General features: G+C 63.4%; 48 protein-coding genes, 1 tRNA gene and 1 pseudogene. 18 read left to right on the top strand and 32 right to left on the bottom strand.

Annotated features, from left to right (window positions below):
• Window positions 1–229: 229 nt before the first annotated feature.
• Both rocD and rocF read right to left on the bottom strand, forming a co-directional pair.
• Window positions 230–1435, bottom strand: a complete 1206-nt coding sequence (gene rocD / locus XB14_RS30480) for an ornithine--oxo-acid transaminase (RefSeq protein ID WP_077967948.1) — start codon at window positions 1433–1435, stop codon at window positions 230–232.
• Window positions 1436–1561: 126 nt separating this feature from the next.
• The gene (gene rocF, locus XB14_RS30475) at window positions 1562–2485 is read right to left on the bottom strand and encodes an arginase (protein WP_077967945.1); all 924 of its coding nucleotides are present in this window, start codon (window positions 2483–2485) and stop codon (window positions 1562–1564) included.
• 156 nt (window positions 2486–2641) lie between these two features.
• On the opposite strand from rocF, the gene XB14_RS30470 reads away from it, so the two are divergent.
• Window positions 2642–3076: an Lrp/AsnC family transcriptional regulator gene (locus XB14_RS30470; RefSeq protein ID WP_077967943.1), complete on the top strand. Its 435-nt coding sequence runs from the start codon at window positions 2642–2644 to the stop codon at window positions 3074–3076.
• A 111-nt stretch (window positions 3077–3187) separates the two neighbouring features.
• On the top strand, window positions 3188–3670 hold the full coding sequence (locus XB14_RS30465; RefSeq protein ID WP_077967941.1) for a VOC family protein: 483 nt from the start codon (window positions 3188–3190) through the stop codon (window positions 3668–3670).
• 60 nt (window positions 3671–3730) lie between these two features.
• Here the strand turns inward: XB14_RS30465 and XB14_RS30460 are convergent, their stop codons facing one another.
• Window positions 3731–4522 (bottom strand): APH(3') family aminoglycoside O-phosphotransferase, encoded by a 792-nt coding sequence (locus XB14_RS30460; protein WP_077968675.1) that lies wholly within the window; start codon window positions 4520–4522, stop codon window positions 3731–3733.
• A 230-nt stretch (window positions 4523–4752) separates the two neighbouring features.
• On the opposite strand from XB14_RS30460, the gene XB14_RS30455 reads away from it, so the two are divergent.
• A complete protein-coding gene (locus tag XB14_RS30455) occupies window positions 4753–5259 on the top strand; it encodes a MerR family transcriptional regulator (protein ID WP_077967940.1) in 507 nt (168 codons plus the stop codon).
• 175 nt (window positions 5260–5434) lie between these two features.
• On the opposite strand, the pseudogene XB14_RS30450 reads toward XB14_RS30455, so the two are convergent.
• The 4 genes and pseudogenes from XB14_RS30450 to XB14_RS30435 all read right to left on the bottom strand — a co-directional run.
• Window positions 5435–8236, bottom strand: a pseudogene (locus XB14_RS30450) (translocation/assembly module TamB domain-containing protein); the annotation flags it as partial.
• Window positions 8237–9704: 1468 nt separating this feature from the next.
• A complete protein-coding gene (locus tag XB14_RS30445) occupies window positions 9705–11618 on the bottom strand; it encodes an autotransporter assembly complex protein TamA (protein ID WP_077967939.1) in 1914 nt (637 codons plus the stop codon).
• A 260-nt stretch (window positions 11619–11878) separates the two neighbouring features.
• A complete protein-coding gene (locus XB14_RS30440) occupies window positions 11879–13108 on the bottom strand; it encodes an MFS transporter (RefSeq protein ID WP_077967938.1) in 1230 nt (409 codons plus the stop codon).
• A gap of 221 nt (window positions 13109–13329) precedes the next feature.
• Window positions 13330–13587 carry a glycine zipper domain-containing protein gene (locus XB14_RS30435; RefSeq protein WP_058321762.1) on the bottom strand — a complete coding sequence of 86 codons (258 nt, stop codon included), beginning with the start codon at window positions 13585–13587 and terminating at the stop codon, window positions 13330–13332.
• A gap of 430 nt (window positions 13588–14017) precedes the next feature.
• Between XB14_RS30435 and XB14_RS30430 the strand changes: the two genes are divergently transcribed.
• The 4 genes from XB14_RS30430 (at window position 14018) to hemA (ending at window position 19287) form a co-directional block, all read left to right on the top strand.
• A complete protein-coding gene (locus XB14_RS30430; protein WP_077967937.1) occupies window positions 14018–14506 on the top strand; it encodes a (2Fe-2S)-binding protein in 489 nt (162 codons plus the stop codon).
• An 80-nt stretch (window positions 14507–14586) separates the two neighbouring features.
• Window positions 14587–16932 (top strand): xanthine dehydrogenase family protein molybdopterin-binding subunit, encoded by a 2346-nt coding sequence (locus XB14_RS30425; protein ID WP_077967935.1) that lies wholly within the window; start codon window positions 14587–14589, stop codon window positions 16930–16932.
• 15 nt (window positions 16933–16947) lie between these two features.
• Window positions 16948–17745, top strand: a complete 798-nt coding sequence (locus XB14_RS30420; RefSeq protein WP_077967933.1) for an FAD binding domain-containing protein — start codon at window positions 16948–16950, stop codon at window positions 17743–17745.
• Window positions 17746–18072: 327 nt separating this feature from the next.
• Entirely contained in the window at window positions 18073–19287 is a 1215-nt protein-coding gene (gene hemA, locus XB14_RS30415) for a 5-aminolevulinate synthase (protein ID WP_077967931.1), read from the top strand.
• Between the two features lie 267 nt (window positions 19288–19554).
• Here the strand turns inward: hemA and dxr are convergent, their stop codons facing one another.
• On the bottom strand, window positions 19555–20730 hold the full coding sequence (gene dxr, locus XB14_RS30410; protein ID WP_077968672.1) for a 1-deoxy-D-xylulose-5-phosphate reductoisomerase: 1176 nt from the start codon (window positions 20728–20730) through the stop codon (window positions 19555–19557).
• Between the two features lie 204 nt (window positions 20731–20934).
• Between dxr and XB14_RS30405 the strand changes: the two genes are divergently transcribed.
• The 3 genes from XB14_RS30405 (at window position 20935) to XB14_RS30400 (ending at window position 22464) form a co-directional block, all read left to right on the top strand.
• Entirely contained in the window at window positions 20935–21657 is a 723-nt protein-coding gene (locus XB14_RS30405; RefSeq protein ID WP_077967929.1) for an META domain-containing protein, read from the top strand.
• A gap of 153 nt (window positions 21658–21810) precedes the next feature.
• Window positions 21811–21972 (top strand): Thivi_2564 family membrane protein, encoded by a 162-nt coding sequence (locus tag XB14_RS32975; protein WP_089044368.1) that lies wholly within the window; start codon window positions 21811–21813, stop codon window positions 21970–21972.
• A 123-nt stretch (window positions 21973–22095) separates the two neighbouring features.
• On the top strand, window positions 22096–22464 hold the full coding sequence (locus XB14_RS30400) for a VOC family protein (RefSeq protein ID WP_077967927.1): 369 nt from the start codon (window positions 22096–22098) through the stop codon (window positions 22462–22464).
• A gap of 39 nt (window positions 22465–22503) precedes the next feature.
• On the opposite strand, the gene XB14_RS30395 is transcribed toward XB14_RS30400, so the two are convergent.
• From XB14_RS30395 to XB14_RS30385, 3 genes are all read right to left on the bottom strand, one after another.
• Window positions 22504–22773 carry a hypothetical protein gene (locus XB14_RS30395; protein WP_077967925.1) on the bottom strand — a complete coding sequence of 90 codons (270 nt, stop codon included), beginning with the start codon at window positions 22771–22773 and terminating at the stop codon, window positions 22504–22506.
• Window positions 22774–23045: 272 nt separating this feature from the next.
• Window positions 23046–23534 (bottom strand): RidA family protein, encoded by a 489-nt coding sequence (locus XB14_RS30390; RefSeq protein WP_077967923.1) that lies wholly within the window; start codon window positions 23532–23534, stop codon window positions 23046–23048.
• The gene (locus XB14_RS30385) at window positions 23528–24250 is read right to left on the bottom strand and encodes an SDR family NAD(P)-dependent oxidoreductase (RefSeq protein ID WP_077967916.1); all 723 of its coding nucleotides are present in this window, start codon (window positions 24248–24250) and stop codon (window positions 23528–23530) included. The genes XB14_RS30390 and XB14_RS30385 overlap by 7 nt, the downstream gene beginning before the upstream one ends.
• A gap of 109 nt (window positions 24251–24359) precedes the next feature.
• Between XB14_RS30385 and XB14_RS30380 the strand changes: the two genes are divergently transcribed.
• Window positions 24360–25262, top strand: coding sequence for a LysR family transcriptional regulator (locus tag XB14_RS30380; protein ID WP_077967914.1), 903 nt, complete (start codon window positions 24360–24362; stop codon window positions 25260–25262).
• 9 nt (window positions 25263–25271) lie between these two features.
• Here the strand turns inward: XB14_RS30380 and XB14_RS30375 are convergent, their stop codons facing one another.
• Window positions 25272–25772: a GNAT family N-acetyltransferase gene (locus XB14_RS30375; RefSeq protein ID WP_077967912.1), complete on the bottom strand. Its 501-nt coding sequence runs from the start codon at window positions 25770–25772 to the stop codon at window positions 25272–25274.
• Between the two features lie 130 nt (window positions 25773–25902).
• Window positions 25903–25979, bottom strand: a tRNA-Arg gene (locus XB14_RS30370).
• A 252-nt stretch (window positions 25980–26231) separates the two neighbouring features.
• On the opposite strand from XB14_RS30370, the gene XB14_RS30365 reads away from it, so the two are divergent.
• From XB14_RS30365 to metH, 4 genes are all read left to right on the top strand, one after another.
• Window positions 26232–27128, top strand: coding sequence for an ROK family protein (locus XB14_RS30365; RefSeq protein ID WP_077967910.1), 897 nt, complete (start codon window positions 26232–26234; stop codon window positions 27126–27128).
• A 6-nt stretch (window positions 27129–27134) separates the two neighbouring features.
• Window positions 27135–27629 carry a heme-degrading domain-containing protein gene (locus XB14_RS30360; protein ID WP_077967909.1) on the top strand — a complete coding sequence of 165 codons (495 nt, stop codon included), beginning with the start codon at window positions 27135–27137 and terminating at the stop codon, window positions 27627–27629.
• 3 nt (window positions 27630–27632) lie between these two features.
• Entirely contained in the window at window positions 27633–28793 is a 1161-nt protein-coding gene (locus XB14_RS30355) for an AGE family epimerase/isomerase (RefSeq protein ID WP_077967908.1), read from the top strand.
• A 166-nt stretch (window positions 28794–28959) separates the two neighbouring features.
• Window positions 28960–32730, top strand: coding sequence for a methionine synthase (gene metH / locus XB14_RS30350; protein WP_077967906.1), 3771 nt, complete (start codon window positions 28960–28962; stop codon window positions 32728–32730).
• 39 nt (window positions 32731–32769) lie between these two features.
• On the opposite strand, the gene XB14_RS30345 is transcribed toward metH, so the two are convergent.
• The 3 genes from XB14_RS30345 to XB14_RS30335 are packed head-to-tail and all read right to left on the bottom strand — an operon-like array spanning window position 32770 to window position 36091.
• Window positions 32770–33606: an alpha/beta fold hydrolase gene (locus tag XB14_RS30345; RefSeq protein ID WP_077967900.1), complete on the bottom strand. Its 837-nt coding sequence runs from the start codon at window positions 33604–33606 to the stop codon at window positions 32770–32772.
• Between the two features lie 38 nt (window positions 33607–33644).
• Window positions 33645–34667, bottom strand: coding sequence for a DUF1254 domain-containing protein (locus XB14_RS30340; protein ID WP_077968669.1), 1023 nt, complete (start codon window positions 34665–34667; stop codon window positions 33645–33647).
• A 17-nt stretch (window positions 34668–34684) separates the two neighbouring features.
• Entirely contained in the window at window positions 34685–36091 is a 1407-nt protein-coding gene (locus XB14_RS30335; RefSeq protein ID WP_077967899.1) for a DUF1254 domain-containing protein, read from the bottom strand.
• 169 nt (window positions 36092–36260) lie between these two features.
• Between XB14_RS30335 and XB14_RS30330 the strand changes: the two genes are divergently transcribed.
• Window positions 36261–38480 (top strand): adenylate/guanylate cyclase domain-containing protein, encoded by a 2220-nt coding sequence (locus tag XB14_RS30330; protein ID WP_077967897.1) that lies wholly within the window; start codon window positions 36261–36263, stop codon window positions 38478–38480.
• Window positions 38481–38612: 132 nt separating this feature from the next.
• Here the strand turns inward: XB14_RS30330 and XB14_RS30325 are convergent, their stop codons facing one another.
• The 9 genes from XB14_RS30325 to XB14_RS30285 all read right to left on the bottom strand — a co-directional run bounded on the left by XB14_RS30325 (window position 38613) and on the right by XB14_RS30285 (window position 47795).
• Entirely contained in the window at window positions 38613–39116 is a 504-nt protein-coding gene (locus tag XB14_RS30325; protein ID WP_077967895.1) for a YHS domain-containing (seleno)protein, read from the bottom strand.
• 27 nt (window positions 39117–39143) lie between these two features.
• The gene (locus XB14_RS30320) at window positions 39144–39734 is read right to left on the bottom strand and encodes an ankyrin repeat domain-containing protein (protein WP_077967893.1); all 591 of its coding nucleotides are present in this window, start codon (window positions 39732–39734) and stop codon (window positions 39144–39146) included.
• A gap of 135 nt (window positions 39735–39869) precedes the next feature.
• Complete coding sequence (locus XB14_RS30315; RefSeq protein ID WP_077967888.1) at window positions 39870–40529, bottom strand: aspartate/glutamate racemase family protein; 660 nt, start codon at window positions 40527–40529, stop codon at window positions 39870–39872.
• Entirely contained in the window at window positions 40526–41989 is a 1464-nt protein-coding gene (locus XB14_RS30310) for an MFS transporter (protein ID WP_077967886.1), read from the bottom strand. Before XB14_RS30310 ends, XB14_RS30315 begins: the two co-directional genes overlap by 4 nt.
• A 292-nt stretch (window positions 41990–42281) precedes the next feature.
• The gene (locus tag XB14_RS30305) at window positions 42282–43124 is read right to left on the bottom strand and encodes a MurR/RpiR family transcriptional regulator (protein WP_077967884.1); all 843 of its coding nucleotides are present in this window, start codon (window positions 43122–43124) and stop codon (window positions 42282–42284) included.
• Window positions 43125–43244: 120 nt separating this feature from the next.
• Window positions 43245–44165 (bottom strand): polyphosphate kinase 2, encoded by a 921-nt coding sequence (ppk2, locus tag XB14_RS30300; protein ID WP_077967883.1) that lies wholly within the window; start codon window positions 44163–44165, stop codon window positions 43245–43247.
• 104 nt (window positions 44166–44269) lie between these two features.
• A complete protein-coding gene (locus tag XB14_RS30295) occupies window positions 44270–45748 on the bottom strand; it encodes an aldehyde dehydrogenase family protein (RefSeq protein ID WP_077967882.1) in 1479 nt (492 codons plus the stop codon).
• Window positions 45749–45849: 101 nt separating this feature from the next.
• Window positions 45850–47049 carry an MFS transporter gene (locus XB14_RS30290; protein WP_077967881.1) on the bottom strand — a complete coding sequence of 400 codons (1200 nt, stop codon included), beginning with the start codon at window positions 47047–47049 and terminating at the stop codon, window positions 45850–45852.
• Window positions 47050–47306: 257 nt separating this feature from the next.
• Complete coding sequence (locus XB14_RS30285) at window positions 47307–47795, bottom strand: DMT family transporter (protein WP_077967880.1); 489 nt, start codon at window positions 47793–47795, stop codon at window positions 47307–47309.
• An 84-nt stretch (window positions 47796–47879) separates the two neighbouring features.
• On the opposite strand from XB14_RS30285, the gene XB14_RS30280 reads away from it, so the two are divergent.
• Window positions 47880–48782 carry a LysR substrate-binding domain-containing protein gene (locus XB14_RS30280; RefSeq protein ID WP_077967879.1) on the top strand — a complete coding sequence of 301 codons (903 nt, stop codon included), beginning with the start codon at window positions 47880–47882 and terminating at the stop codon, window positions 48780–48782.
• Between the two features lie 87 nt (window positions 48783–48869).
• Here XB14_RS30280 and XB14_RS30275 read toward each other — a convergent pair whose 3' ends face one another.
• The 7 genes from XB14_RS30275 to XB14_RS30245 form a co-directional block, all read right to left on the bottom strand.
• On the bottom strand, window positions 48870–49874 hold the full coding sequence (locus XB14_RS30275) for a Tim44 domain-containing protein (protein WP_419178654.1): 1005 nt from the start codon (window positions 49872–49874) through the stop codon (window positions 48870–48872).
• Window positions 49875–50139: 265 nt separating this feature from the next.
• Window positions 50140–51735, bottom strand: a complete 1596-nt coding sequence (locus XB14_RS30270; RefSeq protein ID WP_077967877.1) for a GMC family oxidoreductase — start codon at window positions 51733–51735, stop codon at window positions 50140–50142.
• Between the two features lie 93 nt (window positions 51736–51828).
• The gene (locus XB14_RS30265) at window positions 51829–52824 is read right to left on the bottom strand and encodes a branched-chain amino acid ABC transporter permease (protein WP_077967875.1); all 996 of its coding nucleotides are present in this window, start codon (window positions 52822–52824) and stop codon (window positions 51829–51831) included.
• On the bottom strand, window positions 52817–53704 hold the full coding sequence (locus XB14_RS30260; protein WP_077967872.1) for a branched-chain amino acid ABC transporter permease: 888 nt from the start codon (window positions 53702–53704) through the stop codon (window positions 52817–52819). Before XB14_RS30260 ends, XB14_RS30265 begins: the two co-directional genes overlap by 8 nt.
• Before the next feature lie 3 nt (window positions 53705–53707).
• On the bottom strand, window positions 53708–54409 hold the full coding sequence (locus XB14_RS30255) for an ABC transporter ATP-binding protein (protein WP_077967870.1): 702 nt from the start codon (window positions 54407–54409) through the stop codon (window positions 53708–53710).
• 1 nt (window position 54410) lies between these two features.
• Window positions 54411–55193 (bottom strand): ABC transporter ATP-binding protein, encoded by a 783-nt coding sequence (locus XB14_RS30250; RefSeq protein ID WP_077967868.1) that lies wholly within the window; start codon window positions 55191–55193, stop codon window positions 54411–54413.
• A 4-nt stretch (window positions 55194–55197) separates the two neighbouring features.
• Window positions 55198–56403 carry an ABC transporter substrate-binding protein gene (locus tag XB14_RS30245; RefSeq protein WP_077968667.1) on the bottom strand — a complete coding sequence of 402 codons (1206 nt, stop codon included), beginning with the start codon at window positions 56401–56403 and terminating at the stop codon, window positions 55198–55200.
• 237 nt (window positions 56404–56640) lie between these two features.
• Here XB14_RS30245 and XB14_RS30240 point away from each other — a divergent pair, with 237 nt between their 5' ends.
• On the top strand, window positions 56641–57585 hold the full coding sequence (locus XB14_RS30240; RefSeq protein ID WP_077967865.1) for a LysR family transcriptional regulator: 945 nt from the start codon (window positions 56641–56643) through the stop codon (window positions 57583–57585).
• The last annotated feature ends 86 nt before the right edge of the window (window positions 57586–57671 follow it).

The following is a 57671-nucleotide window of genomic DNA, read 5'->3' as shown; positions in this document are numbered from 1 at the left end:
CTCGAGATCTCTCCACATGGTTGCCGGCGCGTGAGGCGCGGCCGAAGATCCGTTCGGGAGAGATCTTTACAATCCGCCGATCACATCCGGCGGGGCGCAGCTGCATCATGCGCGGAGGAACCGCTTTGCGCTTTGGGAAGGCACTATAGGCCGGGATTCGTTAAGACTTGCTTTTGCAAATGCTTACGAAGGATCCGCCCCGAGAGTGACCCGGGGCGGAAACGATAAATCAGGCGGAGGCGAGAACCTTAGCAAACTGTTCGACCGCCCAATCCACCTGCTCGGCGGTGATGACGAGCGGCGGCGCGATGCGGATCGTGTCGCCGTGGGTGTCCTTGGCAAGGATGCCGAGCTGCTTCAGCGCTTCGCAATACTTGCGTGCGCCGCCGGCTTCCGGCACCAGTTCGACCGCCAGCATCAGGCCGCGACCGCGCACTTCCTTGATGATGTTGGAGCGGATGTCGGTGAGGCCCTTCTGGAAACGCTCGCCCATCTTAGCCGAGTTCTCGATCATGCCTTCCTCGGTCAGCGCCTTCAGCGCCGCGCGGGCGATGGCGCAGGCGAGCGGGTTGCCACCGAAGGTCGAGCCATGCTGGCCGGGCTTGAGCACGCCGAGCACTTCGGAATTCGAAAGCACGGCCGAGACCGGATAGAAGCCGCCTGATAGAGCCTTGCCGATCAGCGTCACGTCGGCCTCGATCGCCTCGTGTTCTTCGGCAAGCAGCTTGCCGGTGCGGCCAAGGCCGGTCTGGATCTCGTCGAGGATCAGCGTGATGCCATGTTTGGTGCAGAGCTCGCGAACGGTCGTGAAGTAGCCGACCGGCGGGACGATGACGCCGGCTTCGCCCTGGATCGGCTCGACCAGGAAGGCGACGGTGTTTTCGTTGATCGCCGCACGGAAGGCGTCGATGTCACCGAAGGGTACGACCCGGAACCCGGGCGCGAACGGGCCGAAGCCGGTGCGGGCGTCCGGATCGGTCGAGAAGCCGACGATGCCCATGGTGCGGCCATGGAAGTTGTTGGAGCAGACGATGATCTCGGCCTTGTTCTCGGCGACGCCCTTGACCTCGTAGCCCCACTTGCGCACCGCCTTGACGGCAGTCTCGACAGCCTCCGCGCCCGAGTTCATCGGCAGCACTTTGTGCGAGCCGGTCAGTGCGGCGATTTCCTCGTAGAAATGCGCCAGCTGGTCGTTGCGGAAGGCGCGGGAGGTCAGCGTCAGCTTCTGCGCCTGTTCCATCATCGCCTTGAAGATCTTCGGGTGGCAATGGCCCTGATTGACTGCGGAGTAGGCCGAGAGGCAATCGAGGTAGCGGTTGCCCTCCATGTCCCAGACATAGACGCCTTCGCCGCGCGAAAGCACCACGTCGAGCGGCTTGTAGTTATGGGCGCCGAGCCGGTATTCGGTTTCGATCAGGGCTGCCGTCGTGTTCATATATCGTCCTCCGGTGTTTCTTCTACGGCGCCGCGCGTCTAGACAGACGCGCAAAGGTCGCTGTAGCACTTTGATTTTCTGCATAATTCCTCGAAACGATTTCGTTTGAAGGAATTATGCAGGGTCTCAGGCGCTGCGGGTCGGCCGGTCGAGCACGCGGCGGCCGAAGAGGCTCGCCGTCAGTTCGACCAGGATACGCGCGCTCTTGCCGCGGTCGTCGAGGAAGGGGTTGAGTTCGACGACGTCGAGCGAGGAAACGAGCCCGCTTTCCCACAGCACTTCCATGATCAGGTGCGCTTCGCGGAAGGTGGCGCCGCCGGGAACGGTGGTGCCAACGCCGGGGGCCAGTTCCGGATCCATGAAATCGACGTCGAGGCTGACATGCAGCAGGCCGTTGGCAGTGCGAACCTCTTCGAGGATCTGGCGCATGATATGGGCCATGCCGAGTTCGTCGACGGCGCGCATGTCGTAGACGCGCACACCATGTTCGGTGATCTCTTCGCGCTCGCGGTCGTCGACCGAGCGGATGCCGACCTGGAAGACCTTCTTCGGATCGACGAGCGGACGGTCGGACGGCAGGATCGGGGCAAACTCGGCCTGGCCGCAGAAATAGGCGACCGGCATACCGTGCATGTTGCCGGAGGGCGAGGTCGACGGCGAGTTGAAATCGGCATGTGCGTCGAGCCAGAGCACGAAGAGCGGCCGGCCGACGTCGGCGGCGTAGCGCGCCATGCCGGAGACGCTGCCCATGGAGAGCGCATGGTCGCCGCCGAGGATGATCGGGAAGTGGCCCTTGCGAACGGTGTCGTGCACGGAATCATGCAGTGCGCGCGCGAAGGCTGCGACGATCTGCAGGTTGTTGGCGCCCGGGTGGTTGGCGAGATCGCGTGCCGGAAGCGGCTTGACGTCGCCTTCGTCGTGAACCGTATGGCCGAGGTCGCGCAGCACCGTGTCGATGCCGGCGATGCGCAGGGCCGTCGGACCCATGGCCGCGCCGCGTCGTCCAGAGCCTTCCTCGATGGGTGCGCCGATCAGCGTGATGGTCGTCATGTCCGCCCGATTCCTTCTTAAAATATTCCCATAGGTTCCCGGTTTGGGATCGCGCAGATTATGGCGAAAATGCGCGTCAGCAAAAAGATGGAAAACTGCCGATTAGCGAGCTAAAATCGACAGATTGATAAGTCTGACTTTGCAAAGTGACAAGCAATGGATGATCTCGACCAGGCGCTCATCAGCGCGCTGCGCCAGAATGCGCGCATTCCCGTTTCGACGCTATCGGAAATGACCGGTGTGTCACGGGCGACCGTGGCCGCCCGCATCGACAGGCTGGTGGCCAATGGTACAATCGCTGCCTTCACCATCCGCACCGGTGCGGAAATCCCGGCCTCCGGCGTGCGCGCCGTCGTCATGATCGAGGTGCACGGCAAGATGGCCGACCGTGTCGCGGAGCAGTTGCGCGGCCTGCCGCAGGTCAAGGCGTTGCACAGCACCAACGGCCGCTGGGACTTTATCGCCGAGCTTCAGGACCGCGATCTCGTCTCCTTCGACGAGACGCTGCGGCGCATCCGCCTGATCGACGGCATCACCGTCACGGAAACGAATATCCTGTTGAAAACCAGCAAGATGACCGGCGTATTCTAAGCGTTTCATGGCATCCGAACCGAGGAGGAAATCGCTCCTCGATTGCGAATTGTTCTTGATTTGTTCTCATATTCCGCTATGATGGCCGCCTCACCCAAGATGGAGGATGTCATGGTTGCCAATGGCGGCAGGCTTGCCGATCGGCAGATCTGTGTGAAGCTGTTCGTCAGGCATGGCGACGAGGATCGCGCCATCGCCTTCTATCGCGAGGCGCTCGGTGCCGAACTGTTGCAGCGGCATGAATGGCCGAGCGGGATTCTGACGAGTGCGGATCTGAGAATCGGGGAATCGGTCTTCCGGATTGCCGGGGCCAGCCCGCGGCGCGATGCCGAGCCCAAGCTCGGCGGGCCACGCTCGCCGCATGCGCTCGGCACGACGGCGGTCATTCTGGAGCTGCATGTGCGCGACGTCGATCGCGTCATCGGCCGTGCAATCGGCGCCGGGGCAAGCCTGCGCAATCCGGCGGAGACGTTGTCGACCGGCGATCGCGTCGGCGCCTTCATCGATCCCTTCGGCCATATCTGGGCGTTGTTCAACGCCATCGAAGATGCCGATATCGTCGATCTGAGCATCGAGGCCCGCAACGCCGCCTGAGGCGTTGCGGGCCTTTCGCCTGCCTGAGCATGCACTTTGGTCGCTGCCTGCCGCCGGCGATCAGAAGAACTCGTCGAGCAGGCAGTAGAAGTCGCGTTTCTCCGCATCGTCCTTCTCAATGCCGTAGCGCGTCAGAAACGGCTGAACCCATTCCTCACCGAGATTGTAGGCGATGCTGCGGCAGGCGAGTGCTGTGTCCTGATAGGGGTCGGCGACGCCCAGCCGGCTGCAATCGATGAAACCGGAAAACCGGCCGTTCTTCTCGATGATGTTCGGCAGGCAGGCGTCGCCATGGGTGACGACGAGCTTGCCGGTTCGGGGCATGCGCGCCTGCAGTTCGGCAAAGAGATCCGCTGCCGTGCGGCCGAGCCGCGTTTCGTCGAAGTCGCTTTCGTCGATCACGCCGGCCTTGGTGCGCGCTTTCGCGATGGAGATGCGTTTTTCGATCCGGTGATCGAAGGGGCAGTTGGCGATGTCCAGCGCATGCAGCCGCTTCAGCGCGTCCGCAAGGATGACGATCTGGTCCTTGGGCGACAGTGTCGTGGAGGCGAGGTCCGTGCCCTCCACGGCCTGCAGCAGCAGCCAGTTCGCTTCCGCACCGAAAGCCCGGGCGACCACTCGCGGACAGGGCACACCCTCGGACACCAGCCAATCGAGCCGCGCGGCCTCGTCGACGAATTCGCTGAACGGTTCGGCCGCTTCGAGCTTGAGCACCAGCATGGGACGGTCCGGCGCCTTCAACAGAAAGATGCTCGAGTCGGATTGCCCGAGCAGATCCCGGTTCCATTGATAGCCGGCGACGAGGGGGCGGAATTGGTCGGGCAGTTCGGGATGGGGAAAAGAAGAGGGCAAGGCAACCACCGGAAAAAAGAATGAAACAATGACGGGCGGGGCCGCGCGCCGATGCCGATGTAGGTTCGGCAAAGTGGCAATTCCACGGACCGGTCCCACATGTTGCGGCTGGGCGCGCCGACAAATCGCCTTTCACGGCACGTCTTCGCCAAATCTCCATCAAAACTTAGCAAAGACCGCTCCGCCCAACCGCAAGGTCACCTTTTTGAAAGTGTTTCGAGAAGGTGCTCATGGGCGTGAACCACAATGAACTGCTGTCGGCGGCCGAATGCGCCAACCGTCTCGGCCTCACCGTCCGCGCCCTCAAGGTCTATGAGGATCGCGGCCTGATAACGCCGCGGCGGACGGAGAAGAAGTGGCGCCTCTACGGTGCCGTCGAAATTGCGCGATTGACGGAAATCCTGGCGCTGAGGCGCCTTGGCCTCAGCCTCACGCGGATTACCGAAATGCTTGCCGGAACGGCGCCCGCGCTCGGGCAAACGCTGGCCGTCCAGCAAGCGGCGTTCTCGGACTTGCGCGACCGTGTTGACCACGGTCTGTCGTTGATCGATGCCGCTCTCCGGAAGATCGAGGGGGGCGATGCCCTCTCAATCGACGAGCTCGTCGTGCTTGCCAGGGAGACCGGGATGACCGGCCTGTCGCCTGACGCCGTCGCATGGCGCCATTACGAGCAGACGCGCCCGCGCCGTGAGGCTTCCTTCGTTTCCGAGAGTGCTGGGCTTGAAGCAGGCCGCTAAAAGATGCGCAGTGGTTTGCGCTGGAGCCATGCCCAAATCCAGGGCTTAGAACGCCAGGTGCATATCCGAAGGAACGCGGCGGACCTGGCCGCCGGGACGGTCATCGTCGGGACCCGCGGATCGCGATCGGTTCGCGGGTCATTGAGCGGGCAGGCGATACTCGCCCGCCGCACCCTCAATATTCCTTCTCGAAGAAGACGCCGCCCGCGGCCGAACCGTCTCCGGCGGCTGAGCCCTTGAGCTTCACGCCTTTGCCGACATCGAGATTGATGACCGCCTTGCTGGAGGCGGAATCGGAACCCTGCTGCAGCTCGATATAGGTCCGGTCGTTGAGGTACTTGCCGGCGCGCACCGAAGCGCCGCCGTTCTCGTCGGTGGTGACGTCGAGATCGTCGACGCCAAGCTTGTTGCGCAGGCCGTCGAGCAGCGACGTCGATCCGCCGCCGGCCAGCTGGCTGACGGCGGAGGCCAGCTGGGCGATCTGGAAGGCCGACAGGTTCGACAGCGACCGGTTGAAGATGAGCTGTGCCAGGATCTCGTCCTGCGGCAGCGCCGGCGACGAGGAGAAGGCGATCTGCGGGTTGTTGGCGAGGCCCGCGACCGAGACGGTGATCGTGGTCGCGCCGACGCTGGACGTCGCCTTGAGGTCGAGCGTCGGGATCAGGTCGCCGCCAAAGCCGATATTGCCGTCGGTGAAGGTCAGGCGCTTGCCGAGAATTTCGAGGCGCCCGCGGCGCATCTCGAAGCCGCCGGACACGATCGGCTGCACGGCGGTGCCGCGGATCGTCAGGTCGCCGCCAAGTTCCGCGTCGATGCCGCGGCCACGCACGAAGACCTGGTGGGCGTTGACGCTAAGATCGAAGGCGATAACGCCGCTGGCACTGGCGCCGGCGGCCGGCACCTCGTCCTTGCGTAGGTCCTTGACCATCTTCTGCACCTTGGGTGGTGCGTTCTTGTGCTTGATGTCGATCGCCGACAACGAGGTCGGCAGCTTCTCCGGAATGGTGATCGATGCCTTGCGGATCGTCACCTTGCCGCCGAGCGTAGGCGTTGAGACCAAGGGACCGGTGAGCGTCAATTCACCGGCAAGGTTGGCGTTGAACAGCGTACCGTCGACGTAGGTTGCATTGTTCAGCTTGATCGTCAGGTTGGCCGGGAAGCCGGAGCCCGGAACGGTGCCGACCGTGCCTGCTGCCTCGACCGAGCCGCCGGTCGCGAGATCGGCCGAGAGCCTGGAGATCGTCGCCTGCTTGCCGTCGAGCGCGACATTGGCGGTCAGGTTGTTGAGCGCCAGATTGCGGCGCACGTCGACGAGGCGGCCGCCCGACGTCGTCACCGTGCCGGCGATCTGCGGCGCCTTGGCCGAGCCGGAAATCGCGACATCGACGTTTGCCTGGCCGGTGAGCGTAAAACCCTTTTCCGCCATCAGGTTGGCGATGAGCGCAAACGGAACGTTGCCGTTGAACTTCATCGCGATCGGCATGTTGCCGCCGATATCGACAGTGCCGCCGCCCTTGAAGGAGAGGCCGCCGGCGCCCGAAAGCGTCGTGTCGAGCGTCACCTTGTTGTTGGCGAACCTGCCGTTGGCCGTGATGTCGAAGGCGGCGACGCCGGCCGTGCGGGCTGCCGCGAGCGAGGCGCCCGACCATTTGAGGTCGTAGGCGACCACAGGCGCGGATGCTGCACCACCGACATTGACGGTACCGGCGATCGTACCTTCGGCGCCGAGATCAGGCGCAAAGGCGTTGACGAGTGCTGCGGGCAGCGCGTTGAGCTTCGCGGTGAGATTGAGTTTTTCGCCGGCGGTGCCGTTGACGGCGACGGTGCCCTTCGATGCCTGGATCGTCAGTCCGTTCAGGCGGACGATACCGTTCTCGATGGCGATCACCGTCGGCTGCGCCAGCTTGAGCGGGATGCCCTTCGGCGTTGCGCCAAAGGATGCGAGGCGGACTTCCGTGCGTCCTTTCGCGCTCGCAAGATCGCCCTTTACCGTCAGCGGACCGCCGTCATATTTGCCGTCGACGGCAAAGCCGGTGCGGCCGGCCTGCTGCACAAAATCGACGGCCAATCCGGAAACGCGGTTTTCGCCCTGCGCCACCATTTCGGCGCGGATGGTGCCCTTGATGGCAAGGGCCGCAAGGTCGGCGATGGTGATGTCGGCGGTCGGTTTGGAGATCGTCAGCGCATCGCGCTTGATTCCGCTGCCGCCGGCCTTGACCACGACGGAGGTGATGCCGTCTTGGGTCTTGATGGCGGCCGAGCCGTTAAGGTCGCCGGAGGCCTTCTGCCCGGCCATGGCGGCCAAGAGGCCGAGATCGGGCAGGTTGAAGGTGACCGTGCCGTCCGGCTTGAAGTCCGGGGTAAAATTGATCGCCCCGGTCAGCTTGTTCTCGCCGATCCGAGCCTCGAGCACCGGAATTGCGGTGCGGCCATCCTTGGAGACGACGTCGGCCTTGACGTCGATTGCCTGGCCGTCGAGCGCGCCGGTTGCCGTCAGGCTTGCCTGCGGGCTCGACGGATTGGCCTTGGCGTCGGCCTTGATCGTGAGGTCGCTGAGCGTGCGGCCGGCCAGTGTCGCGCCGCTCGAGGTCAGCTCGGCCTTGATGCCGAGTTCGGCGAGCGGACCGGTCACGGCGGCGGTAAAGTCCGCCTTGCCCTTGGCGTCGGCAAGCAGCTTGCCGAGATCGGGCAGGGTGCCCTTGAGATCGGCCGTCAGGTTGCTCTCGGCCAGCGCAACGGTGCCGGCTGCCTCGATCGTGCTCGACTTGAGGTCGAGACCCTCCACGGTAACGCTGCCGTCGATTGCCCTCTTCACTTCACCGGAGAGCGCGATCGTGCCGTCAAATTTCGCCGCGGCTGCCGGCGGCAGCGCACCTGGAACGGCAAAGAGCTTGAAGGCGGCGGAAATCGTATTCTCGTCGCGATAGAAGGCGCCGATGAGCGAGCCGCCGACGCCGGGGCTTTCGATCGTCACTGGATTGAAGGCGATGTTTGCCTTCGTCACAGACAGGGTCGCGTCCACCTTCAGCGGCGCCTGGACCAGGCGGGCCAGGTTGGCGTCGGTGAAGCCGGCCTCGCCCACCTCGATCACCGTCTTCACCGGGCCGGATTGCGCCTGGAGATTGAAGCTGTCGCTGCGCGCCGAAAGCTTGACCGCGCCGAGCGCCACGTCCGGCAGCGCCACCGAGGCGACGTCTGCGGAGATGTCGAGAATGGCGGCCTGCGCGTCGCCGACCAGCGACAGGTCGACGGCATTGATCTTGGCCTGCGCTTCGCCCTTCTGCAGCGGCCAGCGGAAATCGATCGCGCCTTTGGTACCGGCGAGCCTGGCCTTGAGGTTGTTCTCGCCCTGGCTGTCGTAGGTGCCGAAGGCTGCAAAGGAGAGTGCGCCCGTCGTCACATGCGCCTTGTCGACCTGAACCAGACCCTGGTCGTTGAACGCGGCGGCAATGTCGATCCTGGTATCACCCTGGAACATCGGGCGCAGCGCCGGCGGCGTCAGCGAGCCGAACCCGCCGCCGCCTTCGACGGTCAGCCGATGCATTCCGTCGGGCGTCTGGACGTGGCGACCGCCGAGCTTGAGGATCTCGCTGCCGTCGAGTGCGGCCGTAACGCTGCCGGCCCAGTCGGAAAGAGGGCCTTCTCCGGTCAGCTTGATGTTGACCGAGGGTTCGTTGGGCAGGCGAAGAAGCTTGGCCAACACGCCGTTTGAGGGCTCGTCCACGGTCGCTTCCAGCTTCAGCTCGTTACCCGCCGGATTGAAGACGATATCGGCGACCGCGCGTGCCTCCGGCCGGTCGCGCTGGGCGGCGGCGAGGCCAAGGGCGATGCTTTCGTTGGTCGCGTCGATCTTGCCGCTGGCGGTCAGGAACTGGTCCTCACCGGCTATCGCCTTGCCGATGATGATTTCCTTGAGGTCGATCGCGTCGATCTTGACATCCACGGGAAGCGCAAAGGTCGAGCGGACTTCCTTGGTCTCGGTGGAGGGGATCGGCAGGCGTTCGACGCGCACCGTCCCGGCCGAGAGCGCTGCGGCCTCGAAGCGGAAAGAGAGGAGAGCTGCCGGCGACCAGTTGAGCTTGAGCTCGCGCACCTCAGCATAAATACCTTCACCGTCGAGCAGCGTGATGCTTCCGGCCGTAAACTCGCCCGTCAGCAGTGCGCTCGGATCGGCGATCCGCACGATCTGGTCGGGGGTTGCCGCATATTTCTCGATCGCCCAGGCAACGAGCCGGGCGCCAGGTGTCGTGAAGCCCACGAACGCGAGGAGAAGGAGGGCAACGACCGCGATCACGCTAAGCAAGCGCAGCGTCGCGCGAAGGAAGCGGACGACCTGATTCATCATTCACCCATAACGCAAGTTGCGCTGCAGCGGAATCTCCGCGGCTGGAAACTATCAACCGAAGACGGCAATTTGCCGGTTCTTGCGGAAGAAACGACGCGCGTCAGAAGGATTGCCCGATACCGGCATAGATGCCGTACTTGGTGCCGCCCGGATATTTGTTGAGCGGAACCGCGAAGTCGAGACGGATCGGGCCGAAAGGCGTCGCGTAGCGCAGGCCGATGCCGGCGCCGGCGCGGATGTCGGAAAAATCGGGCGTCGTTTTCGCCGAAACCGTGCCCGCGTCGATGAAGGGAACGACGCCGATCGTGTCGGTGATCGCGATGCGGGCTTCGAGCGAGGCGTTGACATAGGAGCGCCCGCCGGTCTCCTCGTTGTCGGAATTGCGCGGGCCGATTTCCTGGTAGGAATAGCCGCGCACCGAGCCGCCGCCGCCGAGATAGAAGCGACGGTTGGCCGGAATATCCTCAAGCCCGCTGCCGCCGACGAGCACGCCGGCGCCGATCTTGCCGGCAAGCACGAAGCGCTTCTCGTCGCCAAGCGCGTGATAGCCTGATGCCGATGCTTCGAAGGACGAGAAGAAGGTCTGTCCCTTGATCTCGTAGCTCGGCTTGGCGTTGATCATCGCACGGTAGCCGTCCGTTGCGTTCAGCTTGTCGTCACGGGTGTCGCGCACATATTCGAGCGGAATGGCGGCCGTCAGGTAGGAATTCGAGCCGAAGGCGTCGTCGATATTGGCCCAGCTGAGCTCGCCGCCGCCGGAGAAAGTGTCGGTCGGCGAAAGCTCGAAGGTCGCGCCGGCCGCCGCCGTCAGGATCTTGGCGCGGTAGGCGTCCGGGTCCTGGATGTTGGCCCTGACGCTCGCGGTAAAAGTCGAGGCGGGGCCGAAGGCGCCCGGTTTCGCAAAGAGGATGCCGACCGAATAGTCGAGCCTGTCCAGTTCCTTGGTCTCGCCGATGCGGTCGACCGATCCTTCGATGCGCAGCGATTCGGCCCGCCCGAAGAGGTTGCGGTGTCCCCAGTAGCCCGAAAGGCCGAGGCCGTCGGTGGTCGAAACCTGGGCGCCGAAACCGAAATACTTGTGCTTGCCTTCGGACACCTCGATCTTCATCGGCAGCGATCCATCCGGCGAAAGCGTGTTGGCTTCCTTGATCGTGACGCTCGAGAAGACCCCGAGCTGGCGCAGGCGCTCGGATGCCTTGCGGATGTCCTCGGGCGAATAGGGTCGGCCTTCGTTCAGCCGCGAATAGTCGCGCACGAAGCCGGGATCGACAGTCTTGGTGCCATTGACGCTGACCTCACCGACGGGCGCCACGGGCCCGCCGTTGGCGCCGATGACGATGTCGACGGTCGAGTTGGCGTGGTTGGCGACGGCGCTGCGTTCGGTCAGCTTGGCCAGCGGCCGGCCCTGCTCGCGCAGATCGTTCACGACCTTTTCGCCCGCCTTGATGATCAGGGTCGAATCGGCGCGGGCGCCGGCGGGAAGCCCGTAATCGGCAGGATTGAAGCCGGCCGCGTCTCCCTCGAACCGTACCGAGCCGACGCTGAACACCGGTCCCGGTGAGACGGTGACGGTGACCGGGATCGGCTTGCCATCGGGAAAAGCTGGATCCGGGGGCAGGCTGTCGATATCCTCACCGTTGACGCGGATCGCCACGGTGCCGCCGTAGCGGGCCTTTTCGTAGAGCGCGGCAAGCAGCCGGTCGCGGTCGTCACGCGCCCGGATCGCAAGGCCGAGATCGCCGGAGACCGGCTTTTCCTGACCCTGGACGAGCTGAGAGCTGTTCTCCAGCGCTTCCTTCAGTTCCTTGTCGTCGGTGCCGGCATCGAAGGTGAGGGTGTAGTTGACCGGGTCGATGACCTGCGCCTCCTCCTCGTCGCTCTCGAAAAACTTCATGCCGAAGAGCTTGAACGCATAGGCCTTTTCGACGGAAAGCGGGCCAAGCGCGCACGAAAAGGCAACAGCAAACGCAGTCGCTGCCTTCCAGTACGCAATACTCGACCGTGGTGGGGACATTCGCTTCCGCATCCCGTCTTCAGGCGACCCAATACAAACTGCCTGCTTATGCGGCTGGGTCACTATCGCATGCCTAAGGTTTTCCATCTGTTAACGATGACCACCCGCTGCATCCACCCCTGATGCCGAAATTCGGTGCCGATTTCGTCGAAAAAGCGCGGAAATGTTGTCAGCGCAGCACAACCACCGGCTCTGCGGTGCCGACAACAGTCGGGCGCCGGGCCCTTGTTGGAGGCCTGGCCTCGCCCGGCGTCGAGCCGCTATGCCGCCTCGGGCAGCGCCCGCAATTGCGGTACGCCGGAAGCGATGATGACGAGGAACTGGATCAGGAAGCCGACTGCTGCGACGGCAAGGCACGCCTCGGCGCCGAAGCGCGTGGCGACGACGGCGCCGAGCGCTGCACCGATCGGCCGGGCGCCGAAGGTGGCTGTGGTGATGAAGGCCGATACGCGCCCCAGCATCGCATTGGGGGTGACGGCCTGCCGCAGGGTGAGCGTGGCGATCGACCAGAGCACCGGGCCGGCGCCGAACAGGAAGAAGCTCAAACCGGCAAGGGCGCCTGAGGGGATCCAGACGGTCGCGAGCATCACGGTGGCCGCCGTCAGCCCGCCGAGCGGACCGAGGACGATCATCAGGCCGAAGGGGATGCGGCGCGCAATGGCAGGTGCTGCGAAGGCGCCGATCATCATGCCGGCGCCATAGATGCCGAGCGTGACGCCGACGCCGGTCGCCGTCAGCCCGAGGGTTTGAATGGCATAGGCGACATAGACCGCCTGCAGCACGAACCAGGCGGTATTGAAGACGATCGCGGTCACCAGAATGGGCCTGAGCAGCGCGTGGCCGGCCAGGAAGCGGGCGCCTTCGACCAGATCCTGAAGGAGCTTGCGCCTGGGGCTGGTCGGCGGCTGGTGGTCGCCAAGGCCAGCAAGCAGGACGACGGAGAGAAGGGACAGGCATGTGGCGGCGACATAGGCAAGAGACGCGCCGGTCCATGCGACGATCGCGCCGCCGATCGCGGGTCCGCCGGAATAGGCCAGACTGCGGGCGAGCTCCATCCAGCGATTGGCGTCGCCCAACTGGGCACGGGGAACGATCGCCGGGATAAGGGCAGGTGCGGCAACATTGTAGCAGACCGTGCCGATCGCGCCGACGAAACCCATGATGGCTAGGAGCGGCAGCGACAGCAGGCCGCTGACCATCAGGAGCAAGGTGGCGACCAGGGACAATGCGCGCAGGATTTCCGAGGAGACCATTAGCCTGCGTCTGGATGCGCGGTCGGCAATGAGACCGGCGGGAATGGAGAGCAGGAGGAAGGGAAGCGTCTGGGCCATCTGCAGCCAACCGGTTTCTGCAGGTCCTGCGGCGAGCAGAAGTACGGCGGCGAGCGGAGCGGCGGCCAGCGCCATCTGCTCCGAAAACTGCGCAAACAGGTTGGACCAGCCGATCCGCTTGAAGGCAGGGGGTAGGGGGATATTTTCCGGTTTCGACATGGGGGAGCCTCGATCATTTAGGTCGAGGCCACGAAACGGATTTGCGTGAGCAAGAGCCACCCGGTTTCAGCGCGCCCGGCCAATTCGTCGAGGCGTGCGTCGTTTTTTTGTGGTGGCTGTCTTCTGAACGAAAAACCCCCTCAGGGCGATCCGCCATGAGGGGGGAAACGTCTCCGTCGGTGAGCTTGCGCTCCGCCGAGGACGATCGTCCTTGCTGCGCCTTAGCGCGGGCAGGAGTCGATGTAGCGGCGGCCGTAGCGGTCGCGGTAGTAGCACTGGCCCGGCTGTTCGGTGACGTTGCCGATAACCGCGCCGGAAACACCGCCGATGGCTGCACCGACCGCTGCGCCACGGACGTCGCCGGTAACCGCGCCGCCGATGATCGCGCCGGAAACGGCACCGATGCCGGCGCCTTTTTCCGTCTGGGTGCAGCTTGCGACCGACAGGGCGACCAGCACGAGTGCGATGGCTTTCTTCATGTTGTTCTCTCCGATCTCTACGGATCTTAAGCCTATCGCTCAGTCCGTCCCTTGGATGATGGCGAAGCCGGGCACTTCCCGCTCCACCTGAACTTGCAGTTCGGAAAATACGCGGTCCCCATTGAAAGTCTACGGGAGCGCTGCGGTTTCTTCCTGGCGGCAAGATAATGATATCGTTCCTGAACGGGACATGAAGGCTCGGTTCCCGAGATGCAACCGGCATGGAAAAATTTTGTCGTCCGGTGGGCGGGGACGGTTGCGGCATTCCAAAAAAAGACAAATGATACAAACAAGCCTGCAAAATCCGGAGGAGCGGATCCGTGGGCGACGGGCATCGATATCAGTTGGCGCGTACCCTAGTCGCGTGAACCATCTCACCCGACATTCCGGCCGCGCTCGTGTTGGCATTGACCGACCCCGGAGGAGCGAAATGGCGAAGGTAACGATGACGGTCAATGGCCGTCAGGTGAGCGGTCATTGCGACGACCGCACATTGCTGGTGCAATTCATACGCGAAAATCTCGGACTGACCGGCACCCATGTCGGCTGCGACACCACGCAGTGCGGCGCCTGCGTCATCCATATGGACGGTAAATCGGTCAAGAGCTGTTCCATCCTTGCCGCGCAGGCGGCAGGCTCCACGATCACCACCATCGAGGGGCTGGCGGCCGACGGCGAGCTGCACCCGGTGCAGGCGGCCTTCAAGGCCAATCACGGCCTGCAATGCGGCTTCTGCACGCCCGGCATGGTGATGACGGCCGTCGACATGATCCGAAGGCATCAGGGCCAACTGGACGAGGCGACGGTGCGCGCCGAGCTCGAAGGCAATATCTGTCGCTGCACCGGTTACCACAACGTCGTCAAAGCCATCCTTGCCGCCGCCGCCGAGATGGGCGGCGCCCGCGTGGCTGCGGAATAGCGGTAGATCGGGGGCGGATCTCGCCCCCTGACGCATGTCATCGAGAGACTGTCGCTGGATATCTCGGGAGGAGATAGGCAATGGGCGTTGAAGGCATCGGCGCGCGCGTGGCGCGCAAGGAGGACAAGCGGTTCCTGACCGGCAAGGGCCGCTATACGGACGACATGTCCGTGCCGGGCATGAAATATGCGGTGTTCGTGCGCAGTCCGCATGCGCATGCGAAGATCCTGAAGGTAGATGCGACGGCCGCCAGGGGCATGCCGGGCGTGATCGGCGTGCTCGACGGCAAGCAGTTGCTCGCCGACGGCATCGGCAATTTGATCTGCGGCTGGATGATCCACTCCAAGGACGGAACGCCGATGAAGATGGGCGCCTGGCGGCCGCTTGCGCACGAGACCGTGCGCTATGTCGGCGATGCCGTGGCGATCGTCGTTGCCGACAGCGTTGCCGAAGCACGCGATGCGGCGGAAGCCGTCGTCGTCGATTACCAGGAACTTCCCGTCGTGATCGACGCGTCGACGGCGCTCAAGGCGGGACAGCCGCAAATTCATCCGGAAGCGCCCGGTAATCTGATCTTCGACTGGCAGATCGGCGACGAAGCCGCGACCGACAAGGCGATGGCCGCGGCCACCCACGTCACGGAGGTCGAGATCCACAACAACCGGCTGTCGCCCAACGCGATGGAGCCGCGCGCCGCACTCGGCATCTATGATGCCGGCGACGATCACTATACCTGCTACACCACCAGCCAGAACCCGCATGTGGCGCGGCTGGTGATGAGCGCCTTCTACAATGTCGCACCGGAAAACAAGCTCCGGGTGATTGCGCCTGATGTCGGCGGCGGCTTCGGCTCGAAGATCTATATCTATCCGGAAGAAATCGTCTGTCTCTGGGCATCGAAGCGCACCGGCGTGCCGGTCAAATGGACGTCGGATCGCACCGAAGCGTTCCTGACCGATGCGCATGGCCGCGACCACGTGTCGAAGGTGAAGATGGGCTTCGACGCCAACAACCGCATCATCGGGCTCAAGGTCGACACGATCGCCAACCTCGGCGCCTACATGTCGCTCTTCTCTTCCTGCGTGCCGACCTATCTCTATGCGACGCTGCTTTCCGGCCAGTACGATATTCCGGCGATTCACGCCAATGTGCGGACCGTCTACACCAACACCGCGCCGGTCGACGCCTATCGCGGTGCCGGGCGGCCGGAGGCGACCTATCTGCTCGAGCGGACCATGGAAACGGCAGCGCGCGAGCTCGGGGTCTCGCCAGCCGAGCTTCGGCGGGCCAATTTCATCCGTTCCTTCCCCCATCAGACGCCTGTCATCATGAACTATGACGCGGGCGACTACGAGGCGTCGCTGAACGCGGCGATGCAGGCGTCCGACTGGAACGGTTTTGCCGTCCGCAAGGCGGAGGCCGAACGCCGCGGCATGAAGCGCGGCATCGGCATGAGCTGCTACATCGAGGCCTGCGGGCTTGCACCATCGGCGGCCGTCGGCTCGCTCGGCGCCGGCGTCGGGCTGTGGGAATCGGCCGAGGTCCGCGTCAATGCCGTCGGCACGATCGAGGTGATGACCGGCTCGCACAGCCACGGCCAGGGCCATGAGACGACCTTTGCCCAGCTCGTCGCCGACCGCTTCGGGGTGCCGATCGACAGCGTCAACATCGTGCATGGCGATACCGACAAGGTACAGATGGGCATGGGCACCTATGGCTCGCGCTCCGGCGCCGTCGGCATGTCGGCGGTCGCCAAGGCGCTCGACAAGGTCGAGGCCAAGGCGAAGAAGATCGCTGCGCATCTGATGGAGGCGGACGAGAGCGACATCGTCATCGAGAACGGCGAACTGAAGGTCGCCGGCACCGACAAGGCGGTGCCCTGGTTCCAGATGGCGCTTGCGGCCTACACCGCGCACAACCTGCCCGCGGGCATGGAACCAGGATTGAAGGAGGGGGCGTTCTACGATCCGTCCAACTTCACCTTCCCGGCCGGCTGCTACATCTGCGAGGTGGAGGTCGACCCGGAGACGGGCCGGACCAAGATCATCCAGTTCGTTGCCGCCGACGACTTCGGCAATATCATCAACCCGATGATCGTCGAGGGGCAGGTGCATGGCGGCATTGCCCAGGGCATCGGCCAGGCACTGCTCGAAGGCGTGCACTACGACCCCTCGGGCCAGCTTCTGACGGCAAGCTACATGGACTACGCCATGCCGCGCGCCGACGATCTGCCGTCGTTCCAGGTCTCGACCTCGAACACGCCCTGCCCGGGCAATCCGCTCGGGGTCAAAGGCTGCGGCGAGGCGGGCGCCATCGGCTCGCCACCGGCGTTGATCAACGCCATTACCGACGCCATCGGCAACAATGCGCTGACCATGCCGGCGACACCGCACAAGGTGTGGGCGGCCATCAACGCGGCCAACTGATCGGAGGACACCCTCATGTACGAGACACAATATCACCGGGCGTCCTCGGTTCAGGACGCCGTCAGCCGAATGGAAGCGGCCGGCGAAGGCAAATATGTCTCCGGCGGCATGACGCTCATCCCGACCATGAAGCAGCGGCTGGCGTCGCCGAGCGACCTGATCGACCTCAGGCACATTTCCGAGATGCAGGGCATCACGGTCAATGGTCGATCCGTGCGGATCGGCGCGGCTACGACCCATTATGAGGTGGCCTCGTCGGCGGCACTCAAGGCCGTCTGTCCGGCGATCTGCCATCTCGCCAGCCATATCGGCGATCCGCATGTACGCCACATGGGCACGATCGGCGGGTCCATCGCCAACAACGACCCGGCGGCCGACTATCCGGCAGCGATGCTGGCGCTCGCCGCGACGATCGTGACCAACCGGCGCGAGATCGCCGCGGACGATTTCTTCACCGGCCTGTTCGAAACGGCGCTGGAGGACAGCGAGATCATCACTGCCGTTCGCTTCGATGCGCCGGCCAAGGCCGCCTACCAGAAATTCCCCAATCCGGCCTCGCGCTATGCGATGACCGGCGTCTTCGTCGCCAAAGGGGACAATGGCGAGGTCCGGGTCGCAGTCACCGGTGCGGGATCAAACGGCGTCTTTCGCCAGGCGGAGATGGAGGCGGCGCTTTCCGCCAACTGGTCGCCGGATGCGCTCGCCCATATCAGCGTCGATGCCTCGGAGCTGCTCTCCGACATTCACGCCGACGCGGCCTATCGCGCCAATCTGGTGAAGGTCATGGCCAAGCGCGCCGTGGCTGCGGCATGACCGCCCAGTGCCGCCATACAAACAGCGAAAAAGGGCGGCTTCGGCCGTCCTTTTTTCTTCCTTGCTTGACTTCGATCAAGCTTGAAGAGATGAACATGCGCTAAGGCTTTCTTTGGAATGTTTCAAAACTAGGGCTGTTCTGGTTGAAATGGTTTCAGTGAAAGCAGCGAAGATGCTCAGGATCAAAAATGCTAGATCATCTCGGATGCATTCGCTGGGCGGGCAGGGGTTGAAGGGCCTTTTGCCGCAGTTGGCACATGCCGGGCATTCCGAGGTTGACCCCAGGTCGCTTTGATTGAAAAAAGCGGCCGGGCACTGGAGAAGATGATGGATTTCGAGAATTTCTTTAAGAACGAGCTGGACGGGCTGCATCAGGAAGGCCGCTACCGGGTTTTCGCGGACATCGCCCGCCATCGCGGCCAATTCCCGAAGGCGGCGCGCCATACAGCTGACGGCGTTCAGGAAGTCACCGTCTGGTGTTCGAACGACTATCTCGGCATGGGCCAGCATTCCATCGTCACCGAGGCGATGAAGCGCGCGATCGACGAATGCGGCGCCGGTGCCGGCGGCACCCGCAACATCTCCGGTACCAACCACTACCACGTCCTGCTTGAGCGCGAGCTCGCGGACTTGCACGGCAAGGAATCGGCGCTGCTGTTCACCTCGGGCTACGTGTCCAACTGGGCCGCACTCGGCACGCTCTGTTCGAAGATTCCTGGCGTCATCGTCTTCTCGGACGCCGGGAATCACGCTTCGATGATCGAGGGGATCCGTCACTCCAAGTGCGAACGCGTCATCTTCAAGCACAATTCGGTCGCTGACCTCGAAGCCAAGCTCGCCGCTGCCGATCCGCGTGCGCCGAAGCTCATTGCTTTCGAGTCCGTCTACTCCATGGACGGCGACATCGCGCCGATCAAGGAATTCTGCGACCTCGCCGACAAGTACGGCGCCATGACCTATCTCGACGAAGTGCATGCCGTCGGCATGTACGGCCCGCGCGGTGGCGGCATTGCCGAGCGCGAAGGCCTGATGCACCGGCTGACGGTCATCGAAGGCACGCTCGGCAAGGCCTTCGGCGTCATGGGCGGCTATATCACCGGCTCTGCCGCACTTTGCGATTTCATCCGTTCGTTTGCCTCCGGCTTCATCTTCACGACGGCGCTGCCGCCGACGCTTGCCGCCGGCGCGCTCGCCTCGATCCGTCACCTGAAGGAAAGCCAGGTCGAACGCTTCGCCCATCAGGAGCGTGTGCGTCGCCTGCGTTCGCTGCTCGACCAGCGCGGCATTCCGCACATGCCGAACCCGAGTCATATCGTGCCGGTGATGGTTGGCGACGCCGCCAAGTGCAAGTGGATCTCGGATCTCCTGCTCGACAATTTCGGCGTCTACGTGCAGCCGATCAACTATCCGACGGTGCCGAAGAAGACCGAGCGCCTGCGCATCACCCCGACGCCGCTGCATTCGGACGCCGACATCGACCATCTGGTCGGCGCCCTGCATTCGCTGTGGTCGCGCTGCGCGCTGGCCCGCGCCGTCGCGTAAGCTTCGGCTTATCCTTCGACGGTGCTGCCCCCCTCACCCTAAACTCTCCGCGCATGCGGGGAGAGGGGACGCGGACGACGGCTGAAACATGTCTGTCGGACGGCGAGATACCGTCTAGCTCCAATGTTGGGTAGCCGATATCCAGGACGTTAGCGGTGATTGAAGCGGGTGCGGCAAAGTCCCTTCGCCCCGTCTGCGGGGAGAAGGTGCCGGCAGGCGGATGAGGGGCGCTTCCCTTGCATGGGGTGAAGCGCTCAGAGAACCTGACTACTGAAGCAGCCCGGCCGCCAGTTGCCGGGCTTTTTCGTCGGCGGTAAAGACGTCGTCCATCGCTTCAGCCGCCGGCAGGTCGGCGAGCTTGTCCATCACCTTTTCGACGATCTCGGCCATGGCGAGAAAGCCGGTGCGGCCGGCGATGAAGGCGTCGAGCGCCGTTTCCTTGGCGCCGTTGAGCACGGCCCCCTGAACGCCGCCTTCGACCATGGCGCGGCGCGCCAGACGGATCGCCGGGAACCGCTCCTCGTCCGGCGCTTCGAAATCGAGGCGGGACAGCTTGGCGAAGTCGAGCCGTTCGATCGGCAGGCTGCAGCGGCTCGGATAGGAAAGCGCATAGCCAATCGCCGTGCGCATGTCCGGGCAACCGAGCTGCGCCAGCACCGAGCCGTCGGTGTAACCGACCATCGAATGGATGACTGACTGCGGGTGCACGATCACCTCGACCTGCGCGGGTTCGAGCGCGAAGAGGTGCTTCGCCTCGATCATCTCCAGCGCCTTGTTGAACATCGAGGCGCTGTCGATCGAGATCTTCAGGCCCATCGACCAATTGGGATGGGCGCGGGCGACATCCGCGGTCACATGGCGCATCTCTTCGAGCGACTTGGTGCGGAACGGCCCGCCGGAGGCGGTCAGGATGATGCGCTCGACCGCGTGGCGCTGATGCTCTTCCAGTACCTGGAAGATGGCGTTGTGTTCGCTATCGACAGGCAGCAGCCGTCCGCCACCCTTCTTCACCGCGTCGATGAACAGGCTGCCGGCGGAAACGAGGCACTCCTTGTTGGCAAGGGCAATGTCAGCGCCGCGGCGGGCGGCGGCCAGCGTCGGTGCAAGGCCGGCATTGCCGACGATCGCCGCCATCACCCAGTCCGCGTTGCGTTCGGCTGCTTCGATCAGTCCGCTCTTGCCCGCGGCGACGGCGATACCGGTGCCGGCGAGCGCTGCCTTCAGGTTTTCGTAGTGGCTGTCGTTGGCGGTGACGGCGAGTTCGGCTCCAGCCTTCACGGCCTGTTCGGCGAGCAGGGGAATGTTGCCGTTGCCGGTGACGGCGACGACGTCGAAGCGTTCGCGGCCACCAAGGCGCTCGATGACGTCGAGCGTGTTGGTACCGATCGAGCCGGTCGAGCCGAGGATCGTCAGTCGGCGCTTCGCACCGTCGCGGGATGCCATGCCAATACCCATGTTCTTCTTCCCGGACGAAACGCCCGGCTGAGCCTTCGCCGGGCGGGTGATCTGCACGAGATCGATCCGAGTTTTATGTTGTTTGCTAGGCTCTACAGGCGAATTCCGCCGGCAACAAGGGCACGGTCTTCAATCCGCCTCGTCGGCGGGCTAAGAATCGGGTGCCTTGAGTCGGGGCCGAAGGAGTTCGCGATGCTGAAAATCATTACCGCCGTTTCCTGCGCCTGCGTCGCGATCGAGATGGCCTCGATGCAGCCTGTCGCGGCCGAGAACGTTCCGCAGCAACTCGTCGGCACCTGGCTTGCCGAAGACATCGGCGGGGGTGGCGTGATCGACAATCTCCAGTCGACGCTGGAGATCCGCGAGGACGGCACCTATGGCGGCATGGCTGGCTGCAACCATTTCACCGGCACCTTCAGCCTCTCAGGCTCCAGGATCACCTTCGGGCCCGCCGCTTCGACGCGCAAGATGTGCGTGCCGGCCGTGATGACCCAGGAGCAGAAGTTCCTCAAGGCGCTCGGCAGCGAACTTTCCTGGTCGGTGGAAGGATCGAAGCTCGTGCTTGGCAAGGCGGGCGGCGGCACAGCCCTGAAGCTGGCGTCGATGGCGGCAGCGTCTGAAGGCGCCGACGTGACGATCCGCATTCCGGGCGCCGACGCGGTGGACCGGCAATCGGTCCGCTACGACTGCGGCGGCAAACGCATCGATGCGGAATACATCAATGCCGGCCCGGTTTCGCTTGTGACTTTTACCATCGACGGTACGTTCGTCGTCGCCTCAAACGTGATAGCCGCGTCCGGCGCCAAATATGCCGGCGGGCAATATGTCTGGTGGACGAAGGGAGAGGAGGCGACGCTGTTCGACGCGACCAAGGGCGACGAGGACAAGGGGGTTGCCTGCAAGCCCGCCTCCTGAGGCGGGCATTTGGCCAAGACAGTCCGACCCTTCGGGAGCCGACATGGCGAGCCGGCTACACAAGTTGTCGCCTCGATTGGAACTTTTGCCCTCGCCCCCTAGTTACATTTCCGACGCCATCGCGGCGCTGTTGTGTGAAAATGGGAGTGATCCATGGGGCTGCTTATCGGAATTCTGATTACCTTCCTCGTCATCGTGCTGGTGCTCTATCTCGTCCAGCGGCTTCCGCTCGACGCGCGTGCCAAGCAGATCGTCCAGATCATCGTCATCATCATCGGCATCATCTCTCTGTTGAAATACCTGGCCGTCTTCTGACGCGCCGCCTTCCAGCCAAAGGCCGCCGGCTCAGTTGCGCCGGCGGCCTTTGGCTATCTGCTCGATGCTGACAAAAGCTGACAGCGGGTTCGCCTAGTGTCGGGTCGAATAGGAGACCCGGCGATGCTGCTTCCCAACCTCATTCTGCTTTATGTCGATGACCCGGCGAAAAGCGCACAATTCTACGTCGACCTCTTCGGGCGCGAGCCCGTTGCATCCTTTCCGAGCTACGTCGCCTTCGAACTCGAAAACGGCCTGACCTTCAGTCTGTGGTCGACGCAGGCCAGGGATTTTGTCTCTTCCGGCACCGGCCATCGCTCCGAAATCGCCTTCATGGTCAAAGACGATGCGGAGGTCGAGCGCCTTTACGAAGAATGGCGCGGCAATGGCATCATGATCGAGCAGGAGCTGCGGACCGCCGTCTTCGGCCGAACCTTCGTCGCGCTCGACCCGGATGGCCATCGCCTGCGTGTGTGCAGGCCGGATGATTGAGATCGCGGGGGCACGGTGGACGGACGGGCGTTGCGGCGCTCACTGCGCCGTCGTCGGCGCCCTGCGGTCAAGGATGGCCTGGAACAGGGCCGCCTGCTGTTCGGTGGCGGCGCGGATTGCGCTTAGCTGACGCAGCATCGCGCCGAACGCCGCCAGAAGAATGCCGATCAGAATCGCGCTCAAGACCCAAGGGAGCACGACGAGCGCCCGAAACTGTGCCGTGGCCGGATCGACAGCGAGCAGTGTGACCGCTGCGGCCAGAGCGGCCAGGATGATGACGATGCCGATGATTTGCAGAAGCTTACCCATGGTGTCCTCCCGTCATGCGCGCACCGTCAGGCAGACTGCACGTCCTGTCAAGCATGGCTGCCGCTGGTGGGAGCCCTGCGATGGCGATCCTAAGGAGCCAACAAAAAAGGCCGGGGCAAACCCGACCTTCCTCATCACCTTCCGCCGATGCCAGTTCATCCGTGGTCATCGAGGAGGCGTGACTATTCAATAGCTTGCGTTCGTGACGGGCAAATGACGAATCTTCCTTTTCCTGATCGGTTGCCGGCAGCGATTGCCGCCGGCCGATATTCTCAATCCGTCACTTCGACCAGCAGCTCGATTTCGACCGGCAGTCCCAACGAGATGCTGGCGACGCCGAGGACGATCCGTCCGGACAAAAGCTCGGGTCCAAAGATCTTGGCGAGCAGATCTGAAGCCCCGTCGGCGACCTTCGGATGATCGCGGAAATCACCAACGGTCGCGATATAGACGCCGAGCTTGGCGACCGCTGTGACCTTGTCCAGCGAACCGAGCGCCGCCCGGATCGCCGATAGTGCGCTGAGTGTCGCGATCTCCGCGGCGCGGCGTCCCTCGTCGGTTGCCAGCTCGGCGCCGAGCCTTCCGATGACCTGCGGCTTGCCGTCGATCACCGGCAGCATGCCGCTCAGATAGAGCAGCCTGCCGATCCTGACCCCTTCGACATAGTTGCCGAAGGGCGTCGGTGGCGGAGGCAGGGTGATGCCCAGTTCCTTCAGCCGCTGTTCTGCGCCGATGGCAGGCGTGGGGTTTCGACCTACCATTTGCCCAGGTGCGCGCCGCCGTCGACGTTCAGCACCTCCCCGGTTATGCGCGGCGCTCTCGTCAGGAACAGGACGGCGTCCACGATCTCGTCGACGCTGGAAATGCTGTGCATCGGCGAGAGCGTGTTGAGGAAATCCCGCGGGTTGTCCTTATGGAGCGGCGTGTCGACGACACCGGGGGCGACGACGTTGACGCGGATTCCGTCCCTTGCGTACTCCATGGCGATGTTCTTCGAGATCGCGTTGATGCCGCCCTTTGTCAGCATGGCGACCGAGGCGTTCATGCCTGCGATCGGCCGATCGGCCAGCGGCGTCGTGATGCTGACGATACTGCCGCCCCGCTTTTGCGCCAGCATTTGGCGCGTGACCAGCTGGGTAATATGAAGGAAACCCTCGATGTTGGTGGCGCTGAGCTGCCGGTAGTCTTCGGCGGTGTAGTCGACAAAGGGCTTGGTGAAGAAGATCCCGGCATTGTTGACGAGCGCGTCGATCGAGCCGAACCGGTCGATCGCGGCTTCGACCACGCGTTTGGCCGTATGAGGATCGGCGATATCGCCGTCGACGCGGGCCAGACGGTCCGATTCGGTGATTTCCCTGGACTGGCTGACGTTTCGCGAGGTTGCGACGACGCTATAGCCCTCGGCAAGGAAGGCGTTTGTGAGGCCCGCGCCGATGCCTTGTGACGCACCGGTGATGACGGCGACCTTGTTGGTCATTTGATCTCTCCATGGCTGGACTGGTTTGAGATCAATATGAGCGCGGTGGTATTATGCGATTAGATGGAAATATCTGGAATTACTTTTCCAGCAGTGCAAATATCTCTGCATGGTCGATCTGAACGATATCGCGGTCTTTGCCGCCGTCGCCCAATTCGAAAGCTTCAGCCGGGCGGCACGTTCGCTCGGCATGCCGGTTTCCACCGTCAGCCGCAAAATCACGGTTCTGGAGGAGAAGCTGGGCGTCACGCTCATCCAGCGCACGACGCGCAAGCTCAGCCTCACGGCGCAGGGGCGCGCCTACTACGCCGAGTGCAGCGAACCGCTGAAGCAGCTTCACGACGCAGAAAGGGTTCTGAGCGAGGCGCAGCGAAAGCCCGAGGGGCTGTTGCGCATCACGGTTCCGGTGACGCTCGGGCAACCGCCGTTCTTCGACTTCCTGTCGGCATTCCTGAAGAAGTATCCCGACATCGAGGTCGATCTGCTGGTCACCAACATGTTCATGGATCTCGTTGCCGAGAACATCGACGTCGCGGTCCGGTTCGGCGAATTGCGTGATTCGTCGCTTATCGCGCAGCGCCTCGGCAGGAGTACCCACTTTCTGGTGGCTGCCCCTGAATACATCGAGAAGCACGGCGTGCCATTGCGGCCGGAAAACCTCAGCGGGCACCGCTGTGTCCTGGTCAATGCCCGCAACAACGAAGCCGAATGGCATCTGGTCAACGGCAGCGAAGCGGTCAGCCTTCAGGTGACCGGTGCCATATCGGTCCACGACATCCAATCGGCGAGCGCAATCACCGAGCGCGGCCACGGCATCGGCCGGCTTCCGCCGATCTTCTGCGACAGCCTGCTTGCAAGCGGCAAGCTCGTGCGGGTGCTTCCCGGTTGGTCGGCGCCCGACGTCTTCGTGCATGCGGTCTATCCGACCCGGCGGTTCCTGCCATCGCGGCTCCAGGTCTTCCTGCAGGCGCTTAAAGAGTGGCGCGGGCCGGCGTGGCAGGCGCTACGGTGAGGGCTGGCGTCAGGGTCCGATCTCTTCGAGCTTCTGCGTGAAAATGCTGAAGCCGGTGCGGCGATAAACGTCTTGCGCCTTGGGGTGGTCCCACTCGTCGGTATGCAGCCAGACGCGATTGACTCCGCGGTCCCAGACGGCGCGCAACGCATTGTCGAGAAGAAACGGTCCCAGTCTTTTGCCGTAGACGTCCGGGATCAGGCCGAAATGGGTGAGTTCGACATCGGGCGTATCCGCACGGTCGAATTCGCAGAGCCCGACTGCGCGGCCATCCAGCCGGAGGATGTAGAGGTTCGTCGAGGAGCTGTTTAGGAAGCTGCCGAGATCGGCTGGTAGCATGCGCAACCGCTGATCCCAGCGCAACGGTTCGCCGACGGCGCGATAGAGCGAAAGAAACGCGGCAACATCCGGACGTTCGGATGCGACCGTCGCATGGGCGACCGGCGGCGGAAACGCTTCGCCCGCCGGACGTCTGAGCATTTCCATATAGGTCACGAGCGACTGAACCATGGGTGAACCCGAAGGATGATTTGCTTGGAAATCCCGTGTTCGCGGCGACGCAAAGGGCGTGGACAAACACGAGCGGGGAACGTTTGCAGGAACGTTTAAGAATGCGGCGTTTCTAATTGCTTGATTTTCATGGTGATCCCGCCGCGATTCGAACGCGGGACCCCCAGATTAGGAATCTGGTGCTCTATCCTGCTGAGCTACGGGACCACTTGGATAGCACCCATACAAAAGCAAGGCCTCTTCGCCAAGTGTTTTTGCATGTGTGCCGGCGGAAATGCAGGCGGCGGCGACCCCGGCTGTCTTGATAGGGGCGGCGCGTTGGCGCCATCGCATGTGCATTTAAATCGATTGTGAAACGGGGCTGGTCTTTCAGGTCTTTCGAATGCTAAGCAATGCGAGCGTCGGCCGGAGGAAGCCGGGGCTCCCCTTTGAGACCTTCATCAGAGACCTGATCCACATATGTTCATCGGAATAGATTGGGGCGGCACGAAAATGGAAGTCATCGCGCTCGGCCGCGATGGCGAAACGCGCGCCCGGCATCGCGTCTCGACCCCGACCAGCGGCTATGACGACTGCATCCGCGCGGTTCTCGATCTCGTTGCTGCTGCCGAACAGACGGCGGGCGAGAAGGGCTCGATCGGCATCGGCATTCCCGGCAGTCCCAATCCGCGCACCGGAATCGTGCGCAATTCCAATGCGGTGCTGATCAATGGCAAGCCCCTTGGGCGTGACCTCGAAGCGGCGCTTGGCCGCCCGGTCCGGCTTGCCAACGACGCCAATTGCCTGGCGGTTTCGGAGGCGGTCGACGGTGCCGGCAAGAATGCGCATGTGGTGTTCGGCGTCATCGTCGGCACCGGACATGGCGGCGGACTTGCGATCGACAAGAAGGTGCATGCCGGCTACCAGGGCGTTGCCGCCGAGATCGGCCACTATCCGCTGCCGTGGATGACGAAGGACGAGTATCCGGGCCACAAGTGCTGGTGCGGCAAGCACGGCTGCCTCGACATGTATGCCTGCGGCACCGGCGTCGAGCTCGATTACCGCATCACGACGGGCGTCGAGCGGCGCGGGCGCGAGATTATCGAGGCGAAGCGGGCAGGCGATCCGGTGGCAACAGGCGTTTACGAACGCTTCGTCGACCGGCTGGCGCGCAGCCTCGCGCTGCTCACCAACATCGTCGACCCCGACGTCTACGTGCTCGGCGGCGGCATGTCGAATGTCGACGAGATCTATGAGGACGTGCCGCCGCGGGTGGTCAACTATCTCTTCGGCGACACGTTCGAAACGCCCATTCGCAAGGCCCTTCACGGCGATAGCTCCGGCGTGCGCGGTGCGGCCTGGCTCTGGAAGGACTAAAGCCCCATGAATATCGACAAGGACCTCGCCCGCATCGCGCGGCAGGAACAGGAATTGCAGTTCGAGCGCTTCGATCTCGATACCGCCTGGGAACTGGGCTCGCTGCTGCGCAAGACGGCAGGGGAGCGCAAGCTCGGTGTCGTCATCGACATCACCCTTTTTTCGATGCAGGTGTTCTACGCGGCGCTCGAAGGAGCGACGCCAGACAATCCGAACTGGGTGCGCCGCAAGCGCAACACCGTGTTCCGTCTGTTCAAGAGCAGCTACGCCACCGGCCGCGAACTCGCCAAGGCGCAGACCAATCTGCAGGCCAAACTCGGCCTTGCGGATGCCGACTATGCGGCGCATGGCGGCAGCTTCCCGATCGTCGTCAAGGGCACTGGCTGCATCGGGGCGGTCACCGTTTCTGGCCTGCCGCAACGCGAGGACCACAACATGGTGGTCGAGGCGCTTTCGACCTTGCTCGGCAAGGATCACGACGCTTTGAAGCTCGAGGACTGAGTTTTGGCAGACGAAATTTTCTCCCGGTCCCACGTCCTGTCCCAATGGCTGGCCGATAAGGCCCTGCCGCTCTGGCGCGATAAGGGTGTTGACCATTCAGGCGGCTTCGTCGAGACGATCGACATGGCCGGTGAGCCAACCAACGCCAATCGGCGTGCGCGGGTGCAGCCACGGCAGGTCTATTGTTTTGCCGAGGCAGGCCGGCGCGGCTGGACCGGTGACTGGCGGGGTGCGGCCGAGGGCGGGCTTGCCTATTTCGATCGCGTCTTCAAGCAGCCGAGCGGCTTTTATGGCGCGCTCGCAGATGCCGACGGCAATCTGCTCGATCCGTCCTTCGACCTCTACAACCAGGCTTTCGCGCTGCTCGCCTTCGCCTACCTCGCCGAGGTCGTGCCGGCACGCCAGGCCGAGATGATCGAACGCAGCAACGACCTTCGGTCTCGGATCGAGGCGCATGTCAAGCATCCGGTTGCCGGCTTCGAGGAAGACAATCCCCCACGCCTGCCGCTCTGCTCCAATCCGCACATGCATCTCTTCGAGGCGTGCCTGGCGAGCGAAGCGGTCGAGGGCTTCGATCAGGTTGCATGGGCCAATCTCGCCGACGAGATTGCGGATCTGGCGATGGATCATTTCATCGATGCCGAGAGCGGGGTGCTGCGTGAATTCTTCGATCACGACTGGGCGCCGATGGCCGGCGACAAGGGCCGGATCGTCGAGCCCGGTCACCTCTTCGAATGGGCCTGGCTGCTTCTGCGCTGGGCGGAGCGCCGCGGCTGTGCCGACGCGATCGTGAAGGCAAGGCGGCTGTTCGATATCGGTGAGGCGCACGGCATCTGCGCGAACCGCGATGTCGCGATCATGACGCTGCTCGACGATCTCTCGGTGGCCGACCCGATCGCCCGGCTCTGGCCGCAGACCGAGTGGTTGAAAGCGTCCGTCCGTTTCGCGGCCCTCACCAATGGCGAAGAGCGCGAGCGCTATCTCGCTTCGGCCGCACGGGCGGCGGCGGCACTCCAGGCGTTCCTGGAGACGCCGGTCGCGGGTCTCTGGCGCGACAAGCAGAAGGCCGACGGCAGCTTCGTCGACGAGCCGGCGCCGGCGAGCAGCTTCTACCATATTCTCTGCGCCATCTTTGAGACCGAGGATTGCCTCGCGCGGCTCTAAGCTTGCCGTTGTGAACCCGGATGCACTTGGTGGCCCGTCGCAATCGCGGCGGGCCATTTTCTTTGCTCCGAAGGGCAAATGTGATTGCTGCATATGTTGACATAAAGATATCTTTATGTGATTGACTCAACTTATTGTTTGTCGTTTTCAGAACGGGAGATTTCCCATGTCCGCCATCGACGCCCTTTTCGGCGACGTTTCCTCCAAGCCGGACGGCTCCGAGATCAAGCGGGCGCTCGCCCAAGCGGCGCGCGAGCGCATCCTGATCATGGATGGCGCGATGGGCACGGAAATCCAGCAGCTCGGCTTCATCGAGCAGCATTTCCGTGGCGACCGATTCGGCGGCTGCGCCTGTCACCAGCAGGGCAACAACGATCTCCTGACGCTGACGCAGCCGAAGGCGATCGAGGACATCCACTACGCCTATGCGATTGCCGGCGCCGATATCCTCGAAACCAACACCTTCTCCTCGACCCGTATCGCCCAGGCCGACTACGGCATGGAGGACATGGTCTATGAGCTCAACCGCGACGGCGCCCGGCTGGCGCGCCGCGCCGCCAAGCGGGCCGAGGCCACGGATGGCCGCCGCCGCTTCGTCGCCGGCGCGCTCGGGCCGACCAACCGCACGGCGTCGATCTCGCCCGACGTCAACAACCCGGGCTATCGCGCCGTCACCTTCGACGATCTCAGGGTCGCCTATGCCGAACAGATCCGCGGCCTGATCGACGGTGGCGCCGACATCATCCTGATCGAGACGATCTTCGACACGTTGAACGCCAAGGCGGCGATCTTCGCGACCAAGGAAGTCTTTGCGGAGAAGGGCGTCGATCTGCCCGTCATGATCTCCGGAACGATCACCGATCTCTCGGGCCGCACGCTCTCCGGTCAGACGCCGACGGCCTTCTGGCATTCGGTGCGCCACGCCGAGCCCTTCACCATCGGGCTCAACTGCGCGCTCGGCGCCAATGCCATGCGTGCGCATATCGACGAACTCTCGGGCGTTGCCGATACCTTTGTCTGCGCCTATCCCAATGCCGGCCTGCCGAACGAGTTCGGTCAGTACGACGAAACGCCGGAACAGATGGCGGCTCAGGTCGAAGCCTTTGCCCGCGACGGCCTCCTCAACATCGTCGGCGGCTGCTGCGGCTCGACGCCGGCCCATATCAGCGCCATCGCCAAGGCTGTTGCCAAGCATCCGCCGCGCGAGATCCCCAAGGTCGAGCCGCTGATGCGGCTCTCCGGCCTGGAGCCGTTCACGCTCACCTCCGACATTCCCTTCGTCAATGTCGGCGAGCGCACCAACGTCACCGGCTCGGCGAAGTTCCGCAAGCTGATCACCGCCGGCGACTATTCGGCAGCACTCGATGTTGCGCGCGACCAGGTGGCCAACGGCGCTCAGATCATCGATATCAACATGGACGAGGGCCTGATCGATTCGAAGCAGGCGATGGTCGAGTTCCTGAACCTCGTCGCCTCCGAGCCCGATATCGCCCGCGTTCCCGTCATGATCGATTCGTCGAAATGGGAGGTGATCGAGGCTGGCCTGAAATGCGTGCAGGGCAAGCCGCTGGTCAACTCCATCTCGATGAAGGAAGGCGAAGAGGCCTTCCTGCACCATGCGAAACTCTGCCGCGCCTATGGTGCCGCCGTCGTCATCATGGCCTTCGACGAGGTGGGCCAGGCCGACACCCAGGCGCGCAAGTTGGAGATCTGCACCCGCGCCTACAAGCTCTTGACCGAACAAGCCGGCTTCCCGCCCGAGGACATCATCTTCGACCCGAACATCTTCGCGGTGGCGACGGGCATCGAGGAGCACAACAATTACGGCGTCGACTTCATCGAGGCGACGCGCGAGATCATCAGGACCCTGCCGCATGTGCATGTGTCGGGCGGCGTCTCCAACCTCTCCTTCTCGTTCCGCGGCAACGAGCCGGTGCGCGAGGCGATGCACGCGGTGTTCCTCTACCACGCCATCCAGGCGGGCATGGACATGGGCATCGTCAATGCCGGCCAGCTCGCCGTCTATGACGCGATCGATCCGGATCTGCGCGAGGCCTGCGAAGACGTGGTGCTCAACCGCCGCGCCGATTCGACCGAACGCATGCTCGAAATCGCTGAGCGCTATCGTGGACAGGGCGGTGCGCAGGGCCGTGAGAAGGATCTCTCCTGGCGCGAATGGTCGGTGGCGAAGCGTCTTGAGCACGCGCTCGTCAACGGCATCACCGAATACATCGAGGCTGATACGGAGGAGGCACGGCTTGAGGCCGCGCGGCCGCTGCACGTCATCGAAGGTCCGCTGATGGCCGGCATGAACGTCGTCGGCGATCTCTTCGGGTCCGGCAAGATGTTCCTGCCGCAGGTGGTGAAATCCGCACGCGTGATGAAGCAGGCGGTCGCGGTGCTTTTGCCGCACATGGAGGCAGAGAAGCTTGCCAATGGCGGCGAGGCGCGCGAAAGCGCCGGCAAGATCCTGATGGCGACGGTCAAGGGCGACGTGCATGACATCGGCAAGAACATCGTCGGTGTCGTGCTTGCCTGCAACAATTACGAGATCATCGATCTCGGCGTCATGGTGCCGTCGGCAAAGATCCTCGAAGTGGCCCGCGAGCAGAAGGTCGACATCATCGGCCTCTCGGGCCTCATCACCCCCTCACTGGATGAAATGGTGCATGTCGCCTCCGAACTTGAGCGCGAAGGCTTCGACGTGCCGCTGCTGATCGGCGGCGCCACCACCAGCCGCGTACACACCGCCGTCAAGATCAATCCCCGCTACGATCGCGGCCAGACGGTCTATGTCACCGATGCCAGCCGCGCCGTCGGCGTCGTCTCGAGCCTGCTGTCGCCGGAAGCCCGCGACAGCTATATGGAGACGGTGCGGGCGGAGTACCGCAAGGTTGCCGACGCGCATGCGCGCAACGAGGCGGAAAAGCGCCGTCTGCCGCTGTCGCAGGCGCGCGCCAATCAGCATCGGATTGACTGGTCAAACTATCAGGCCAAGACGCCCTCGTTCATCGGCACGCGCGTGTTCGAAAGCTGGGATCTGGCGGAGCTTGCTCGCTACATCGACTGGACGCCGTTCTTCCAGACCTGGGAGTTGAAAGGCGTCTACCCGAAGATCCTCGACGACGAGGCGCAAGGTGCGGCTGCCCGCCAGCTGTTCGATGACGCGCAGGCGATGCTGAAAAAGATCATCGAGGAGAAGTGGTTCGCGCCGAAGGCCGTCGTCGGCTTCTGGCCGGCGGGCACCGTAGGCGACGATATCCGACTCTTTACCGGCGAGGATCGTGCCTCCGAGCTTGCGACCTTGTTCACGCTGCGTCAGCAGCTGTCGAAGCGCGATGGCCGTGCGAACGTGGCACTTTCCGATTTCGTCGCGCCTGTCGATAGCGGCTCCAATGATTATGTCGGCGGTTTCGTGGTCACCGCCGGGATCGAGGAAGTGGCGATCGCCGAACGCTTCGAGCGCGCCAATGACGATTATTCGTCGATCCTGGTCAAGGCGCTTGCCGATCGTTTCGCCGAGGCCTTTGCCGAGCGCATGCATGAATATGTGCGCGCCGAACTCTGGGGTTATGCGGCAGACGAGACGTTTACGCCGGTGGAGCTGATTGGCGAGCCCTATGCCGGTATCCGCCCGGCGCCGGGCTATCCGGCCCAGCCCGATCACACGGAAAAGGCAACGCTGTTCCGGCTGCTCGACGCAGAAGCAACGATCGGCGTCAGCCTGACCGAGAGCTACGCGATGTGGCCGGGGTCGTCGGTGTCCGGCCTCTATATCGGCCATCCCGAAGCCTATTACTTCGGCGTCGCCAAGGTCGAGCGCGATCAGGTCGAGGACTATGCGACACGCAAACGCATGCCGGTGCGCGAGGTCGAGCGTTGGCTGTCGCCGATTCTCAACTATGTGCCGATGCCGGAGACCGAAGCGGCGGAGTAACGTCGCTGGAGGGCGTGATGACGAGCCGACAAGGGCTCGTCATTGCCGTCGTCGGGCGTCTCCTTCGGGCTCGTCGTCGAGCGCGACAAGGAAAGCCGTGAGCGCGGCATTGAAGCGGTCGGGCCGCTGCAGCGGGGCGAAGTGGCTGACGCCATCGAGAAGGATGAATGCGGCGCCGGGAATGCTGTGGGCGAGATAGTCGGCATGCTCGTGCCTGATGAACTCGTCGTTTTCGCTTTGAACAATCACAACCGGCACGCGGATCTTGCCGAGATCTTCGGCCGTGTAGTTCGGCTCAGTCCCCTGCATGGCGCTGACGGCATCGACGAAGGCGCTGAAATCGTCAGGCGTTGCCGACAGCGCGCGGTAGTCTTCGGCATGACGACTGAAGCAACGGTCGAGCACCGGGCTCGGCTCGATGTCCTTGGTTCCGCTTGGGTCCATGTTGCAGGCAAAGAAGAAGACGCCGCTGACCCGTTCCGGCGTCTGTGAGGCAAGAACGAGCGCAATGCAGGCGCCGTCGCTCCAGCCGGCAAAGGCTGCCTTCTGAATATCCATCCTGTCCATGACGGCGAGCACATCCGAGGCCATCAGCTCATAGGTGTAGGGCTTCTGATCGCGGGTGCTGCGGCCGTGACCGCGGCTGTCGATCAGGATGACACGGTGGCCGGCTTCAAGCAGCGCCGGGACCTGAAAACCCCAGTTGCCGCTGTGGCCAAGGCCGCCATGCAGCAGGATCACCGGCTTGCCGGATCCATAGGTCGCGTACCAGATGCGCGCACCATTGTGCTCGACATGGCCTTCCACGGTCGCCCCGGGCAGGGGCGTCGCGCCATGCTCGGCGAAGTCCGCAAGGTCGTCATCCCGGAACTCCATGCACGCGGCCTCCACTGCTTGATCGCGACGCGGCAAGCCTAGTTCACCGGTTGCGGCTCGGGAAAGTGCCAGGTGCCGTCGAGGACCTCCTTGCGTGGCCGGTAGAGCCGCACGGTGTAGTTCCAGCCATCGACCACCGGCAGGCAATTGGCGATCTTGCCGTCACAGCCGCCGAACTGGATCGAGACGCTGCCATCGTCGCCCTTCTTGGCGGTGATGTTGTTGATCGCATAGGCGTCGTAGGCGTTCTTTTCGTAGAACCCTTGCGCGTCGTAGACGCTGACCGACCAGAACGCATCGACCGGTACGTCCTTGACGTCGAGCTTGTAGATCGTCTTGCCGTCGTTCTTGGCGGGCGTGACGTTGAGATAGGTCGCGTCCTTGTCCGGGTTGCCGCCCCAACCGGTCGCCGTGCCGATCAGATGACGGATCGGGTCAACCTCTTCTTTCGTGCCGAAAGCCCCCTTAAAGTCCGGCATCGTGGAGCCGAGTACGAGCAGTGCCTCGCGCACCTTCTTCTGGCCAGCTGGATCCCAGGCCGGGATCTCAAACTTGCCTTCCTTCTCCTGACTGGCCTTGATCGCGTCCTGCAGGGCATGAACCTCAGCGATATCCTTCGGGCTGGACGGGTCGACGAGCGTGCGAATACCGACGACGACATAGCGCGTGCCGACCTTCTCCCTGGTCAGCGTCGTTTCGCCGGCGCCGTAGACGACTTCGGGCACATAATGGTCCTCGTTGATCACCTGCATCGACATGAAGCGCTTCCCGGCGTCGGGCAGGGTAATCGTGACCGGGCCGGCATCGAGATCGAAGACGGCCGAGGAGTAGAGCGTATCGCGGTTGAGGCGAATGACGGTCTGGTTGTCGATCGAAGCGGGCTCGCGCCGATGCAGGAACTTGCCGAAGGCGCCGTCCTTGACCATGCTCGCCGCATACATGTCGCTTTCGGCGCGGACAAAGTTGTCGACGCCGACGGCCACGGGGTCGGCGGCGCTTGCCTGGGTTGCGGCAGCCATCGCCAGTGCACTGGCAATGAGGAACGAACGATAGTGTTTCATATTCAAATCCTCGTTGATCAGTTGACGCGCTGCATCGGTGGCGCTTTCCATTTGCCGTCCAATGCGTCCGGCTTCGGCCAGTAGAGCCGCATGGCCGTGAAGAACGGGCCGGTTGGTGCCGGCAACCAGTTGGCCTCCTTGTCGGGGCCGGGGTTTTCGTTCTGGATGTAGAGCGTCAAGCCGCCATCGGTGTCCTTTTTCAGGTTCGGCAGCATCGGCGAGTTGATGAGATAGCGGTTGAGCGGATTGGCGTAGAGCAGGCTCGACGGCAGCTCGTAGAGGGTCAGCGACCAGAAGGCGTTGACCGGCGGCAGTTGCCCGGGTTCGAAGCGCAAGGTGTAGTGGCCGGACCCGGTCAGCGGTTTCTTCTGGTCATCGACGAAATAGACGGGATAGAGCGCCTCGTCCTTCGAGTTGCCGTAGATGCCGAGAACCGCGCCGGACATGCGCTGCATATAGTCGTTCTTCAGGAACTCCCGCGTGCCGAACGCGTCGGCGCTCGAAGCCTTGCCGGTGTCGATTTCGGTTTCCTTGTGTTCCTTGAACGCCGCCCAGGCATCTGCCATGCCATCGGTGACCGCCTTCTGGATGTCTGACGGGAAGGCCTTGATATCGAATGTCTTGCCTGAGCCGATATTGAGATCGGCGAAACGCTCCATCAAGGCCGTTTCGGATGGGTGCGTCGGGCAAAATTGCAGGATGAAATTGAGAACCTTGTAGAAATCGGGTGAGGTTTTTTCGTCGGCCGCGCTCAACGGAGCGATGAAATCGACCGCGGGCGCCGGCGCCGGGGCGGCCTGGCCGAGGAAGGTCGACAATGGTTCGACCTTGTAGCCCGCCTGGATCTTCTTGACGTTCTCGATGTCGGCGGGGTTGAACATCTGGGTGCGATAAAGCACGAAGGCGAATTCGGTTTCCGAGCGGATCACCGCCTTTATCCCCGGCGGGGTCTCGCCTTTCCAGCCCGGTCCGGCCAGCAGGTAGCTGCCGGCTTCGCCGCCGGTGGCGCGGCTGCCGACATAGGCGAAATTGAACGTGTACATGTCGATGAACTGGAGCGAGTAGTAGCGTTCCTTCTCGACCGCCGGCACGGTCAGGACCAGCGGTTCGGCACGCAGGTCCGCGCCGAGGAAAGAATAGGGCGTGTCGGAATTCGGCGTCTGGATCGCCTTGTCCTCGGGGGTATAGACCCGGGCGGTGTTGTTGAGCGTATTCCAGCCGCTCTTGTACTCGGGATTGCCGCGATCGACGAAGTAGGAATACTGCACCCGGTAGCTGTCGACCAGCGGGAAGCCGTAGATATAGGCGTCCTTGGCGATGGCCCGCGCCTCGTCTGCGGAGAGGCTCGCATCGGCAGCCCTCGCCACCCTGAGCGCGGGTAGCGCAAGGGCGCCGAGCATCAGCAGCGACCGTCTTTTGAGCATGGCAGGCTCCTTCAGATGACTCCGGCAATCGTGGCACTTCGGCGAGGTCCTGCAAGTACGTAACGGTTACGGTGCGGGCGAAGCGTCTCGCCCATGCGCGCCGATGGCGCCGCCCGCCAAGCTGCGGTAACATTGCCGCTGGAGTACATCGCACGTTGAGAGCCCGTCGATGGAGCGCCGCCTCGCTGCCGTCCTGATCGCGGATGTCGTCGGTTACAGCCGCTTGAGCCGGCTGGACGAGGAAGGGACGCGTCTTCGTTTCCAGTCGGACCTCGGCAACATCCTCGAACCGCTTTTCCGCGAGCATCACGGGCGTCTGGTGAAGACGATGGGCGATGGCCTGCTGGTCGAGTTCCGCAGCGTCGTCGACGCGACCCAATGCGCGGTCGAGATCCAGCGGCGCAAGGCGGAAGCGGAAGCCGACAAGGCACCAAACGGCGAGAGGCTGGACTTCCGCATCGGCATCAATCTCGGCGACATCATCGTCGAGGGGGACGACATCCATGGCGACGGCGTCAATATCGCCGATCGGGTCCAGGGACTTGCCGAGCCGGGTGGCATTGCGATCTCCGGTACCGCTTATGACCAGGTCAGCTCCAAGCTGAAAATCGGATTTGCGTCCCTCGGTCAACAGGCGGTCAAGGGGCTTGCCGAGCCGATCCGGGTTTACCGGGTGCTCCTCGATCCGGGGGCTGCCGGCAGGACGGTTGTCGAGAAGCCTCGACGCAATGCGGCCTGGGTGAAGGGATCGGTCGTTGGTCTCGTCGCGATCGCGCTGTCGGCTGCGGTCGCCTGGTGGCAGCCGTGGACGTGGATCGGGCAGGACGGGCCGGCGCAGCGTTTCGCCTATCCGTTGCCGGACCAGCCTTCGGTTGCCGTCCTGCCCTTCATCAATGTCAGCGGCGACAGCGATCATGACCATCTGGCCGAGGGCTTGACCGACGATCTCATCACCGAGCTGTCGAAGGTATCAGGCCTTTTCGTCATTGCCCGCCATTCGGTGTTTGCGCTCAAGGGTAACGCTGCCAAGATCCAGGATGTTGCGGCGGAACTGGGTGTGCACTACGTGCTGGAGGGCACGCTGCAGCGCGCAGACCAACGGCTGCGCATCAACGTCAAGCTCATCGACGCAATGAGCGGGCTCTCGCTCTGGGCGGAACGCTACGACCGGCAATATGCGGATCTCTTCGCGGTTCAGGACGACGTCATCGGCAAGATCATCGCCGCGCTGGAGGTTAAGCTCAGCGAGGGCGAGCGCGATCAGCTGGCGCGCATTCCGACCGACAACCTCGAGGCCTATGACAATTACATGCGCGCCGAGCAGCAGGGTCTCATCTGGCGCGATGTCGACACCTATCGCCAGACGCTCGCCTATTATCAGCGCGCGATCGATCTCGATCCGGATTTCGCCGATGCGCATGCGGGCATCGCCCGTGTCGCGGTCGACGTTTGGCGCAACGACTACAACTACCTCTGGTCGGCGGCCGTCGCCCGCAAGATCGCCTATGACGCGGCGGGCCAGGCGCTGAAGCTCGACGCCAACAATGCGCGCGCCCATACGGTGCTGGCGCTGCTGCAACTCGTCGACGGTCGCGCTTTGGAGGCAAAGGAATCGGCGCTTCGGGCCGTCTCGGCGCAGCCGAACGACGCGGAGGCGCTGGCCAATCTGGCGCTGGTGCTCGCCCAGACCGGCGAACACGAGCAGGCGATCGACGATATCGAGCGGGCGCTGAGGCTCGATCCTTCGCCCTCGTCGAGCCTGCAGCTTCTGGCCGGCATCGTCTACTACACGGCGCGCCGCCTCGAGAAGGCGATCCCGCTGATCGAGGCGGCCGGCGCGTCCTTGCCGAAGGCCGAAGCGGTGCGCGAATACCTGGCGTCGGCCTATGCCCAGCGCGGCGACCAGCAGAGTGCGGCGGCGCAAGCGTCAGAACTGCTGAAGCTCTTCCCGGACACGAACCTCAGCTACTACGGTTATCTCTATGACTACTGGCGGGAGGAGGATCTCTATCGCCACCTCTTCGGTCTGCGCGTCGCCGGCATCCCCGAATGGCCGTTCGGCTTCGTCGGCGCCGCCAGCGACCGGCTCGGTCCCGCCGAACTCAAGCAACTGACCACCGACAAGACCTGGGTCGGCATGCACAAGAACGGCACGGGCTTCGCGCAGTTCTTCGACAAGGACGGCAACACCGCCTATCGCACCAGCAACACCAACATCACCGGCCGGATCGAAGTGAAGGGCAACCAGCTTTGCGAGAAATATGACGGGTATTTCCTCGGCCGCATGGTCTGCGGCTACGTCTATCGCAACACCGCCAAGGGCGAGCGCACGGCGGACTACATCAACGTCACGCCGCAGGCTCTGAAGTTCTTCTCGATCGAGAAGTGATCGATACAGCGCCGCGCGTCTTGTCAGACGCGCAAAGGTCTCTGTAGCACTTTGAATTGCTGCATGTTTTCGTCCTTTAATCGGCGACGATCAAAGGAAACATGCAGTGGGGTCGTCCAGCCGGCGGACCAATCAGCGCGAAGGCTTCGTCCAGTTGATGTTCGCCTTCTCGGTCAGCAGCGTCTGCTCGACCTCGGACCAGTGCTTGCGCGAATCGACCACCTTGTTCGGGTTCTTCACAAGACCGTCGGCGGCACCCGGATCGTAGCTGAGATACAGCTTGTCCTCGATGATGCGCCAGGCCTTCGGATCGATATTGGTCGTCACCGTGCCGAAGGAGACACCGTCGGCGCAATAGCCGCCATATTGCGGTGCATAGCGGGTCGGTTCCTTGATGAACTGGTCGCGGTGTTCGGCGCTGGCGAACTGCCAAGTGGCGCCGAGCCAGCGATAGCTGAATTCGGGCGATCCTTCGAGGGCCTTGTTCTCGGTGAAATAGGCGACCGGGTCGTAACCCTTGATCGCCACGTCGCCGAAATAGCCGGTGTTCACGGGCTCTTCCGCCAGCGACGGGACGGCGGGCGCAAGGAGCGCCGCAGTCGTCGCGATTGCAAATCGTATGGAGTGTCGAGACATGCCGTTTCCTCCGTTTCCGGATCTGATCTATTGCCGTTTCGTGCATTCGCCATAGAGCCATTCGCCGACAAGCTCGGCTTTCTGGCAGGTGGCGCCAGCCTTCAGGAGAAGCTCGGCGGCTGGCCAATAGGATCGCCAGCCGGCTTGGGTCAGCGGCGTGTAGCCGTTGCGCTCCTTGGCTTCGATGTCGGCCTTGTTGGCAAGCAGGAAGGCGACCACCTCGGCATGGCCCTCTTCGGCTGCCGCGTGCAGCGGCGACATCTTGTAGAAGTTGGCGGCGTCGTTGACGTCGGCGCCCTTGGCGACGAGCAATTTGACGGTCTCGAGATTGCCGCCATAGGCGGCGGCGTGCAGCGCAGTGAGGCCGCCCTTGTTGCGGATCTCGATGTCGTTGCCGCGGTCGATCAAGAGGGCGACGACCTCCGCGCGCCCCTTGAGCGCGGCAATCAGCAGCGCCGGCTCACCGGCCGCATCGGGCTCGGTAACATCGGTTCCCTGGTCGAGCAGCTGCTTGACGCGTTCCGTATCGCCGTCCCTTGCCGCGTCATGCAAGGGGCCGGCCATGGCCGGCCCGGTAAGAAACGCCACCGCGGCCAGCGAAGCAGAGAGAGATTTCATCGCGCAACCTCCGCCCCAGCTTTGGTCTCGCCTCTTTAGGAAGAGCGAAAATACCACAGGGCGGCCGGTGGAAACAGGCTCTACGGTTGCTTGATCCATACTCCTTTTGGGCGAAGAGGGGCTTGCGGGCGCCGCTCAGGCGGCGACCCGCATCAGGTCGAGCATGCGGTCGATGGCGCTCGGGATCGGCGCGATGATCGGCGTCGAAAACAGCGGCTGGAGCTGTTCGGCCGCCTGGCCGAGCGGGCCGCCGCCGATGATGACGGCTTCGGCGCCGTCCTGTTCGACGCATTGGCGGACGGCCTCTGCGAGGGCCGAAAGCAGGTGCTCGGGATGGGCGGAGAGCGCCAGCGGATCGCCCGATGTGCAGCGGATGCCGGTATATTGCTCCCAGACGCCGAGATCGCGGGCGCGATCGTCGATCGCCTGGATCAGTTCGGGCGTCGTGGTCGCGACGCCGAACTTGCGGCCGCCTCGCGAGGCCTCGATCATCGAGGCCTCGCAGATACCGATGACGGGAATATCGAGCCGCTGCTTCAGGGCGGCAAGGCCGGGATCTCCGAAGGCGCTGACGACGATGCCGAGGCATCCGGCCTCATGCCTTTCGCCGATCTCGACGACCTCGGCAGCGGATGCATCCAGCTGTTCCGGCGTGACGATCATCGGCGGGTTCCGCATGGCCGTGGCGACTGCCACGGCCATGCGTCCTGATGCAGCTTTGCGTGCGATGGCGACCATCATGTCGCTGGTGGCATGCGAGCTGTTCGGGTTGATCAGGAGGATATGTGCGCTCACGTTCTCAGTTCCGCGCCGACTTTGATTTCAGAAGTGTCAGCCTTTGCGAGGTCGGCATCGGCAGGCTGGGTGAGGTCTTCCATCGACATGCCGTAGGTCTCGGGCCCGAGCTGGATGCAGAAGGCAAAGACCGCATACATGCCGGCGGCAAGCCCGAAGACACCGACCATGCCGTAGACGTCGAAGAGGGCGCCGGCAATGGTGGGGACGAAGGAGCCGGCGGCCGAGCCGGTTGCGAGGATCAGCGCCACGCCGAAGGCGCGGATGCGGGTCGGGAAGAGTTCCGGTGCATAGATCCAGATCGAGGTGTTGAGCAGCAGCACGAAGAACTGGAAGATCGCGCCGAACATCAGCACCAGATAGATGTTGGTGCCGAGATAGGCGATCGAGACGGCCGCAAGGCAGGCGAAGACGGCGCCGAGCGTCAGCACTTTCTTGCGCGGGAAGTAGTAGCCGAACATCGAGGCGGCGATGGCGCCAAGCACGCTGCCGCTCTGGATGATCATGCTGTAGAGCAGGCTGCCCTGCAGCGTGTAGCCCATGGAGACGAAGATGATCGGCATCAGCGTCAGCACCGAAAGCTGGGCGCCGTAGCTCATCAGGATGGCGATGGCGACGGGGATGGTGCGGCCGATGAAGGGCGCGCGGAAGAGTTCCTTCCAGTCGCTCTTGGCCGGTTCCTCGTCCTTCAGGTGATCCTTGGTCAGATATTCCTGGACCTTGAGATTGCGTGGGCGCAGCGAGCCGGAGGCAAGGATGGAGAGCACCTTGTTGGCTTCGTCGATCTTGCCCTGCGAAGCGAGGAAACGCGGTGTTTCCGGCACGAAGCGTCGGTAGAAGACGACGAGTAGGGCCGGCAAAGCGAGAGCGGCAAAGAGCCAGCGCCAGCTGTTTTCACCCGGGAAGAGGGTGAAGATCATCAGGCCGAAGGCGGGTGCCAGGAAGTTGCCGAAGCCACCGGCGCCGACATTGACGAGGCCGGCCGCCGTGCCGCGGAATTTCGGCGAGCAGAATTCCGACAGCATCGTAACGGCCGTCGAGATTTCGCCGCCGACGCCGAAGCCGACGATGGCGCGGGCAAAGCAGAGCGTCGCGAAATTCGGCGCCATGGCGCAGGCGGCCGAGCCGATGGTGAAGAGCAGGAGGTTGATGGTCAGCATCACGCGTCGGCCGTAACGGTCGCCGAGGATGCCGGAAAGCAGGCGGCCGATCGCTGCGCTGCCGAAGGTGATGGTGTTGAGGAAGCCGATGTCGGTGCCGGTGAGGCCCCAATGTTCCTTCAGGATCGGGCCGGCGACGCCGATGGTGTTCTGCTCGAAGCTGTCGAACAGGCAGCCGATGAGAACGAGGGCGAGGATCTGCTTGTGGGCGCCGGTGACGCCGATCTTGGTGAAGGCTGATTCCAACTGTCTGATGACCGGCGATGACCTGCCGGACGGTACCATATTTTCCGCTGCCATGGTTCGTTCCCCTTTATGGCTTAACAACGTGAAAATGTGAAAACTCAGTTTCATGAAATCTACATTATGAAACCTCAGTTTCATAGAAGATTCTATGATGCGCTGCGAAAGGAAATGGCCCTTCGCAACTCAGGCTAGGGAATGCAGATTTCATGCCACTCGATGGGAAACGATAGTTTCTCGTTTTCCGTCAGAAGCTTGGCGACAGATTGCACTCGAACGGGCGGTTGAAACTCAGATTTCTTGTGCTTGAAAAATGTTCTGCCGTTTCAGGCAAATGCCCAATCGGCGCTCACAATTCCTCGAGCGCGTCGTTGATCGCTTCGATGCCGCGCAGGCGATTTCGGCCGGCGGGACCGGCGATTTCGATGCAACGGGTGGTGAGCAGATGGCAGAGCGCCATGACCGAGACGTGGTTGAAGAGAGGGCCGGGTGCCAAGGTCTGGCAGCGGAAATGCCATTCGGCCTGGTTGAGGAAGGGCACGCCTTCGTCGGTGATGTAGAGCAGTTGTGCGCCCGATTTTTCGAGCTGTGCTAGGATCGGTTCCATCAGCGAGACGCGCCGGCGCAGGCCGAAGAGGATGACGACATCGTCGCTGTTGATGCTGACCAGATGTTCGCCGAGCGTCTGGCCGCCGCCGGGAATGGCCGAGATGTGTTCGACCACCTGGGTCATCTGCCATTGCAGATAGGTGGCGAAGGAATGGCTGGCACGAAAGCCGATGACCCAGACCTTGCGGGCGCCAAGAATGGCGGTTGCCGCTGCCGTCACCTGGGTTTCGGAAATGGCGAGAAAGGTCGCTTCGATATTGGCCACGCCCTGCGCCACATGTGAGGTGAGCGACTGTTCGCCGCCGCTGTCGGTGGCGGTCGCGAGAAACAGCCGCGAGCCCGTCTGCTTGTCGGCGCGGGCGTGCCTGCGCGCCTCCTCGTAATTGTCGTAGCCGAGCCGCTGGATGAAACGGGAGACAGTCGCCTTCGACACATGCGCCAGCGCCGCCAGTTCCTGGGCGGAGTAGCTCGCGACCTCTCCGGGAAAATCGCAGAGGAAATCGCCAAGCCGCCGTTCGGCCGGATGCAACTCCGGCAACACTTGGCGGACCCGCGTGAGGAAGGAGCGTTCTTTGGGGCTCATGTCGATTCCATGAAACTGTCGTTTCACGGCAATCTCTGATTTTCGGGGGGATATTGCAAGCGAGGCGGGCGGATGCCGCCTCGCTTTCAACTGCGGCCGACGAGCGCAGTTGCCTGCGCGTCAGTATTTCGAGGGCACATAGAGCTCCGGCGGCAGCACCTTGCGCTCATAGTCCGGGTTGAAGACGCGCTCGGGCAGGGAGATTTCCTCGTGCGGCACGTCCTCGTAGGGGATCTGCCTCAACAGGTGGTCGATACAGTTCAGACGGGCGCGTTTCTTGTCGTTGCCTTCGACGATGTGCCAGGGCGCTTCGGGAATGTTCGTGCGGGCGAAGGTTTCTTCCTTGGCCTTGGTATAGCCCTCCCAGCGCACCCGCGACTGCAGGTCCATCGGAGACAGCTTCCATTGCTTCAGGGGGTCATGGATGCGCACGAGGAAGCGCATCTGCTGCTCCTCGTCGGTGATCGAGAACCAGTACTTCACCAGCCGGATGCCGGAGCGAACCAGCATGCGCTCGAATTCCGGCACGTCGTTGAAGAACTGGTCGACCTGGTCCTCGGTGGCAAAGCCCATGACGCGCTCGACGCCGGAGCGGTTGTACCAGGAACGGTCGAACAGCACGATCTCGCCGCCGGCCGGCAGGTGCGGCACGTAGCGCTGGAAATACCATTGCGTCTTTTCACGGTCGGACGGCGCCGGCAGCGCGGCGACGCGCACGACGCGGGGGTTGAGCCTTTGGGTGATGCGCTTGATGACACCGCCCTTGCCGGCGGAATCGCGGCCCTCGAAGATCACCACCACCTTTTCCTTGTGGTAGACCACCCAGTCCTGCAGCTTGATCAGCTCGGATTGCAGCCGCAAGAGCGTGCGGAAGTACTCGATGCGCGGGATCGAAGGTGGGTGGCTCTTGCGGTAGATCTTGCGGATCTCTTCCGACAGCGCCGGCTCGGAAAGCTCGAGCTCGTAATCCTCATCGATCGTGTCGGCCAGTTCCGCTTCGAGCCAGTCCTGCGTTTCGGTGTCGTCGTTGGACCTGATCATCTGACCCTCCGGATTGAGTTGCCCGCAGCAGCTTTGCGTGCTGCTATCGTTAGTCGGCTTATTTCACAGCCGCATGAAGGGAATTTGACGTTCGCAGTTTCAGCCTATCCCTTCAGGTACCAGCCCCAGGGTTCGTCCGCATCGAAACTGGTGATCTGTTTGGTCTCCAGATAGTTCGAAAGGCCCCAGCGCCCGAGTTCTCGGCCGATGCCCGATTGCTTGTAGCCGCCCCAGGGCGCCTCGGTGAAGGTCGGCTGCGAGCAATTGATCCAGACGATACCGGCGCGAAACGCGCGGGCGACGCGTTCGCAGCGTTCCCTGTCGGCCGACATAACCGCTGCCGCCAGCCCGAAGCGGCTGTCATTGGCCATGCGGATCGCGTCGGCCTCCTCGCGGAAGGGCTTGACGCAGACGACCGGGCCGAAGATCTCTTCGCGCCAGACATAACTGTCTTCGCGCATGTCGGTCAGCACCGTCGGCTCGAGAAAGTAACCGCTGTTGAGGCCGGCCGGGCGACCGCCGCCGGCGGCGACCGTGGCGCCGTCCTGACGGGCACGGTCAATGGCGCTGATGATCTTGTCGTATTGGCCGCGCGAGACGATCGGCCCGAGCAGGGTGCCGTCTTCCAGACCATTGCCGATGGTGATCTTCGCCGCCTCTTCGCAAAGGCGTTTGAGGACGGTCTCGTAGATCTTCTCCTCGACCAGCACGCGCGAGGTCGCCGAGCAGACCTGGCCCTGGTTCCAGAAAATGCCGAACATGATCCATTCGACGGCCTTGTCGATATCGCTGTCGGCAAAGACGACGAAGGGTGACTTGCCGCCGAGTTCGAGGCTGACATTCTTGATGTCCTGGGCGCCGGCCATCATCACCTTGCGGCCGGTGACGACCGAGCCGGTGAAGGCGAGCTTGTCGACCAGCGGATGTTCGGTGAGCGGCTGGCCGGCATCCTGGCCGGTGCCGGTCAGGATGTTGAGCACGCCTGGCGGCAGCCCGACCTCTTCGGCGATGACGCCGAGCTCCAGTGCCGTCAGCGGTGTCAGTTCCGAAGGCTTGAGCACGATGGTGCAGCCGGCGGCAAGCGCCGGCGCCACCTTCCAGGAGACCATCAGCAGCGGATAGTTCCAGGGCGTGATCGCGCCGACGACGCCGAGCGGCTCGCGCACGGCGCGCGCAGTGAAGCGGCTGTCGCCGACCGCAATCGTCTCCTCCGGATTTTCGTCCAGTTCCTCGGCGAGGCCGGCATAAAAGCGGAAGCAGCCGGCGGCATCGTCGATGTCCCAGAGCGCCTCCGGCAACGGCTTGCCGTTATCGGCCACTTCGAGCCTTGCCAGCGAGTGGCGCTTCTCTTCGATCTTGGCGGCGATCGCCCGGAGATATGCAGCGCGCTCGGCGCCCGACAGTTTCGGCCAGGGACCGCTATCAAAGGCGATGCGGGCGGCCTTTGTGGCCCGGTCCACGTCCTCGTAGGTTGCCGCCGGCGCGCGATGGATGATCTCCTCCGTCGCCGGATCAATCACGTCGAGCGTGCCGCCGCGCCGCGGTTTTTCCCATTTGCCGTCAATGAACAGCCGATCCTGCATGCCATGCCCCTATTTAGCCCGGCGCAATTATGGCCAGTCAAAACGAAACGCGCCAGCCGCAAGTTACGGCTGGCGTTGATCTTTTTCGGACCGGCCGGCCTTCAGCGGTCGCCAGCTCGCCGCTTAAGGAACGGCAGGACCGGCAGCACGGCGCAGGCGCTGGCAAACAACCAGAACTGCCCGAGGGTCATGAGGCTGCTCGTATACAAGGCTCCGGACACGATGCCGGCGATCAGGCAGACGTCCATGAGCGGCAAGCTGAGGGCGTAAAGGACCGTCTGGCGCTCCAGAGACAGGCAGCGTTGCACAAGGGTGAAGTAGGTGGCGAAGGCGACCATCTCCGGAATGCCACCAACGATCAGCAGTCCGCTGGCGACCAGTTGGTTGGGGGCAAAGATCAGCGCGAAGGTCGAAAGGCCCTCGAGCAGGCTGGAGACGAGATAGGCGCGAAGCAGGGTCTCAGTGTTGGTCAGGGCCCCGGCCAACCGGTGCGAGACGAACGCGCCAATCAGGGCGCCGGCACCCTGCGCCGCCAGAAGCAAGGTCCACATCTCCGGACCCCTATGGAACTGATCGCGGTTGAGCCAGAACAGGAACGGTTGCAGCGCACCGAGCGAGACCATGTAGCCGAAGGCAGGCAGCAGCAAAGCCCAAAGCAACGGGTTTTCGCGCAGGATCGCAATCGCCTCCTTTGTGAATCCTGATGCGTGGGGCGGCGCCGCCCGCTGTTGTGCCGGCTTGTCGCCCGGTTGAAGCCTCAGCAGGAGGACTGCCCCGATCTGGGCGAGCGCAAGCGCGAGAAGCGTTGCGGAGATCGAGGTGGCGGCAGCCATGAGACCCGCCGCCGGGGGGCCGAAAATCTTGGCGAGGCGGTCGATGGCCTGGAAGGCGGTGTTGGCCTCCATGTTGCGACCGTCTGGAACGACGCCGGCGCGCAACGCCAACAGACCCGGCGTGATCACGGCGTCCGCAATGCCGATGACCAGAACGATCATCTGCAACGTCATCGCGTCCGGTGCGAACACGAGGCCGGGAATGGCGACGGCGGTCGCCAACAGGGCGCACAGAACGGGAAGTCGGGGGCCACTGCGCCGCAACAGCGCGGCGACGAATGGCGCGAGCAGGAGGCTCGGCAGGAGTCGCAGCGCAAGACTGCCGACCAGTTCCGCACCGGCGCCGAAGCGGGTTGCAACGGCGAGCGGGAGCGCAGCGACCAGCATCCAGGAGCAGAAGGAATCGACGGCGAGAACGAGGCTGATGCGCCGGAAGGCGGCATGACCCCAGAGATGGGAATTTTTCATAGGGAGAGCCCGATGACACGCAATCGATCCGGGTCAGTCTGCTTGGGCAGGTGAGATGGGATCGACGCGAACAGCAATGGTCCGCTCAACAGGCGGACGGTTCTGGGCTCACAGGTGCAAGCCCCGCCTTGCGGGGCAGATCAGGCCATCAAATGGGGTTCGTTCGACATGGTCAGCCATCTACCATGGCCTCTTCCAAGGTGACAAGCGGCAGCCGCGTTGGTCGTGGCTGCCGCCGGCCAGGGTAGGGCTCTGTGCTATCGCGTTGCGTTGGCCAGGGCCGGCGTGACATTGGCGATCTGTGTGATCACCATGCCGCCGACGATGAAGAACAGGCCGGTCAGCCGCGCCGCATTGACCGGCTTTTGCGGGAAACCCATCAGGCCGTAGTGATCGATCAACATGGAAATGACCATCTGGCCGGCAATGACGGCGACAATGAAGCTTGCCGCGCCGAGCTTCGGCGCAAGGAGGAGAGCCGCGGTGATGTAGATCACGCCGGCGGCGCCGCCGATCCAGATCCACCACGGACCCTTGAATGCCATAGCCAAGGTAGGCAACGGCGCCCGGAAGGCGATCAGCATCGGCAGGATGAGGACGAGGCTGACGCCGAGCGAGACGACCGTCGCCCAGAGCGGATGGCCGAGGAGGCGGCCAAGGTTGGCATTGGCGCCGGCCTGGAGGGGGACGACGGCGCCGGCGAAGATCGCCGCGGCAAGCATGAGGAGGGAGGAGAGCGTGGGCATTGTTTTTTCCTTCTTGATTGTCCCAATGTCTCCTATCAGTATGAAGAATGGAAATTCTGAATTCTTACGTGTTATATTCGCGCTATGAATAATCTCGGCGCTGTCGATCTGAATTTGCTGGTGGTTCTCGACGCGCTTCTGGCGGAACGCCACGTCTCGCGCGCGGCCATCCGGCTGAACAAGAGCCAGCCTGCCGTCAGCCATGCGCTGGCGCGGTTGCGCGCTCTGTTCGACGATCCCTTACTGGTTCGCCATGGCGGCCAGCTCGAGCCGACGGTGCGGGCGCTGGAGATCGCGCCGCAGCTTGCCGAAGCGCTCGCGCATATGCGTCTGCTCATGGGGTCTCAGCCGTTCGATCCGGCGCGCGAGCCCCACGTCTTCCGGCTGGCGATGTCCGATTACGCTGCGCTTGTGCTGCTGCCGCAACTGATGACCGTGCTGCGCCGGCAGGCGCCGAACGTCAATCTCATCGTCAGCCAGGCGAGCCGCGAAGTGATGATGGCGCAGGTGGTCGACGGCGAGATCGATCTGGCGCTCGGCGTTTTCCCGACGCTGGCCGACGATCTGAGGACGACCTTGCTCTTCGAGGAGCACTTTGCCTGCCTGGCGGATGCGGCGAGCCTTGGCGACAAGAGGATGTTGGATCTCCCAGCCTATCTGCAGCGGCCGCATATTCTCGTTTCGCTGCGCGGCGATACCGGCAACGAGATCGACCTGGCGTTGGCCGCTGCGGGGCACAAACGCCGCATTGCGCTGGCGCTGCCCCATTGGAGCGCGGCGCCTGGTCTCGTGCTCGGAACCGATCTGGTCCTGACGGTTGCGCGCCGGATCCTGCCGCAGGACGCCGGGGCCGGGCCTTTGACGGTCTTTCCGCCGCCCTTCGCCATTCCGCCCTTTGCGTTCCGGCAGATCTGGCACCGTCGGCGCGACGGCGATCCTGCCCATCGCTGGCTGAGAGACCTGATCGGCCAGATTCTGGTCCCCTAAGGCATGGTGCTGGCGATCGCTGAAAAGCGAAAGGCCCGGTGCGGCGGAGCCGACCGGGCCTTTCGTTCATTTCATTCCGCCTTCACGTCAGTCGTGGCTGACGCCCTGGATCGCCGAAACCTGCCACTCGGCATCCGGCTTGCGCACGAAAGTCCACAGTTCGACGGCTTCCGTCAGGTTGTCCGGATCGCCGCTGATCACCTTGCCGCTGGTGCGGTCGCGCATGACGTCGATGCTTTCATAGCGCATGGCGACGGTCGCAAACTCGGTCCCGTTTTCGGTCCAGGCTTCGGCCACGTCGCCCTGGACGAGATGCACGTCGCGGACATCGTTCTTGACGCCGCTCGTGGCGTTGTCGCTGAGCTCTTCGGCGAGATAGGACATCGCTTCCGGCGTCGTCAGACGGCGCAGCGTGCCATAGTCTTCCGCAGCGTAGGCGGCCTGCACGTCCTTCAGCATCTTTTCGAACTGCTCGAGGTCGGACTGCTGAACGCCGATTTCATCGGCCGGGCCGTCGGTGACAGGAGCCGGCTGGGGTGCTGCCGCGGGGCGTGCATTTGCCTGGCCGCCTGCCTGACCGCCGCCGATGCTCGGGATCTTGAACGACGGCATGCCGTTCGACGGCGACTGGCCCGACGACCGCTCGGACGGGCCGGCATAGGCCGTCTGCTGGCGGTTGCGGTTAAAGAAGCGCATGGCGAGCATGATCACGCCACCGATCAAGAGCATCTGCACGATCAGGCCGAGGAAGCCGGCAGCGCCGCCGAAACCGCCGCCCATCAGCATGCCGATGAGACCGCCGACCATCAGGCCGCCGAGCAGCGAACCGCCGAAGCCGCTGAAAAAGCCCGGACGGGCGTTCGGCTGGGTGGCGTTCGGGCGCGTCTGACCAGCTGCTGGGCTCGTCGTGGTCGGGCCTGCGTCCTGGCGCGGCGTCATCGAGCGGTCGATCGGTGCCGCGTTGGAAGGCGCCGTACGGGTGACCGGCGGCTGCGAGAAGGTCCGGGTGCCGCGGCTGCCGAAGCCGCCGCCCGAGCGCCGCGCTTCGGCGACGTCCACAACGGTCAGCGCGACGACCATGCCGATCGCCATCATTGCCAGAGTTCGTCCAAAACGCCCAAATCGCTGCATTGCCATCACAACCCCTAATCTTGCTTGGGCTCGAAATCCGAGCCATCAGGGCCTGATATAGGGGCTCAAGCCCTGAGATTTAAGCTTTTCGCCTCGCTTTTTGGCCAGTTTACCGTTATCCGCGGCCGCATCCGGGCTGAATCCCACATGGAATCAGCACCTTCGGCGGGGAGCCGCGTCGTGCAAGTCCTGGCGCCCGAACGCTGCCCGCAGTTGCCGGAGGAGCCTACCGATTAGCCGCGAGGATCATCGTCGCCGCCTTTTCGGCGATCATGATCGTCGGCGAATTGGTGTTGCCCGAGGTGATCGTCGGCATGATCGACGCGTCAGCGATGCGCAGACCCTTGAGCCCCCGCAACCGCAGTTCCGGGTCGACGACACTGTCTGGATCGGCCCCCATGCGGCAGGTACCGACAGGGTGGAAGATCGTCGTGCCGATATCGCCGGCCGCACGCTTCAGGTCGTCCTCGCTCTCATAGGATGGGCCGGGCTTGAATTCGACCGGGCTGAAACGGGCGAAGGACGGTTGCTTGACGATCTGCCGGGTCAGTCGGATGGCGCTGACGGCGACGTTGCGGTCCGCTTCCGCTGTCAGGTAGCGCGGCCGTATGTCGGGTGCGACGGCAAAATCCGGACCCTTCAGATGCACCGAGCCCCGGCTTTCCGGGCGAAGATTGCAGACGCTGGCGGTGATCGCCGGGAAGGAATGAACGGGTTCGCCGAACTTGTCGAGCGAGACCGGCTGCACATGATACTGCAGGTCAGGCGTTTCTTTTTCCGGACCGGAGCGGGTGAAGATACCGAGCTGGCTCGGCGCCATCGCCATCGGCCCGGAGCGTTTCAGCAGGTATTCGAGCCCGATCGACGCCTTGCCGAAGAGCGAATTGGCCTTTTCATTGAGCGTCGGAACGCCCGTCACCTTGTAGGCCATGCGCAATTGCAGGTGATCCTGCAGGTTTTCGCCGACGCCGGCGCGTTCATGCCGGACTTCGATGCCGTTGGTCTGAAGCACGTCGCCGCGGCCGATGCCCGACAGTTCGAGGATATGCGGCGAGCCGATCGCGCCGGCGGAAAGCACGGTCTCGCGGTTAGCACGGGCGCGTTTGACCACGCCGTCGTGCTGGAACTCGACGCCCGCGATGCGGTCGCCCTCGATGATCAGCTTGCGCACATGCGCCTTGGTCAAGACCGTGAGGTTGCCGCGCTTCTGCGCCGGGCGCAGAAATGCCTTGGCCGTGTTCCAGCGGATGCCCGAGCGCTGGTTGACGTCGAAGTAACCGGAGCCCTCGTTGCTGCCGCGGTTGAAATCCGGCGTCTCGGGGATGCCGGCTTCGCTCGCCGCCTTCTGGAAGGCATCGAGCACGTCCCAGCGTACGCGCGCCTTTTCCACCCGCCATTCGCCGCCGGCGCCGTGCATTTCGTTGGCGCCACGATAGTGGTCCTCGGATTTCTTGAAGAGCGGCAACACGTCGTCCCAGCCCCAGCCGGCGCAGCCGAGCTGGCGCCAATGGTCATAGTCCCGCGCCTGTCCGCGCATGTAGATCATGCCGTTGATCGATGAGCAGCCGCCGAGCACCTTTCCGCGGGGGTAACCGAGCGAACGGCCGTTGAGACCCTCTTCGGCAGCCGTGGTGAAACACCAGTCGGTGCGCGGATTGTTGATGCAGTAGAGGTAGCCGACCGGGATGTGGATCCAGTGGTAATTGTCGCGGCCGCCAGCCTCCAGCAGCAGCACGCGATGGCTGGATTTTTCCGAAAGGCGGTTGGCAAGCACGCAGCCGGCGCTACCCGCCCCGACGACGATGTAGTCGAACGTGTCCATGGTTCTCTCTCAATGTTCGGGGCTCGATCCCTGGCTTGTCCGGATCGGGCTATGGCTCCGTCCCGCCCACGGACCGCGGGCGGGGAGGGGCCACTACTGTCTGTGTTCAAATCCAAGCTTGCGGCCGAGCCGCGAATGATAGAACTCGCCGACGATGCCGCGGCGGAAGACCAGCACGCAGGCCATGAAGACGAGGCCGGTGATGATCGTCACCGGGAATTCCGATGTCGCGAGATAGTTTTGCAGGGTCACCACCAGGCCGGCGCCGAAGAGTGGGCCGATCAGAGTGCCGATGCCGCCAAGCAGTGTCATCAGGATCACCTCGCCCGACATCTGCCAACCGACATCGGTCAGTGTTGCAAACTGGAAGACCAGCGCCTTGACGCCGCCGGCAAGCCCGGTCAGCGCTGCCGACATCACGAAGGCCGCGAGCTTGTAGTTGCGCACGGAGTAACCGAGCGACACGGCGCGCGTCTCGTTCTCGCGGATCGATTTCAGGATCATGCCGAAGGGTGAGTGGATGATGCGCCAGATAATGGCGACACCGATGACGAAGACGCCGAGCACGAAGTAATACATGTTCGTCGACTGGCTGAGATCGATGAAGCCGAAGAGGTGGCCGCGCGGCACGGACTGGATACCATCCTCGCCCTTGGTGAACTCCGCCTGCAGGCAGAAGAAATAGAACATCTGCGCCAGCGCCAGCGTGATCATCGCGAAATAGATGCCCTGCCGGCGGATCGCCAGATAGCCGACGATCAGCCCGAGAAACGCCGCAGCGGCGACGCCGACGAGGATGCCGAGTTCCGGCGGCAGGCCCCATTCCTTGACCGCATGGGCGGTGAAGTAGGCAGCCCCGCCGAAGAAGGCGGCATGGCCGAAGGACAAGAGGCCGGTATAGCCGAGCAGCAGGTTGAAGGCGCAGGCAAAGAGCGCGAAGCAGAGGAGCTTCATCAGGAAGACGGGGTAGAAGAACAGCGGCGCCAGTATCAGCAGCGCCAGCCCAATCCCGAGGAACACGGTCTGTGCGACGACCGGGCTCTTTTCCTTCGGTTTTTCGATGTCGAGTGTCAGCGTCATATCAAGCATCCCGGCCGAAGAGGCCTGCCGGCCGTATCAGGAGAACGATGGCCATGATCACGAAGATCACGATGTTGGAGGCCTCCGGATAGAAGACCTTGGTCAGCCCCTCGGCGACGCCGAGCAGGTAGCCGGTGACGATCGCGCCCATGATCGAGCCCATGCCGCCGACGACCACCACGGCGAAGACGACGATGATGATGTTGGAGCCCATCAGCGGCGAGACCTGGTAGATCGGTGCCGCCAGCACGCCCGCAAGCGCGGCCAATGCTGCTCCGAGCGCATAGGTCAGCGTCAACAGGAACGGCACGTTGATGCCGAAGGATTGCACCAGCACCGGGTTTTCGGTTGCCGCGCGCAGATAGGAGCCGAGCTTGGTCTTTTCGATCACCAGCCAGGTGCCGATGCAGACGATCAGCGAGAAGACGATCACCCAGCCGCGATAGACGGGCAGGAACATGAAGCCGAGATTGGTACCGCCGGCAAGCGCTGCCGGCGTCGCATAGGGCTGGCCGGAGGCGCCGTAGAGGTAGCGGAACGTGCCCTCGATGGTCAGTGCCAGGCCGAAGGTGAAGAGCAGGCCATAGAGCGGGTCGAGCGTATAGAGCCTTCTCAGCATGGTGCGCTCGATCACCGCGCCAACGAGGCCGACGGCAATGGGTGCGACGATCAGCGCCGGCCAGTAGCCGAGGCCGAAATAGGACAAGAGCAGCCAGGCGAAGAAGGCGCCGAGCATGTATTGCGCGCCATGGGCGAAGTTGATGACCCGCAGCAGGCCGAAGATGATCGCAAGGCCGAGGCTCAGAAGCGCATAGAACGAGCCGTTGATCAGCCCGATCAGCAATTGCCCGAGAAAGGCCGCCATGGGAATTCCGAAAATCGTACTCATCGCTCAGACCCCCAGCACATCATGCAGCGTGTCCATGCGGGCGGAAAGTTCCGAAACCGGGAACTCGCCGACCATCTGGCCATGGTCCATCAGATAGAAGCGGTCGGCGACCTTGCTGGCGAAGCGGAAGTTCTGCTCGACCAGGAGCACGGTCATGCCGCGCTCTTTCAGGGTTTTCAGCACGTCGCCGATGCGCTGGACGATAACAGGGGCAAGTCCCTCGGTCGGTTCGTCGAGCAGCATCATGCGCACCCCGGTGCGCAGGATCCGGGCGATCGCCAGCATCTGCTGCTCGCCGCCGGAAAGCTTGGTGCCGGGGCTGCTGCGGCGCTCGTAGAGGTTCGGGAAGAGTTCGAAAATCTCGTCGATCGTCATGCCGCCCTTGGCGACCGCCGGCGGCAAAAGCAGGTTTTCATGCACCGACAGCGTCGAGAAGATGCCGCGCTCCTCGGGAATGAAGCCGAGGCCGTGATGGGCGACGCGGTGCAGCGGTACCTTCATCAGGTCCGCGTCGGCAAAACTGATCTCGCCCTTGCGCCTGCGCACGATGCCCATGATCGAGCGCAGCGTCGTCGTCTTGCCGACGCCGTTGCGGCCAAGCAGCGTCACCATCTCGCCCTCGCCGACCGTAAGGTCGACGCCGTGCAGGATATGGCTTTCGCCGTACCAGGCATTGAGGCCGGAAACATTCAAAAGTGGTTTCATCTCAGGCCTCCTCGGTGCCCATATAGGCCGTGCGCACGCGCGGGTCGGCCGACACCTGGGCGTAGTCGCCCTCCGCCAGGATCTCGCCGCGCTGCAGCACGGTGACATGGTGGCAAAGCGTCGAGACGACCGAGAGGTTGTGTTCGACCATCAGCACGGCACGTTCGCGCGCAACTTCGCGGATGATCTCGGCAACCATGCCGACATCCTCGTGGCCCATGCCGGCCATCGGCTCGTCGAGCAGCAGAACCTTGGGGTCGAGCGCCAGCGTTGTGGCGATTTCGAGCACGCGCTTGCGGCCATAGGAAAGGTCGGCGGCGACGGCGTTGCGCTCCCGGTCGAGACCGACCGAACGGATCAACTGGTCGGCCTTGGCGTTGAGCCCGTCGAGCGCCGAGATCGGTTTCCAGAACTGGGTCGCAAGCCCGTTCGGCCGCTGCAGCGCCACGCGCACATTGTCGAGCACGGTCAGATGCGGAAAGACGGCGGAGATCTGGAACGAGCGCACCAGTCCCATGCGCGCCACCTTGTCGGGTGGCGTGCGGGTGATGTCCTCGCCAAGCAGCGTGATCGTGCCGTCGGTCGGCTGCAAAAACTTGGTCAACAGGTTGAAGACCGTCGTCTTGCCGGCGCCGTTCGGACCGATCAGCGCATGCACGCGGGCATGATGGACGTCGAGATTGACGTTGTTGACGGCGGTGAAGCCACCAAAGTCACGGCGCAGGCCGCGGGCGGAGAGAACCACCCGCGGCACACCATTCGGTTCGTTGACCGGTGCGCCCATCGCGTCAGGACTTCACGAGGTCGCAGCCGCTCTTGGCCGGATCGATGAAGGCTTCGGAGCCGGGAATGGTGGTGAGCACCTTGAAGTAATCCCAGGGTTCCTTGCTTTCGTCCGGCTTCTTCACTTCCAGAAGATACATGTCGTGGATCATGCGGCCATTCTCGGCGACCTTGCCGTTTTCGGCGAAGACGTCGTTGACCGGCAGCGCACGCAGTTCCTTGGCAACGGCATCGGCATCGTCGGTGCCGGCCTTTTCGATCGCCTTCAGATAGGAAAGCACGGCCGAGTAGGTGCCGGCATGCACCATGTTCGGCATCTTGCCGGTGCGCTCCATGAAGCGTTTGCCGAATTTGGCGCTCTCTTCGTTGCGGTTCCAGTAGAAGCCTTCGGTCAGCGTCAGGCCTTGGGCTGCTTCAAGACCGAGGCCGTGGACTTCGGCGAGCGTGAAGAGCAGCGCCGCCAGGCGCTGGCCGCCCTGGACGATGCCGAATTCGGCCGCCTGCTTGATGGCGTTCGAGGTGTCGAGGCCGGCATTGGCAAGGCCGATCACCTTGGCGCCGGAGGATTGCGCCTGCAGGAGGAAGGAGGAGAAGTCCGTGGTTGCCAGCGGATGACGGACGGATCCGACGACCGTACCGCCGTTCTCCTTGACGTAGTTGCTGGTGTTTTCCTCGAGCGAATAGCCGAAGGCATAGTCGGCGGTCAGGAAGAACCAGCTGTCGCCGCCCTGCTTGACCAGCGCGCCGCCAGTGCCGACGGCGAGCGCATGCGTGTCATAGGCCCAGTGGAACCCATAGGGCGAGCACTGCTTGCCGGTGAGTTCGGTGGTGGCAGCGCCGGTGTTGATGGTAATCTTCTTCTTTTCCTTCGACAGCGCCTGCACCGCAAGGCCGACCGAAGAGCTGGTAAGTTCCATGATGCTGTCGACCTGTTCGGTATCGTACCATTGACGAGCGATGTTGGAGGCGATGTCGGCCTTGTTCTGGTGGTCGGCGGTAATCACTTCCACCGGCACGCCGAGCACCTTGCCGCCGAAATCCTCGACCGCCATCAGCGCCGCCTCGTAGGACGACTTGCCGCCGAAGTCGGCATAGACGCCGGACTGGTCGTTCAGGATGCCGATCTTGACCTTGCCGTCGGATGCATCGGCGAAAGCGGCGGTGCTGCTGGCAAGCATCGCTGCCAATGTTACGATCAGTTTCTTCGTCATCATGTTCTCCTCCAGAGACGCGAACCTAGCGAAATGTCGCATGAAAACAGGCGCGGGTTCCGGCGTGCCAGAGGCGATGCCGGGTCGTTCATTCCGTTCTGTTCATATTTGGCCAGACATGCTCCTCAGATGTCGGCTCTATCCATTACAATCCGGAAAAAACCGCTTGGATGCAAGCGCTCCCGACCGTAAATTGCAAACAGGGTCTGTTCATTTTCGAACAGATGGGGAGTGGCAATGAATCCGAATTTCACATGGGACGATCTGCAGTTCTTTCTGGCGGTTGCCCGCACCGGGCAATTGTCGACGGCGGCGCGGCGACTGAGAACCAGCCATGCCACGGTTTCGCGGCGGATCGACCGGCTGGAGTTCGCGCTCAAGGTCAAGCTGTTCGAGCGCAATCCGCGCGGCTACGTGCTGACCAGCATGGGGCAGCGCTTTATCGAGACGGCCGAGCGCATCGAGCGCGAGACCGAACAGTTGCAGCTCGACATCAATGACGGGCTGACAGCACAGCGCGGCGTGGTGCGGCTGAGCACGCTCGAAGGCTTCGGCAATTTCTTCCTGGCCGACCGGCTGGCAAGCTTTGCGGCGAGCTATCCGAACATTTCCCTGGAACTGGTGGCGATCCAGCAGATCATGTCGCTGTCGCGCAAGGAGGCGGACATCCAGGTGGCGCTGACGGCGCCGAAGGCCGGGCCCTATCACTCCGAGGTGCTGACCCCCTATACGCTGCATGTCTACGGTGCACGCAGCTATCTGGCCAAGCACTCGCCGATCACCGGTCGCAACGACCTCGCGGCCCATCGTTTCGTCGGGTATATCGAAGACATGATCTTTGCGCCCGGTCTCGATTATCTCGGCGAGTTGCAGCCGGGCCTGCGGGCGCATTTCCAGAGCTCGAGCATTCTCACCCAGCTGAAGGCGGTGCGTCAGGGGCTCGGTCTCTGCGTGCTGCCGCACTTCATGGCGCAGGAAGAGCCGGATCTCGAAATCGTCCTTCCCGAAGAGATCGAACTCAAGCGTACCTACTGGATGGTCTGCCACCGGGATCTGGTGGCGGTGCCGCGGGTGAGGGCGGTGCGCGAGTTCCTGATGCAAATCGTGCGAGAGAACCGGTCGTATTTCACCCGTGAATCGACGCCGCAGGTGGCGAGCCCGCGGCGCGTGTCGCGGACGTAATTTCTGCCTGATGGCGGAGAGATCTGATCTGGCAGGGCCAAGGGGGTGATTTGCGCACGGAAAGCCCGCTGATGAGACCCCCAAAA

Origin of the sequence: Ensifer adhaerens (assembly GCF_002007205.1) — a bacterium.
GTDB lineage: Bacteria > Pseudomonadota > Alphaproteobacteria > Rhizobiales > Rhizobiaceae > Ensifer > Ensifer adhaerens_D.
This window is presented reverse-complemented; position numbering and strand designations above follow the sequence as displayed.

Coding starts and splice junctions, on each gene's coding strand:
- rocD (WP_077967948.1), bottom strand. CDS start 1,435: ATGAACACGACGGCAGCCCTGATCGAAACCGAATACCGGCTCGGCGCC.
- rocF (WP_077967945.1), bottom strand. CDS start 2,485: ATGACGACCATCACGCTGATCGGCGCACCCATCGAGGAAGGCTCTGGA.
- XB14_RS30470 (WP_077967943.1), top strand. CDS start 2,642: ATGGATGATCTCGACCAGGCGCTCATCAGCGCGCTGCGCCAGAATGCG.
- XB14_RS30465 (WP_077967941.1), top strand. CDS start 3,188: ATGGTTGCCAATGGCGGCAGGCTTGCCGATCGGCAGATCTGTGTGAAG.
- XB14_RS30455 (WP_077967940.1), top strand. CDS start 4,753: ATGGGCGTGAACCACAATGAACTGCTGTCGGCGGCCGAATGCGCCAAC.
- XB14_RS30445 (WP_077967939.1), bottom strand. CDS start 11,618: ATGTCCCCACCACGGTCGAGTATTGCGTACTGGAAGGCAGCGACTGCG.
- XB14_RS30440 (WP_077967938.1), bottom strand. CDS start 13,108: ATGTCGAAACCGGAAAATATCCCCCTACCCCCTGCCTTCAAGCGGATC.
- XB14_RS30435 (WP_058321762.1), bottom strand. CDS start 13,587: ATGAAGAAAGCCATCGCACTCGTGCTGGTCGCCCTGTCGGTCGCAAGC.
- XB14_RS30430 (WP_077967937.1), top strand. CDS start 14,018: ATGGCGAAGGTAACGATGACGGTCAATGGCCGTCAGGTGAGCGGTCAT.
- XB14_RS30425 (WP_077967935.1), top strand. CDS start 14,587: ATGGGCGTTGAAGGCATCGGCGCGCGCGTGGCGCGCAAGGAGGACAAG.
- XB14_RS30420 (WP_077967933.1), top strand. CDS start 16,948: ATGTACGAGACACAATATCACCGGGCGTCCTCGGTTCAGGACGCCGTC.
- hemA (WP_077967931.1), top strand. CDS start 18,073: ATGGATTTCGAGAATTTCTTTAAGAACGAGCTGGACGGGCTGCATCAG.
- dxr (WP_077968672.1), bottom strand. CDS start 20,730: ATGGCATCCCGCGACGGTGCGAAGCGCCGACTGACGATCCTCGGCTCG.
- XB14_RS30405 (WP_077967929.1), top strand. CDS start 20,935: ATGCTGAAAATCATTACCGCCGTTTCCTGCGCCTGCGTCGCGATCGAG.
- XB14_RS32975 (WP_089044368.1), top strand. CDS start 21,811: ATGGGGCTGCTTATCGGAATTCTGATTACCTTCCTCGTCATCGTGCTG.
- XB14_RS30400 (WP_077967927.1), top strand. CDS start 22,096: ATGCTGCTTCCCAACCTCATTCTGCTTTATGTCGATGACCCGGCGAAA.
- XB14_RS30395 (WP_077967925.1), bottom strand. CDS start 22,773: ATGGGTAAGCTTCTGCAAATCATCGGCATCGTCATCATCCTGGCCGCT.
- XB14_RS30390 (WP_077967923.1), bottom strand. CDS start 23,534: ATGGTAGGTCGAAACCCCACGCCTGCCATCGGCGCAGAACAGCGGCTG.
- XB14_RS30385 (WP_077967916.1), bottom strand. CDS start 24,250: ATGACCAACAAGGTCGCCGTCATCACCGGTGCGTCACAAGGCATCGGC.
- XB14_RS30380 (WP_077967914.1), top strand. CDS start 24,360: ATGGTCGATCTGAACGATATCGCGGTCTTTGCCGCCGTCGCCCAATTC.
- XB14_RS30375 (WP_077967912.1), bottom strand. CDS start 25,772: ATGGTTCAGTCGCTCGTGACCTATATGGAAATGCTCAGACGTCCGGCG.
- XB14_RS30365 (WP_077967910.1), top strand. CDS start 26,232: ATGTTCATCGGAATAGATTGGGGCGGCACGAAAATGGAAGTCATCGCG.
- XB14_RS30360 (WP_077967909.1), top strand. CDS start 27,135: ATGAATATCGACAAGGACCTCGCCCGCATCGCGCGGCAGGAACAGGAA.
- metH (WP_077967906.1), top strand. CDS start 28,960: ATGTCCGCCATCGACGCCCTTTTCGGCGACGTTTCCTCCAAGCCGGAC.
- XB14_RS30345 (WP_077967900.1), bottom strand. CDS start 33,606: ATGGAGTTCCGGGATGACGACCTTGCGGACTTCGCCGAGCATGGCGCG.
- XB14_RS30340 (WP_077968669.1), bottom strand. CDS start 34,667: ATGAAACACTATCGTTCGTTCCTCATTGCCAGTGCACTGGCGATGGCT.
- XB14_RS30335 (WP_077967899.1), bottom strand. CDS start 36,091: ATGCTCAAAAGACGGTCGCTGCTGATGCTCGGCGCCCTTGCGCTACCC.
- XB14_RS30330 (WP_077967897.1), top strand. CDS start 36,261: ATGGAGCGCCGCCTCGCTGCCGTCCTGATCGCGGATGTCGTCGGTTAC.
- XB14_RS30325 (WP_077967895.1), bottom strand. CDS start 39,116: ATGTCTCGACACTCCATACGATTTGCAATCGCGACGACTGCGGCGCTC.
- XB14_RS30320 (WP_077967893.1), bottom strand. CDS start 39,734: ATGAAATCTCTCTCTGCTTCGCTGGCCGCGGTGGCGTTTCTTACCGGG.
- XB14_RS30310 (WP_077967886.1), bottom strand. CDS start 41,989: ATGGCAGCGGAAAATATGGTACCGTCCGGCAGGTCATCGCCGGTCATC.
- XB14_RS30305 (WP_077967884.1), bottom strand. CDS start 43,124: ATGAGCCCCAAAGAACGCTCCTTCCTCACGCGGGTCCGCCAAGTGTTG.
- ppk2 (WP_077967883.1), bottom strand. CDS start 44,165: ATGATCAGGTCCAACGACGACACCGAAACGCAGGACTGGCTCGAAGCG.
- XB14_RS30295 (WP_077967882.1), bottom strand. CDS start 45,748: ATGCAGGATCGGCTGTTCATTGACGGCAAATGGGAAAAACCGCGGCGC.
- XB14_RS30290 (WP_077967881.1), bottom strand. CDS start 47,049: ATGAAAAATTCCCATCTCTGGGGTCATGCCGCCTTCCGGCGCATCAGC.
- XB14_RS30285 (WP_077967880.1), bottom strand. CDS start 47,795: ATGCCCACGCTCTCCTCCCTCCTCATGCTTGCCGCGGCGATCTTCGCC.
- XB14_RS30280 (WP_077967879.1), top strand. CDS start 47,880: ATGAATAATCTCGGCGCTGTCGATCTGAATTTGCTGGTGGTTCTCGAC.
- XB14_RS30275 (WP_419178654.1), bottom strand. CDS start 49,874: ATGGCGATCGGCATGGTCGTCGCGCTGACCGTTGTGGACGTCGCCGAA.
- XB14_RS30270 (WP_077967877.1), bottom strand. CDS start 51,735: ATGGACACGTTCGACTACATCGTCGTCGGGGCGGGTAGCGCCGGCTGC.
- XB14_RS30265 (WP_077967875.1), bottom strand. CDS start 52,824: ATGCTTGATATGACGCTGACACTCGACATCGAAAAACCGAAGGAAAAG.
- XB14_RS30260 (WP_077967872.1), bottom strand. CDS start 53,704: ATGAGTACGATTTTCGGAATTCCCATGGCGGCCTTTCTCGGGCAATTG.
- XB14_RS30255 (WP_077967870.1), bottom strand. CDS start 54,409: ATGAAACCACTTTTGAATGTTTCCGGCCTCAATGCCTGGTACGGCGAA.
- XB14_RS30250 (WP_077967868.1), bottom strand. CDS start 55,193: ATGGGCGCACCGGTCAACGAACCGAATGGTGTGCCGCGGGTGGTTCTC.
- XB14_RS30245 (WP_077968667.1), bottom strand. CDS start 56,403: ATGACGAAGAAACTGATCGTAACATTGGCAGCGATGCTTGCCAGCAGC.
- XB14_RS30240 (WP_077967865.1), top strand. CDS start 56,641: ATGAATCCGAATTTCACATGGGACGATCTGCAGTTCTTTCTGGCGGTT.